General features: G+C 74.1%; 47 protein-coding genes (1 of these 47 only partly in view). 17 read left to right on the top strand and 30 right to left on the bottom strand.

Annotated elements, in window-relative coordinates; genetic code table 11:
• Nucleotides 1–907 carry the 5' portion of a SchA/CurD-like domain-containing protein gene (locus tag ACWDD9_RS13665; protein ID WP_375877730.1) on the bottom strand. The gene continues 269 nt to the left of window position 1, outside the view, so the window shows 907 of its 1,176 coding nt (coding positions 1–907); the start codon lies at nt 905–907; the stop codon falls past the left edge of the window.
• Between the two features lie 208 nt (nt 908–1,115).
• On the opposite strand from ACWDD9_RS13665, the gene ACWDD9_RS13660 reads away from it, so the two are divergent.
• Complete coding sequence (locus tag ACWDD9_RS13660; RefSeq protein ID WP_396276947.1) at nt 1,116–2,837, top strand: FAD-dependent oxidoreductase; 1,722 nt, start codon at nt 1,116–1,118, stop codon at nt 2,835–2,837.
• 61 nt (nt 2,838–2,898) lie between these two features.
• On the opposite strand, the gene ACWDD9_RS13655 is transcribed toward ACWDD9_RS13660, so the two are convergent.
• Nucleotides 2,899–4,560, bottom strand: coding sequence for an APC family permease (locus tag ACWDD9_RS13655; RefSeq protein WP_049658055.1), 1,662 nt, complete (start codon nt 4,558–4,560; stop codon nt 2,899–2,901).
• A 268-nt stretch (nt 4,561–4,828) separates the two neighbouring features.
• A complete protein-coding gene (locus ACWDD9_RS13650; RefSeq protein WP_049658053.1) occupies nt 4,829–5,749 on the bottom strand; it encodes a serine/threonine dehydratase in 921 nt (306 codons plus the stop codon).
• Between the two features lie 277 nt (nt 5,750–6,026).
• Here ACWDD9_RS13650 and ACWDD9_RS13645 point away from each other — a divergent pair, with 277 nt between their 5' ends.
• Both ACWDD9_RS13645 and ACWDD9_RS13640 read left to right on the top strand, forming a co-directional pair.
• Entirely contained in the window at nt 6,027–6,905 is an 879-nt protein-coding gene (locus ACWDD9_RS13645) for a DMT family transporter (protein WP_074004535.1), read from the top strand.
• 113 nt (nt 6,906–7,018) lie between these two features.
• On the top strand, nt 7,019–7,282 hold the full coding sequence (locus tag ACWDD9_RS13640) for a hypothetical protein (protein WP_449811693.1): 264 nt from the start codon (nt 7,019–7,021) through the stop codon (nt 7,280–7,282).
• Nucleotides 7,283–7,349: 67 nt separating this feature from the next.
• On the opposite strand, the gene ACWDD9_RS13635 is transcribed toward ACWDD9_RS13640, so the two are convergent.
• Nucleotides 7,350–7,676, bottom strand: a complete 327-nt coding sequence (locus tag ACWDD9_RS13635) for a hypothetical protein (protein ID WP_049657428.1) — start codon at nt 7,674–7,676, stop codon at nt 7,350–7,352.
• Nucleotides 7,673–8,041: an SAV_915 family protein gene (locus ACWDD9_RS13630; RefSeq protein WP_117492267.1), complete on the bottom strand. Its 369-nt coding sequence runs from the start codon at nt 8,039–8,041 to the stop codon at nt 7,673–7,675. The genes ACWDD9_RS13635 and ACWDD9_RS13630 overlap by 4 nt, the downstream gene beginning before the upstream one ends.
• 390 nt (nt 8,042–8,431) lie before the next feature.
• On the opposite strand from ACWDD9_RS13630, the gene ACWDD9_RS13625 reads away from it, so the two are divergent.
• The gene (locus ACWDD9_RS13625) at nt 8,432–10,654 is read left to right on the top strand and encodes an NADP-dependent isocitrate dehydrogenase (protein ID WP_049657424.1); all 2,223 of its coding nucleotides are present in this window, start codon (nt 8,432–8,434) and stop codon (nt 10,652–10,654) included.
• A 72-nt stretch (nt 10,655–10,726) separates the two neighbouring features.
• On the opposite strand, the gene ACWDD9_RS13620 is transcribed toward ACWDD9_RS13625, so the two are convergent.
• From ACWDD9_RS13620 to ACWDD9_RS13610, 3 genes are all read right to left on the bottom strand, one after another.
• Entirely contained in the window at nt 10,727–11,398 is a 672-nt protein-coding gene (locus tag ACWDD9_RS13620) for a hypothetical protein (RefSeq protein WP_380738549.1), read from the bottom strand.
• Nucleotides 11,399–11,530: 132 nt separating this feature from the next.
• Nucleotides 11,531–12,178, bottom strand: coding sequence for a YdcF family protein (locus ACWDD9_RS13615; RefSeq protein ID WP_449811692.1), 648 nt, complete (start codon nt 12,176–12,178; stop codon nt 11,531–11,533).
• 125 nt (nt 12,179–12,303) lie between these two features.
• Nucleotides 12,304–13,320 (bottom strand): cytochrome c oxidase assembly protein, encoded by a 1,017-nt coding sequence (locus ACWDD9_RS13610; protein ID WP_082346077.1) that lies wholly within the window; start codon nt 13,318–13,320, stop codon nt 12,304–12,306.
• 245 nt (nt 13,321–13,565) lie between these two features.
• Between ACWDD9_RS13610 and ACWDD9_RS13605 the strand changes: the two genes are divergently transcribed.
• Entirely contained in the window at nt 13,566–14,525 is a 960-nt protein-coding gene (locus ACWDD9_RS13605; RefSeq protein WP_449811691.1) for an NAD-dependent epimerase/dehydratase family protein, read from the top strand.
• A gap of 49 nt (nt 14,526–14,574) precedes the next feature.
• Here ACWDD9_RS13605 and ACWDD9_RS13600 read toward each other — a convergent pair whose 3' ends face one another.
• Entirely contained in the window at nt 14,575–15,408 is an 834-nt protein-coding gene (locus ACWDD9_RS13600; protein WP_449811690.1) for an SDR family NAD(P)-dependent oxidoreductase, read from the bottom strand.
• Between the two features lie 171 nt (nt 15,409–15,579).
• On the opposite strand from ACWDD9_RS13600, the gene ACWDD9_RS13595 reads away from it, so the two are divergent.
• Nucleotides 15,580–16,242, top strand: a complete 663-nt coding sequence (locus ACWDD9_RS13595; RefSeq protein ID WP_449811689.1) for a TetR/AcrR family transcriptional regulator — start codon at nt 15,580–15,582, stop codon at nt 16,240–16,242.
• 60 nt (nt 16,243–16,302) lie between these two features.
• On the opposite strand, the gene ACWDD9_RS13590 is transcribed toward ACWDD9_RS13595, so the two are convergent.
• The 7 genes from ACWDD9_RS13590 to ACWDD9_RS13560 all read right to left on the bottom strand — a co-directional run bounded on the left by ACWDD9_RS13590 (nt 16,303) and on the right by ACWDD9_RS13560 (nt 23,580).
• Nucleotides 16,303–17,355 (bottom strand): CU044_5270 family protein, encoded by a 1,053-nt coding sequence (locus tag ACWDD9_RS13590; protein ID WP_449811688.1) that lies wholly within the window; start codon nt 17,353–17,355, stop codon nt 16,303–16,305.
• The gene (locus ACWDD9_RS13585; protein WP_074004544.1) at nt 17,352–17,987 is read right to left on the bottom strand and encodes an RNA polymerase sigma factor; all 636 of its coding nucleotides are present in this window, start codon (nt 17,985–17,987) and stop codon (nt 17,352–17,354) included. The genes ACWDD9_RS13590 and ACWDD9_RS13585 overlap by 4 nt, the downstream gene beginning before the upstream one ends.
• A gap of 59 nt (nt 17,988–18,046) precedes the next feature.
• A complete protein-coding gene (locus tag ACWDD9_RS13580) occupies nt 18,047–19,042 on the bottom strand; it encodes a 2-hydroxyacid dehydrogenase (RefSeq protein ID WP_049656211.1) in 996 nt (331 codons plus the stop codon).
• Nucleotides 19,043–19,183: 141 nt separating this feature from the next.
• Nucleotides 19,184–20,209 carry a 6-phosphofructokinase gene (locus ACWDD9_RS13575; RefSeq protein WP_074004545.1) on the bottom strand — a complete coding sequence of 342 codons (1,026 nt, stop codon included), beginning with the start codon at nt 20,207–20,209 and terminating at the stop codon, nt 19,184–19,186.
• A 351-nt stretch (nt 20,210–20,560) separates the two neighbouring features.
• Nucleotides 20,561–21,289, bottom strand: coding sequence for a type 1 glutamine amidotransferase (locus ACWDD9_RS13570; RefSeq protein ID WP_074004546.1), 729 nt, complete (start codon nt 21,287–21,289; stop codon nt 20,561–20,563).
• 46 nt (nt 21,290–21,335) lie between these two features.
• On the bottom strand, nt 21,336–22,598 hold the full coding sequence (locus ACWDD9_RS13565) for a MurT ligase domain-containing protein (protein ID WP_049656207.1): 1,263 nt from the start codon (nt 22,596–22,598) through the stop codon (nt 21,336–21,338).
• A gap of 283 nt (nt 22,599–22,881) precedes the next feature.
• Entirely contained in the window at nt 22,882–23,580 is a 699-nt protein-coding gene (locus ACWDD9_RS13560; RefSeq protein WP_375877750.1) for a GNAT family N-acetyltransferase, read from the bottom strand.
• 279 nt (nt 23,581–23,859) lie between these two features.
• Between ACWDD9_RS13560 and ACWDD9_RS13555 the strand changes: the two genes are divergently transcribed.
• From ACWDD9_RS13555 to ACWDD9_RS13545, 3 genes are all read left to right on the top strand, one after another.
• Nucleotides 23,860–27,864: an amino acid adenylation domain-containing protein gene (locus ACWDD9_RS13555; RefSeq protein ID WP_449811687.1), complete on the top strand. Its 4,005-nt coding sequence runs from the start codon at nt 23,860–23,862 to the stop codon at nt 27,862–27,864.
• Between the two features lie 115 nt (nt 27,865–27,979).
• Nucleotides 27,980–28,195: a hypothetical protein gene (locus ACWDD9_RS13550; RefSeq protein WP_049658393.1), complete on the top strand. Its 216-nt coding sequence runs from the start codon at nt 27,980–27,982 to the stop codon at nt 28,193–28,195.
• 217 nt (nt 28,196–28,412) lie between these two features.
• Nucleotides 28,413–28,703 carry a muconolactone Delta-isomerase family protein gene (locus ACWDD9_RS13545; RefSeq protein WP_049658392.1) on the top strand — a complete coding sequence of 97 codons (291 nt, stop codon included), beginning with the start codon at nt 28,413–28,415 and terminating at the stop codon, nt 28,701–28,703.
• Between the two features lie 9 nt (nt 28,704–28,712).
• Here ACWDD9_RS13545 and ACWDD9_RS13540 read toward each other — a convergent pair whose 3' ends face one another.
• The 4 genes from ACWDD9_RS13540 to asnB form a co-directional block, all read right to left on the bottom strand.
• Nucleotides 28,713–29,165 (bottom strand): hypothetical protein, encoded by a 453-nt coding sequence (locus tag ACWDD9_RS13540; protein WP_449811686.1) that lies wholly within the window; start codon nt 29,163–29,165, stop codon nt 28,713–28,715.
• A 126-nt stretch (nt 29,166–29,291) separates the two neighbouring features.
• The gene (locus tag ACWDD9_RS13535; RefSeq protein WP_449811685.1) at nt 29,292–30,761 is read right to left on the bottom strand and encodes a pyridoxal phosphate-dependent decarboxylase family protein; all 1,470 of its coding nucleotides are present in this window, start codon (nt 30,759–30,761) and stop codon (nt 29,292–29,294) included.
• Between the two features lie 163 nt (nt 30,762–30,924).
• Nucleotides 30,925–32,043 carry a hypothetical protein gene (locus ACWDD9_RS13530; RefSeq protein ID WP_074004551.1) on the bottom strand — a complete coding sequence of 373 codons (1,119 nt, stop codon included), beginning with the start codon at nt 32,041–32,043 and terminating at the stop codon, nt 30,925–30,927.
• A gap of 242 nt (nt 32,044–32,285) precedes the next feature.
• Nucleotides 32,286–34,136 (bottom strand): asparagine synthase (glutamine-hydrolyzing), encoded by a 1,851-nt coding sequence (asnB, locus tag ACWDD9_RS13525; RefSeq protein ID WP_074004552.1) that lies wholly within the window; start codon nt 34,134–34,136, stop codon nt 32,286–32,288.
• 216 nt (nt 34,137–34,352) lie between these two features.
• On the opposite strand from asnB, the gene ACWDD9_RS13520 reads away from it, so the two are divergent.
• Together ACWDD9_RS13520 and glmS are read left to right on the top strand one after the other, a co-directional pair.
• Nucleotides 34,353–34,628: a hypothetical protein gene (locus tag ACWDD9_RS13520; protein WP_049651654.1), complete on the top strand. Its 276-nt coding sequence runs from the start codon at nt 34,353–34,355 to the stop codon at nt 34,626–34,628.
• 124 nt (nt 34,629–34,752) lie between these two features.
• Nucleotides 34,753–36,579 (top strand): glutamine--fructose-6-phosphate transaminase (isomerizing), encoded by a 1,827-nt coding sequence (gene glmS, locus ACWDD9_RS13515; RefSeq protein WP_049651653.1) that lies wholly within the window; start codon nt 34,753–34,755, stop codon nt 36,577–36,579.
• A 111-nt stretch (nt 36,580–36,690) separates the two neighbouring features.
• Here glmS and ACWDD9_RS13510 read toward each other — a convergent pair whose 3' ends face one another.
• The 3 genes from ACWDD9_RS13510 to ACWDD9_RS13500 form a co-directional block, all read right to left on the bottom strand.
• Entirely contained in the window at nt 36,691–37,602 is a 912-nt protein-coding gene (locus tag ACWDD9_RS13510; RefSeq protein WP_449811757.1) for a glutaminase, read from the bottom strand.
• 225 nt (nt 37,603–37,827) lie between these two features.
• Nucleotides 37,828–38,526 carry a DUF3152 domain-containing protein gene (locus ACWDD9_RS13505; RefSeq protein ID WP_449811684.1) on the bottom strand — a complete coding sequence of 233 codons (699 nt, stop codon included), beginning with the start codon at nt 38,524–38,526 and terminating at the stop codon, nt 37,828–37,830.
• Nucleotides 38,523–39,221 (bottom strand): hemerythrin domain-containing protein, encoded by a 699-nt coding sequence (locus ACWDD9_RS13500; protein WP_449811683.1) that lies wholly within the window; start codon nt 39,219–39,221, stop codon nt 38,523–38,525. The genes ACWDD9_RS13505 and ACWDD9_RS13500 overlap by 4 nt, the downstream gene beginning before the upstream one ends.
• Before the next feature lie 342 nt (nt 39,222–39,563).
• Here ACWDD9_RS13500 and ACWDD9_RS13495 point away from each other — a divergent pair, with 342 nt between their 5' ends.
• Nucleotides 39,564–39,779, top strand: coding sequence for a heavy-metal-associated domain-containing protein (locus ACWDD9_RS13495; RefSeq protein WP_049651651.1), 216 nt, complete (start codon nt 39,564–39,566; stop codon nt 39,777–39,779).
• 100 nt (nt 39,780–39,879) lie between these two features.
• Here ACWDD9_RS13495 and ACWDD9_RS13490 read toward each other — a convergent pair whose 3' ends face one another.
• The gene (locus ACWDD9_RS13490; protein WP_449811756.1) at nt 39,880–40,440 is read right to left on the bottom strand and encodes a DinB family protein; all 561 of its coding nucleotides are present in this window, start codon (nt 40,438–40,440) and stop codon (nt 39,880–39,882) included.
• Between the two features lie 112 nt (nt 40,441–40,552).
• Between ACWDD9_RS13490 and ACWDD9_RS13485 the strand changes: the two genes are divergently transcribed.
• Entirely contained in the window at nt 40,553–41,521 is a 969-nt protein-coding gene (locus ACWDD9_RS13485) for a helix-turn-helix transcriptional regulator (protein ID WP_049651650.1), read from the top strand.
• A gap of 1,686 nt (nt 41,522–43,207) precedes the next feature.
• On the opposite strand, the gene ACWDD9_RS13480 is transcribed toward ACWDD9_RS13485, so the two are convergent.
• Entirely contained in the window at nt 43,208–44,542 is a 1,335-nt protein-coding gene (locus ACWDD9_RS13480) for an aminotransferase-like domain-containing protein (RefSeq protein WP_449811682.1), read from the bottom strand.
• 163 nt (nt 44,543–44,705) lie between these two features.
• Between ACWDD9_RS13480 and ACWDD9_RS13475 the strand changes: the two genes are divergently transcribed.
• Together ACWDD9_RS13475 and ACWDD9_RS13470 are read left to right on the top strand one after the other, a co-directional pair.
• A complete protein-coding gene (locus ACWDD9_RS13475; RefSeq protein ID WP_449811681.1) occupies nt 44,706–45,506 on the top strand; it encodes a crotonase/enoyl-CoA hydratase family protein in 801 nt (266 codons plus the stop codon).
• A gap of 53 nt (nt 45,507–45,559) precedes the next feature.
• Nucleotides 45,560–46,330 carry a GNAT family N-acetyltransferase gene (locus ACWDD9_RS13470; protein ID WP_449811680.1) on the top strand — a complete coding sequence of 257 codons (771 nt, stop codon included), beginning with the start codon at nt 45,560–45,562 and terminating at the stop codon, nt 46,328–46,330.
• A 190-nt stretch (nt 46,331–46,520) separates the two neighbouring features.
• Here ACWDD9_RS13470 and ACWDD9_RS13465 read toward each other — a convergent pair whose 3' ends face one another.
• Nucleotides 46,521–47,441: a LysR family transcriptional regulator gene (locus ACWDD9_RS13465; protein WP_388046273.1), complete on the bottom strand. Its 921-nt coding sequence runs from the start codon at nt 47,439–47,441 to the stop codon at nt 46,521–46,523.
• A 392-nt stretch (nt 47,442–47,833) separates the two neighbouring features.
• Entirely contained in the window at nt 47,834–48,325 is a 492-nt protein-coding gene (locus tag ACWDD9_RS13460; protein WP_375875281.1) for an HPP family protein, read from the bottom strand.
• A 196-nt stretch (nt 48,326–48,521) separates the two neighbouring features.
• On the opposite strand from ACWDD9_RS13460, the gene ACWDD9_RS13455 reads away from it, so the two are divergent.
• Nucleotides 48,522–49,739: an amidohydrolase gene (locus tag ACWDD9_RS13455; protein ID WP_449811679.1), complete on the top strand. Its 1,218-nt coding sequence runs from the start codon at nt 48,522–48,524 to the stop codon at nt 49,737–49,739.
• A gap of 124 nt (nt 49,740–49,863) precedes the next feature.
• On the opposite strand, the gene ACWDD9_RS13450 is transcribed toward ACWDD9_RS13455, so the two are convergent.
• The 3 genes from ACWDD9_RS13450 to ACWDD9_RS13440 form a co-directional block, all read right to left on the bottom strand.
• Nucleotides 49,864–51,243 carry an erythromycin esterase family protein gene (locus tag ACWDD9_RS13450; protein ID WP_449811678.1) on the bottom strand — a complete coding sequence of 460 codons (1,380 nt, stop codon included), beginning with the start codon at nt 51,241–51,243 and terminating at the stop codon, nt 49,864–49,866.
• A gap of 217 nt (nt 51,244–51,460) precedes the next feature.
• Nucleotides 51,461–53,095 (bottom strand): amidohydrolase, encoded by a 1,635-nt coding sequence (locus tag ACWDD9_RS13445; protein ID WP_449811677.1) that lies wholly within the window; start codon nt 53,093–53,095, stop codon nt 51,461–51,463.
• 93 nt (nt 53,096–53,188) lie between these two features.
• Nucleotides 53,189–53,887 (bottom strand): TetR/AcrR family transcriptional regulator, encoded by a 699-nt coding sequence (locus ACWDD9_RS13440; protein ID WP_449811676.1) that lies wholly within the window; start codon nt 53,885–53,887, stop codon nt 53,189–53,191.
• Between the two features lie 72 nt (nt 53,888–53,959).
• Between ACWDD9_RS13440 and ACWDD9_RS13435 the strand changes: the two genes are divergently transcribed.
• Nucleotides 53,960–55,405, top strand: coding sequence for a purine-cytosine permease family protein (locus ACWDD9_RS13435; RefSeq protein ID WP_449811675.1), 1,446 nt, complete (start codon nt 53,960–53,962; stop codon nt 55,403–55,405).
• The last annotated feature ends 330 nt before the right edge of the window (nt 55,406–55,735 follow it).

Raw genomic sequence — 55,735 nt, 5'->3', positions numbered from 1 at the left:
CGGTGGCGAGGTTGTCGTGCTCGGCCAGCAGCTCGGCCACCTCCTGCCCGCGGTCCGGGCGCACCGGGTAGAGCACGGCGTGCCGGTGCAGCCGGGCGGAGGCGGGGGAGCTGGCGATCGCCTGGTGCCGGGCGGGCAGCGCGGCCCTGGCGAAGAACGCCCGGGCGGCCTGCGGGTCGCCCAGTTGGCGGCTCTCCTCCAGGTGCGGGTTGAGCGCCTCCTCGACGGCCCGCACCTCGGGCTGCATCGCCACGTGGCGCAGCGCGTCGCCGAGGTTGCCGATCACCTCGACGGCGCGGACCACCCGGTTGCCGAGCATGAACAGCGAGGTGCGGCGCAGCCGGGTGTGCTCGTCCACCTCGGCCCGGGGGGAGGCGTAGCCGGAGAGGATGCGGGCCACCTCGGGCTCGCTGCCGGGCTTGACGGTGAAGGTCAGCGCGTGGCGCACCACCCCGTCCGGGCCGGGGTCGACCCTGGGCGGGCCGACGTGCCCGGCGGGAGTGGTGCGCGGCAGCCCGGGCGGCACCTCCATCGGGGCCCGGGTGCCGGTCGAGCCGGCCGCCGAGGTCTCGCGCAGCACGGCGTAGCGCAGCGAGCGGAAGTTGTCGCTGACGCAGCCGTGCATCGGCTTGACCATCTCCCGGTGGGCCGGGCTGTCCACCCACTCCAGGAAGGTCTCCTGGTCCTTCCACTCGCTGGTGATCAGCCACTGGCGCGGGTCGTTGATCGACTGGCACAGCTGGTCGCTGACGTGTCCGGGGACCGAGGCCACCTGGTGGCGCAGCTGCTCGTACACGTCGAGGAAGCGCTGCTGGGCGCCGTCCTGGATCTCCAGCATCAGCACGACCCGCAGCCGGGTGTCGGCCTCGTCGTGCTGCTTCGGCTGGGGTTCGGACAGAGTTGTCATGATCCACTTTCTGCTCTGGGCCGCACGCTGCGGGCCGTGTCGGCCGTGCCCGGCGGGTGCTCCCCGGCCTGGGAGGGCGGTGCGACGGCGGGTCGGCCGGGCGCGTCGGCGCCAGGCCTGAGGTCGATCGTGGGCGGCGCGGCGGGCGCGGCGCGAGATTTGCGGGCCATCCGGGCGAAGGGGCGCCACGGGCCCCCTCCGGCGGGGGATGGAAGAGCGGGGCCCCCGGTCGAGCGGGCCCGCCGAGGGCGGCGCCGAGCCCAGTCTCCGGGCCGCGGAATCCCCTGACAGGGTGGAGCAATTGATGAATCCGAAGGTTGACGACCGGGTGCCGGTCCTCATCGTGGGCGGCTCGCTGGTCGGGCTGTCGGCCTCGCTCTTCCTCGGGCGGCTCGGGGTCGGGCACCTGCTGGTCGAGAAGCACGCCGACACCTCGCACCACCCGCGGGGGCGCGGCAACAACGTCCGCACCATGGAGCTGTTCCGGGTGGCCGGGATCGAACCCGCGATCCGTGAGGCGGCCTCGATCCTGGCCCCCAACCACGGCATCCTCCAGGCGCCGTCGCTGACCGGTGCCGAGCAGGAGTGGCTGTTCCGGGAGATCGACCCGGGCGGCCGGCTGGCCCGGTTCAGCCCCAGCTCCTGGTGCCTGTGCAGCCAGAACGACCTGGAGCCGGTGCTGCGGCGGGCCGCCCGCGAGCTCGGCGGCGACCTGCGGTTCAGCACCGAACTGGTCTCCTTCGAGCAGGACGCGGAGGGCGTCACCTCGGTGCTGCGCAGCCGGGAGAGCGGCGAGCAGCGGGTGGTGCGCTCGGAGTTCCTGATCGCCGCGGACGGCCCGCGCAGCCCGGTCCGCGAGCGGCTGGGCATCGGCCAGTCCGGCAAGGGCGAGCTGTTCCACAACGTCAGCATCACCTTCCGGGCCAAGCGCCTGGCCGAGGTGGTCGGCGACCGGCACTTCATCGCCTGCTACCTGACCAACCCGGAGGCGGACGGCGCGCTGCTGCCGGTGGACAACCAGGAGGAGTGGGTCTTCCACGCGCCCTGGCACCCCGAGCACGGCGAGCCGCTGGAGGCCTTCACCGACGAGCGCTGCGAACGGCACATCCGCACCGCCGTCGGCCTGCCGGAACTGGACGTCGAGGTCACCGGCCGGGCGCCCTGGCACGCCGCCGAGCGGGTGGCCGAGCGGTACGGCGCCGGGCGGGTCCTGCTCGCCGGGGACTCCGCCCACGAGATGTCCCCGACCGGGGCGTTCGGTTCCAACACCGGCATCCAGGACGCCCACAACCTGGCGTGGAAGATCTCCGCCGTGCTCTGCGGCTGGGCCGGGCCGGGGCTGCTGGAGACGTACGGGCAGGAGCGCCGCCCGGTCGCCCGGGTGACCGGCGAGCGGGCCTCGGCGCGGTCCGCCGAGCACAGCCACCCGGGCTACGCGGTGGTGCCCGGCGCGGGCCGGCAGGCCGGGGTGCTGGCGGTGGCGCTCGGCTACCGGTACCCGGTGGGCGCGGTGGTCGGTGCGGACCGGGACGGCCCGGTGGTCCCCGAGCAGTTCGAGTCGGCGGGCGAGCCGGGCAGCCGGGCCCCGCACCAGTGGCTGCTGCGGGCGGGGGTGAGGCTCTCCACGCTGGACCTGTACGAGCAGGCGATGGTGCTGCTCACCGGCCCCGAGGGCGGTGCCTGGCAGGCGGGCGCCCGGCGCGCGGCCGACCGGCTGGCCGTCCCGCTGGACGGTTTCCGGATCGGCGACGGGGCCGAGGACGACCTGGCGCCCGAGCCCGGCGCGGACTTCGCCGCCCTGCACGGCATCGGCCCGCTGGGCGCGGTGCTGGTCCGCCCGGACGGCTTCGTCGCCTGGCGCTCGCCCGGCCCGCCGCGGGACGCGGAGGCCGAGTTCGCCGCGGCGCTGCGGACGGTGCTGAGCCTCTGACGGACGCGGACGGGCCCGCCGGTCGCACGGCCGGCGGGCCCGTCCTGTCGTTCGTCGTCGGTCAGTGGCCGCCCTCGTCGACCACCTCGACGTCGGCGACCTCCTGCTCGATCTCCTCGGCCGGCAGCGCCACCCGGATCGCCCAGTAGTAGATGGCCACCGAGAACACCGACACCAGGGCCATGTCGGTCCACAGCGGGATCCGGCCGATGCCGTCGCCGAAGCCGCCGAGCCAGGAGATCAGGCCGAGGCCGATCAGGTAGGGCGGCAGCCACTGGGCGGCCTTCCAGCTCAGTCGCGGCGCGTTCGGCAGGCCCTTCCTGATCGCGTACGCGGCGTAGCTCCCGAGCAGGACGTAGCCGAGCACGATCGCGATGCCCAGGCGGGAGAGGGTGTGCCAGCCGGACCAGTAGATGATCAGGCTGGAGACCACGAACGCGGCCGGGGAGATCACGCCGCCCGCCGGCAGCCGGTAGGGGCGCTCGCGGTCGGGCAGCCGGCGGCGCATCGCGCCGAAGGCCAGCGGGGCGCCGGCGTACATCAGCACGCTGGCGGAGGTGATGAAGCCGACCAGCTCCTGCCAGCTCGGGAAGGGCAGGAAGCAGATCACGCCGGTGACGAAGGCGATGACCAGGCCGAACCACGGCACGCCGTTCTTGTCCAGCTCCTCGAAGCGCTGCGGGGCGTAGCCGTTGCGGCTCAGGCCGTAGGAGATGCGCGAGGTCGAGGTGGTGTAGATCAGCCCGCTGCCGCCGGGGGAGATCACGGCGTCGGCGTACAGCACCCAGGCCAGCCAGCCGAGGCCGACGGTGGTGGCGAGGCCCGCGAAGGGGCCGTCGATGCCGGGGAAGTCGAGCTTGTCCCAGCCGTTGGCGAAGGAGCTGACCGGCAGCGCGCCGATGAAGACGACCTGGAGCAGGGTGTAGACCACGGCGCCGATGGCGACCGAGCCGAGGACGGCGCGGGGGATGTCGCGCTTGGGGTTGCGGCTCTCGCCGGCCAGCTGGATGGCCTGCTCGAAGCCGAGCAGGGCGAAGATGATGCCGCTGGTGCTGATCGCCGCGAGCACGCCCTGGGCGCCGAACGGGGCGAAGCCGTGCGAGGTGAAGTTGGAGCCGTGGAAGTTGGTCACGGCGAGCACGAAGATCGTGAACAGCGGGACGAAGATCTTCAGCCAGGTGGCGACGTTGTTGGTGCGGGCCAGGACGCGCACGCCCAGGAAGTTCACCGCGACGAACACCGCCATGAGCACGGTGGCGACGGCGAAGCCGCTGGCGGTGAGGGTGTTGTTGTCGTTGAGCAGGCCGCCCGCCCAGGGCCAGTGCCGGGCGTAGCCGATCATCGCCTCGACCTCGATCGGCGCGACGGTGGCCGCCTGGAGCCAGGAGAACCAGCCGAAGGACATTCCGGCGAGGCCGCCGAAGGCGTAGTGCGGGTACCGCGCGGTACCGCCCGAGACCGGGAACATGCTGCCGAGCTCGGCGTGCACGAGCGCGAGCAGCACGATCGCCACCGTGCCGATGCCCCAGGAGACGACGGCGGCCGGGCCGGCCGCCACGACGCCCTCCTTGGCGCCGAACAGCCAGCCGGAGCCGATGATCGAGCCGACCGAGGCCCACATGAGGCCGACGAGGCCGACGTGGCGGCGCAGTGACCGCTGGGCGGTGCCGGTTTCGGAACCGGTGCCCTGGCCGGGCGGCGAGATCTGGTTGAGGGAAGCCATGAACGATCTCTCTGTGTGTGGGGACTCCGGGGTGGGCGGAGCGATGAGAGTTGCCACACACTAGGACTTTTCAGCCCCCTCTGCACAGATTTCATTACTGAATGTTTACATTCTTTTCCGGACATCCTTGCAGGTAGGGGGCGTTATGGCGCCCGGCATATTACGTATCCGATCGATCCGACCGAAATTCGGGCCGCGCCGTGCGGGGTCGCATGATAGGGGAAATTCCCGAGGATGGGAATAGTGGGCTCCGTATAGCGGAGCGGCGCTAGTCCACCAGATCGGACGGGTCGGTGTTGGCGCCGCAGAGCAGCACGGCGACGCGCTCGCCCTCGGCCCGGTCGACGGCGGCGAGCGCCGTGGCGGCCGCGTACTCGACGGCGATCCGGCGGTCCTCCCAGAGCTGCCGGCGGGCGCGCACGATGGCCTCGTCGTCGACCAGCACCGACCGGACGCCCTCGTGCGCGGCGGCGTCCACGGCGAGGGCGGTGGCCCGGCGGGCCCCGAGCGAGTCCTGGGCGACGGAGTCCACCGGGACGTCCACCGGGCGGCCCGCGGCCAGGGCGGCGTTCAGCGCGCGGCTGCCCGTCGGCTCCACGGCGAGCACCCGGATGCCGTGCTCGCGGGCCGCCACCGCCACCCCTGCGAACAGCCCGCCGCCGCCGACCGACACCACCACCGTGTCCAGCCCGGGCACCCCGGCGCGGATCTCCGACAGGACCGTCCCGGCGCCGGCGGCGATCAGCGGGTGGTCGTACGCGTGCGAGGACAGCGCCCCGCTGCCGGCCGCGAACTCCTCGCAGGCGGCCAGCGCCTCCGCGTACTCCCGGCCCGCCAGCCGTACCTCGGCGCCGTACGAGCGCAGCCGCGCCAGCTTCACCGGGGAGGCCGTCTCGGGCAGGAACACCGTTGCCCGGACGCCGAGTTCGCGGGCCGCCCAGGCACAGGCCAGCCCGGCGTTGCCGCCCGAGGCGATGGTCACCCCGGCGTCCGGGAGGGTGCCCGCCTCGGCGTGCGCCAGCAGGAAGTTCTGCGCGCCGCGCGCCTTGAAGCTGCCGGTGTGCTGGAGGAACTCCAGCGCCAGCCAGGTCCGTCCGCCGTCGTCCCCCGGTGCCACCGCCACCGGGCGCACCCGCCCGGCGATCCGCTTCCCGGCGGCCTCGACCTCGTCGTACGTCAGCTGGTCCATCGTGTTCCGCTCCTTCGTCGAGGGGGACGTGCCACCGGGAGTCCCGGCCAGGACGACCGTACGTCCCGTCCGTGGGCGAAGGAAAGATCACGAACGCCGGGGCCGGACCGCGCGTAGGCTGGCCCCGTGCGATTCGTGATCCTCCCCCCGCCGGCCCGCTAGCGGGCGGCCCACTCCACCTCCTCCGGCCCGACGGGACTGCCCGCAGCCGGGGCGATGACTGCCGCCCGCGTACCCAGCGGACCTGAACCGGCAACTCATCGTGGAGTACCGACGCATGACCTCGTACACCGCCGTGCCCTTCCGGCGCGGCCTCCTGTCCATCTCCGCCGCCGCCGTCGCCTGGGGCGTCGGCGGCGCCGTCTCCGCACTGCTGATGAGCACCAGCGGGCTCGGCCCGGCGGGCGTCTCCTGCTGGCGCTTCGGCGTCGCCGCGCTCTGCCTGGCCCTGCTGCCGGGCCGCCGGCCGCGCGCCGGGCGGGGCGCCGCCGGGTGGCGCGCCGCCGCGCTGACCGGGCTCGGTCTGGCGGTCAGCCAGTGCGCCTACTTCGGCTCGGTGCGGTACGCGGGCCTCGGGCTGGGCACCCTGATCACCATCGGCGCCGGCCCGGTGTTCACCAGCCTCGGCGCCCACCTGCTGCTCGGCGAACGCCTGACCCGTCGAACGGCGGCCGCGGTCGCCCTGGCCCTGGCGGGCCTCGCCCTGCTGGTGGCCGCCCCGGCGGCGGGCCCGCGCCCGGCCCTCGGCGTCGCGCTGGCCGTCCTCGCGGGCGCCGGCCAGAGCGGCCTCACCCTTTGGGCCCGGGGCGGCGGCTCGGCCCGGGCCGGCACCGGCGCCTTCACCACCGGGCTGCTCTGTCTGCTTCCGCTCGTCGCCGTCCAGGGCGTCCAGGGCGTCCTGCCGGTCGACGGTGACCCGCTGGTGACCGCGGTGGCGCTGCTCTTCCTCGGCACCGTGCCCACCCTGTTCGCCTACCGCTGGTACTTCACCGGCCTGACCACCGTGCCCAGCACGACGGCCGCGGTGCTGGTCCTGCTGGAGCCCGCGACCGCGGCGGTGATCGGCGTGCTCTGCCTCGGCGAGCCGCTGACGGCGGGCCTGCTGGCGGGCTCGGCGCTGCTGCTCGCGGCCATCGCGGCGCTGGCGCGGGAGTAGCGGCTCCGGCGCGGGAATCAGCGGTTCCGGCGCGGGAGCGGCGGAGGGCGGGGGCCACCCGGGCGGGCGTCCTGTGGTCGCCGGGGGTCCGGTGGCGTGCTGTCGTGGTCCGCATGAACAGCTCACTGCCGGCCCGGGTGGCCGCCGCGGCCGCCTCCGCCCTCCTGCTCCTCCCGCTCACCGCGGCCGGGACCGTGGCCGCCGCCGGTCCGGCGGCGGCGACCGGGCGCCGGGACGTCACCGCCGACCAGTGCCGGGGCGCGGGCGGGCACGTCGAGGGCAGCGGCTACTGCGTCGACGCGGACGGTGAGGACGCTTGGGGCGAGCCCATCGACGGCCAGGCGGTCAACCCGAACCCGCGGCCCGGGGAGGAGTGAGCGCCGTACGGGCCCCGCGCCCCGCTCCCGGGCAGGGGAGCGGGGCGCGAAGCCAGTACGGGGTCGGTCAGGGCACCGGGCGCAGGGTGACCGGGGCCGGGGTGAGGGCGCGCAGGACGAGGTCGACGCGCACCTTGGCGGCGCCCGCGCGGTACAGCGCGGTGGAGATCGTCCGTAACTCCTCGGGGCCGGTGCAGGCGAGGCGCAGTTCGAGGTCGGCCTCGCCGGCCAGGGCCAGGCCGCTCTGGACGGCGGGGAACTCCGCCGCGAGGCGGTCGAAGTCGAGCGGGACGGGGCCGTGGCTGATCCGGGCGATCGCGTGCAGCGCCCGGGCCGGGCGGGCCCGCCCCGCCGGGTCCGGCTCGTCCGGGACGAGCCGGAGCGGGGCGGTCACCGGTGCTGGAACTGGACGGTCGGGGCCGGGGCGGAGGGCGCCGCGACGGGGGCGCGGCCGGGCGGGGCGGTCCTGGACGGGGCGGTGGCGGAGGGAGTGGCGGCGGAGGGGGCCGCGACCGAGGGGGCGACCAGCCGCGGGTCCAGTACCAGGGTGTCGATCCCGAGCGGGGCGGTGAGGTCGCGGAGGGCGGGCTCGCCGAGCTCGGTGCGGGCCTGGTCGGGCCCGAGGAGGGCGGCGAGGGCCTCGGGGCTGGAGAATCCGACCGCACAGCGGCGGCCGTCGCGCAGGCGGAACAGGCGGAGTGCGGTGGTGCTTCCGGTGCCGGAGACGGTGACCGGAACGTGCCAGACGGCGCGGGCCATGCGAATGCTCCCGAGTGGGGTGGTGGTGCCTGCCGGAACTACTGCCTCGACGCTAGGTCGACCCGGCCCGGGAGGCTCCGGTCCTGACGCGCCGTTGACCGAATGCGGTCGTGCGTTGACGCACTCCTGACGTTCGGCTCACCCGAGTGGACCAAACCACTGGTCGGGCGCTCCGCTTGCCGAGCGCCCCGACCCGGACGACCGTGGAACCCGTCCCCGGTCACGACCTCCGTTCCGTCCTCCACGCCGCCTGTCGGAACGCCCCTCCGGGAGGGCCGGGGCGCCCGCCGGCCGGGCCGGTGCGCGCCCGGAAACGGGGGGAGGTGGAGTCGGAGGCCCGTGACGAGATATCTTGACGTCAAGACGTTGGAGACGTGAAGCGGAGTACCGATGACTGACTCGACCATCATCTATACGCACACCGACGAGGCTCCGGCCCTGGCGACCTACTCGTTCCTGCCCGTGGTGCAGGCGTACGCCTCGACCGCGGGTGTGCGCGTGGAGACCCGCGACATCTCCCTGGCCGGGCGGATCATCGCGAGCTTCCCGGAGCGTCTGACCGAGGCGCAGCGGATCGGCGACGCGCTGGCCGAGCTGGGTGAGCTGGCCAAGACCCCGGACGCCAACATCATCAAGCTGCCGAACATCTCGGCCTCGGTGCCGCAGCTCAAGGCCGCCGTCGCCGAGCTCCAGGCCCAGGGCTACGCCCTGCCGGACTACCCGGACGACCCGCAGACCGACGAGGACAAGGACGTCCGCGCCCGCTACGACAAGGTCAAGGGCAGCGCCGTCAACCCGGTCCTGCGCGAGGGCAACTCGGACCGCCGCGCCCCGCAGTCGGTCAAGAACTACGCCAAGACCCACCCGCACCGCATGGGTGCCTGGACGGCCGACTCCAAGACCAACGTCGCCACCATGGGTGAGAACGACTTCCGGTCGACCGAGAAGTCCGCCGTGATCGCCGGTGACGGTGCGCTGCGCATCGAGCTGCTCGGCGAGGACGGCACCACCACCGTGCTGCGCGAGAAGGTGCCGGTGCTGGCGGGCGAGGTCGTCGACGCCTCGGTGCTGCACGTCGCCGCCCTGAACGAGTTCCTGGCCGCGCAGATCGCCCGGGCCAAGGCCGAGGGCGTGCTGTTCTCGGTGCACCTCAAGGCCACCATGATGAAGGTCTCCGACCCGATCATCTTCGGCCACGTGGTCCGCGCCTTCTTCCCGAAGACCTTCGCCAAGTACGGCGAGGTGCTCGTCGCCGCCGGCCTGAACCCGAACAACGGCCTCGGCGGCATCCTGGCCGGCCTCGACAACGTGCCGCACCTGGGCGCCGAGATCAAGGCCTCCTTCGAGGCCGAGCTGGCCGAGGGCCCGGCCCTGGCCATGGTCGACTCCGACAAGGGCATCACCAACCTGCACGTGCCGAGCGACGTCATCGTCGACGCCTCGATGCCGGCCATGATCCGCACCTCCGGCCACATGTGGGGCCCGGACGGCAAGGAGGCCGACACCCTCGCCGTGCTGCCGGACAGCAGCTACTCCGGCGTGTACCAGGCCGTCATCGACGACTGCCGCGCCCACGGCGCCCTGGACCCGGCGACCATCGGCTCGGTGCCGAACGTCGGCCTGATGGCCCAGAAGGCCGAGGAGTACGGCTCGCACGACAAGACCTTCGAGATCGCCGCCGCGGGCACCGTCCGCCTGGTCGACGCCGAGGGCAACGTGGTGCTGGAGCAGGCCGTCCAGCCGGGCGACATCTTCCGCGCCTGCCAGACCAAGGACCTGCCGATCCAGGACTGGGTCAAGCTGGCCGTCACCCGCGCCCGCGCCACCGGCGTCCCGGCGGTGTTCTGGCTGGACGAGAACCGCGCCCACGACGCGGTGCTGATCGAGAAGGTCAAGAAGTACCTGCCGGAGCACGACACCACCGGCCTGCAGATCGAGATCAAGTCCCCGGTCGACGCCACCACGTTCTCGCTGGAGCGCATCCGCCGCGGCGAGGACACCATCTCGGTGACCGGCAACGTGCTGCGTGACTACCTGACCGACCTGTTCCCGATCCTGGAGCTGGGCACCAGCGCCAAGATGCTGTCGGTCGTCCCGCTGATGGCGGGCGGCGGCCTGTTCGAGACCGGCGCCGGCGGCTCCGCCCCGAAGCACGTCCAGCAGCTGGTCAAGGAGAACTACCTGCGCTGGGACAGCCTGGGCGAGTTCTTCGCGCTGGCCGCCAGCTTCGAGCACCTGGCCACCACCACGGACAACGCCCGCGCCCAGGTGCTGGCCGACACCCTGGACCGCGCCACCGGCACCTTCCTCAACGAGGACAAGTCGCCGAGCCGCCGCCTCGGTGGCATCGACAACCGCGGCAGCCACTTCTACCTGGCCACCTACTGGGCCCAGGAGCTGGCCAAGCAGACCGACGACGCCGAGCTGGCCCAGGCCTTCGCCGGCCTGGCCGCGACGCTGACCGAGCAGGAGTCGGCCATCGTGGACGAGCTGATCGCCGTCCAGGGCTCGCCGGTCGACCTCGGCGGCTACTACCAGCCGGACCCGGCCAAGGCCGCCGCCGTGATGCGCCCGTCGAAGACCTTCAACGAGGCGCTCGCCAACCTCGGCTGAATCCAGGCGAGTTGAGGCACCGGAGGCCCCCGGGTCGGTCCGTACGGACCAGCCCGGGGGCCTCCTCCGTGCTCAGGCGCCGGCCGGCCGCCGGCGGCCGAGCAGGCCGGTCTCGTGCAGCAGGAGCGCCTGGCCGCCCCACACCAGCACGGTGCCGACCAGACAGGCGAGCGCGACCAGGATGCCCATGCCGATCCTGACCGGCCGGTGCTCGGCCACCTCGCCGGTCGAACCGTCCGCCCACACCTGCTCCCGATGGCCGTCCGGGTGGTCGCCGTCGCGGGAGCGGCGGACCTGCTCCCAGTCCTGCCCGGCCGCCGTCCAGCGGTAGGTGCAGCTGTAGACGTCGATCGAGCCGATCGGGCCGCGGTCGCTCTCCAAGGTCTCCGAACCGGAGACGTGGCAGCCGCTCAGGGTGGCCGTCACCGCCTTGTCGGTGCGCATCCAGCTCCGGATGTCGTCCGTGGCGGACGCCGCCATCAGGACGCCGACCAGCGGCGGCACGAGCAGGAACAGGCCGATGCCCACGACCGCGCCGGGGGAGACCTCGTACCGCAGGAACGGTCCCGAGGCCGCCGCGCCCGCCAGCAGGGCGGCCCCGAACACCCACCCGTGCCAGGACAGCCACCCCGGGTCGTCGAACACCCACTGCCAGGCGGCCAGCCCGCCCACCACCGCCGCGACCAGGGCGGCCGCCAGGGCCACCAGGACGCAGGCCCGCTGCAACGCGCTCCACTTGGACACGCTCGTGCCCCCTCCGCACTCGGCTCCGCCTCCATCCTGGCGGAGGGGTGCGACATGATCCAGAGCCCGGCACCGGGACCGCTGTGCCCCAGGACCGCGCTTCCCCGGGACCGCTCTGCCCCGGGACCGTCCTCAGGACAGTCCGAGCAGTGCCCCGGCCCCGGCCGCCGCCACCACCAGGAGCAGGGCGGCCCCGTGCGGGCGCCACAGGGCGAGGGCGGTGCCGACGGCCTCGCGCAGCAGGAGGTACGGGCCGTGCGCCAGCGGGCCGTCCGCGCCGAGCACGGCGGCGGGGGCGCCGGCCCGGCGGGCGGCGAGGGCGGAGCGGACGGTGTGGAAGCCGTTGGTGACCACCGTGCAGCGGTAGCCGGGGTGCTCGGCGGCCATCAGGGCGGCGCTGAAACGCAGGTTCTCGGCGGTGTTCACGGCCCGCTCCTCGCGCCGGATCCGCTCGGCCGGGACGCCCCGGGCGACCAGGTAGCGGGCCATCGCGGCGGCCTCGGTGCAGTCCTCGTGCGGGCCCTTCCCGCCGGTCACCACGACCAGCGGGGCGTACCCGGCGGCCTCCTCGGCGGCGAAACGTTCCAGCGCGGCGTCCAGCCGGGCCGCCAGCGGGGGCCCGGGCTCGCAGCCCTCCAGCGCGGCGCCCAGGACCACCAGGTAGTCGGAGCCGGCCGGCACGGGCCGGCGGCGGTGGTACAGCGCCAGGCCGAGGAAGCCGAGCAGCCAGAGCGGGACGGACCCGCAGAGCAGGACGGCGACGAACAGCAGGACGTGCATATACGTTCGAACGCCTGCGGCGGAACGACCGTTCCGGGGCGCTCCCGGAACGGCGGAACCCCCGTTCCGGAGGCGGAACGGGGGTTCCCGGGAACGGTCGTTCCGCGGTGGGTGGTGGGGTGGCCTCAGCCGGCCTCGGCCGCCGGGGTGGCGCCCGCCACCGGGGCGGCCGGGGCGGCCGGAGCCGAGCCGGGGCGCCGGTCGCGCTTGTGCAGCGAGGCCAGGTAGGCGTTGTACGCCTCCAGCTCGGCGTCGCCGGTGCGCTCCTCGGAGCGGTCGCGGCGGCGGGCCTGCCGCTGTTCCGAGCCCATCCACTGGTAGACCAGCGCGATCAGCACGATCGCGGTCGGGATCTCGCCGAACGCCCAGGTGATGCCGCCGGCCAGCTTCTGGTCCTCCAGCAGGTTGGTCCCCGGTGGTGCGCCCTCCACGGTGAAGGTGGTGACCAGCGGGTGGCCCGCCATCATCACCGCCACGCCGAAGAAGGCGTGGAACGGCATCCCCATGAACAGCTCGATGATCCGCATCACGTGGCCCGGGCGGTGCGGGCCCGGGTCCACGCCCATGATCGGCCAGAAGAAGGCCAGACCGGTGAGCAGGAAGTGCACCATCATGAAGATGTGCCCGAGGCGGTACTGCATCAGGAAGTCGAACAGCGGGGTGAAGTAGACCCCGTACAGGCTCGCGATGAACATCGGGATGGTGAACGCCGCGTGCGAGACGATCCGCATGTACCGGCTGTGCAGCAGCGCCACCAGCAGCTCGCGCGGCCCGCGCGGACGGCCCTTGCCGGCCGGGCGCAGGGCGCGCAGCGCCAGCGTGATCGGGGCGCCCAGCAGCAGCAGGATCGGCGTCAGCATGGAGAGCACCATGTGCTGGATCATGTGCGCGCTGAACAGCACCATGCCGTAGTCGTTCAGCCCGGTGCAGGTGACCAGCAGCATGGTGGCGACACCCGCCGCCCAGCCGACCGCCCGGCCGATCGGCCAGCGGTCGCCGCGCCGGTACAGCCGCACCACGCCCGCCGCGTACAGCCCCAGGAGGACCAGTCCGCCGAGCAGGAACACCCAGTCGGGGGACCAGGTCCAGACGTTGGACAAGCTGAACGGGCCTAGTTGGGTCATCCCGCCGTGGTGGTGCATTCCTGACATTCCGTCGCCCATCGGCGGGTCCTGCTTTCCGTCCTCGTGGTCCAAAACGCGGGTCCGGTTCGCCCGTTTTGCTTGACATACAGCCTAGGTGGGCCTTACCCCGGGCCATCCCCCCACCCCCTCCGTACGGGTGTCTCCCCGCCGGAGCGCCTCCTGGCTAGACTGACCGGCCGGTCGGCGGGGAGGCTCGGGGCTCGGAGTCCGAGGGCTCGGGGATTCGGCAGGGAGGCTCGGAGATGGCGACGGAACACGGTCCCGCGGCGCCCACCATGGTCGCGCTGACCGGGGCGACCGGCTTCATCGGCTCCGGCGTGCTCGCGGCCCTCGCCGCGCGCGGCGTCCGGGTACGCGCCCTGGCCCGCACACCGCCCCAGGACGCCGTACCGGGCACCGCCTGGGTCCCGGGCGACCTGGCCGACCCGGCGGCGCTCACGGAGCTCTGTACGGGCGCCGGGGCACTGGTGCACCTCGCCTCCCGGGTCGACGGCGGAGCCGAGGAGTGCGAGGCGGTCAACGACCGGGGCACCGCCGCCCTGATGGCGGCCGCCACCCGCGCCGGGGTGCGGCGGATCGTCCACCTCTCCACGGCCGCGGTCTACGGCGAGGGCCCGCACCGGGGCATCGAGGTGGACGAGGTGCCGCCCGCCCCGGTGTCCGAGGCCAGCCGCACCCGGCTGCTCGGCGAGCGCCACGCGCTGGCGGCCGGCGGGTGCGTGCTGCGCCCCGGACTGGTGACCGGCACCGGCGACCGCTGGGTGGTGCCCGCGCTGGCCGAGCTGGTCCGCCGGGTGCCGGTCCGCTGGGAGGGCGGCCGCACCCGGCTCTCGATGGTCGACCGCGCCGACCTGGCCCGGCTGATCACCGCGCTCGCCCTGGACGGGCAGGCCGCCCCGACGGGCGTCCACCACGCCTCGCACCCCGACCCGGTCCGCGGCGGCGACCTGCTCACGGCCCTGGCCGCCCTCGGCCTGCTGCCCGCCCCGGACGGCCCGGACACCCCCTGGGAGGAGTGCCGCCGACTGCTGGCCGCCGCGCCCGGCCGGGTCTCCGAGCGGCAGTTCGGCCTGATCGCCCGCGACCACTGGTACCGCAGCGACCGGATCTGGCACCTCGCCGCCTGCCCGCCCGGCCCCGGCCCCCTGGCCCGCCTCCCCGAGGCCGCCCCCTGGTACCGCCAGGCGCTCGGCCGGCCCTGAGGGGCCGCCGGGAGGCGGGCGTCGCGGCCGGGGTCCTCCCGGTCCCGGTTCAGGAGGCCGCGTCGGCGAGCAGCGCGGTGGTCAGCTCGTGGAGGCGCCGCGCCGCCTCGGGGTCGAAGGCGGGGCCGGTGAGCTCCAGTGGCTCGCCCGTCATGGAGGCGGAGAGGATCTCGGCGGGCGGCGCGTCGAGCGCCGCCAGGACCGGCACGATCCCCTCCTCCACCGGCCTGGCGTTCCGCCGCGCGGCTTCGATCTGCTCGGCCATGACCGGGTCGTACTCGCCCGAGAAGCCGGTGCGGACGCTGCCCGGGTTCAGCAGCACGTACCGCACCGGCCCGGCCGGCCGCCGCTGGGCGAACCCGACGCCGAGCAGGTCGTTGAGGCGGCTGCCCTGCATCAGGGCGTCGATGCCGCTGTAGTCGCGCTCACGGCCCAGGTCGTTCCAGCGGATCTCGCCGAAGTCGATGCCCGGGCCGCAGACGTTGACCACGACGGGCGCCGGTGCGGCGGCCAGCAGGTCGGCCAGTTCGTGGCTGAGGACGAAGCGGCTCAGGTAGTACAGCGCGAAGGTGTGCTCGAAGCCCTCGGCCGTGACCAGGCGCGTGGATCGGAAGTGCTGGGCGCACAGGACCAGCGCGTCGATCCCGGCGAAGCGGCCTCGGATCTCATCGGCGGCCCTGCGGTTCTCGCTGACCAGGCTGAGGTCGGCGGCGATGAAGTGTGCGCGACCTCCGGCGCCGATGCGTTCGGCCTCCGCGAGCACCTCGGCGCCCTTCTCGGCGTTGCGGCCGAGGACGACGACCTCGTCGCCGCGCCCCAGGTACGTCAGGGCAACGGCCTTGCCGATGCCGTCCGTACCACCCGAGACAACAATCGTTTTCACGCTGGGACCTCCACGGAACGGTGAACACGGGAGAACTCGCGGCGGGGAACGCCGGTGCGGCGGGAACCGACCTGTGGGAAGGCGTGCGGATACGCGCGCCGCCAAGTCATCGATTGATGACTCAGTCGAAGCTAATCGCGCCGGGATAGCATGTCAACGGCTGATGACTTGATGCCGCAGCACCTGTCGACCCACCGGGAGAACGCCGTGACCGCACCGTCGAGCAGTCGGCCGCCACGTCACAAGCGCGACCGGGAGGCCACCCGTGCCGCCCTGCTGGCGGCCGCCCGGGTCCACTTCGGCCGCGAGGGCTACGCCGGGGCGAACGTCCGCGGCATCGCCCAGGATGTGGGCGTGGACGCCTCGTTGGTGTTCCGGTACTTCGGTTCGAAGCGGAAGCTGTTCGAGGAGGCGTCGGCCGAGGACGCGCAGGAGGCCGGGGCCGTGCTGGCCGGCCCGCCCGGCCAACTCCCTTACAGGCTGCTGGAGATGATCCTCCGCGAGGAACGGCCGGAGTCGGTGGGCGACCACCCGTTCATCGCCATGCTGCGGTCGGCCGGCGACGAGACGATCCGCGGTCAGCTGCACGACCAGGTGTGCGACACCTACATCGCGGGCCTGCGCGCCCTGGTCGACGGGCCGGACGCGGATCTGCGGGCTGAGCTGTTCAGCGCGTGGCTGCTGGGCATCAGCGTGGTGCGGACCGTGGTGCGCAGCGACGTGCTCGCCGCCGCGACCCTGCCCGAAGTGGCACCGTACTTCGACCAGGTGGCCGCCGCCCTGCTCGGCGGGGGCGGCTCCGCCGATGACCGACGAGGCGGGCCCGATCGTTGAGGGGCCGCCGGTGCCGGGGTCTTCCCGTTGCGGCGGCGGCCCCCATCGGGCGTGGGACCGTCAGGCCGTGGCCTGCCCGACGCCGGGGCGCTGGTTCTTCGCGTCGACGACGGCCCGGGTGACGATGGTCGTGCGCTCCACGACGGTGCCGGGCTTGATGCCGTACTCCTCCCGGACCTGCACGCCACGGCTGCCGAGGTACTGGTGGCTCTCCCGATCGAAGATCCACTCCGATCGCTCGCCGGTCTGGGGGTCGAGCCGCGCCAACGCGATCCCGTCGCGGCCGGAGACGTCCTGCGCGTGCTCGACCACCACCACGCCCGGGATCTTGCCGGCGGCCTCGTAGAGCGCGGCGGCGAGGGCGGAGGGGACGAGCTGCTCGCGGATGATGGAGCCGATCTCGTTGAACGCCTGCTGGTCGTGGTCCCGGTCGCCGCTCACCGTCGAGTAGACGGACTTCAGCAGCGCGTCGGGGTCGGCGGGCTGGGCCGCGAGCCACTGGTAGGTCAGCTGCTCGCGGGGCTCCTTGGTGTCCAGCGTGATGCCGCCCTTCGACTGGTAGCCCGGCTCGTCCAGCCAGCCCTTGGTGCCGTCGGGGGACTTCCACACCTCGCGGTCGTGCAGCGGCTGGACCCAGGTGGCGGACTCCCCGGTGTCCACGTTGTGACGGGTGGCCATGAAGGAGACCTGGCTCTTGACGTAGACGAACTGGCCCGATCCGGGCTGGGGCGTGGTGCGCGCCGTCGCGGCGGCGGCGATCGCGTGGACCGTCGAGGCGAGCTGGACGGTGCTCCCCTCCTCGATCTGCACGACGGGTGCCCTGACCAGCCGTGGGGAGCCGACGGTGTCGGCCGGGGTGTTCAGGGAGACGACCACGGCGAGGGCCGCGGCCGCGGCGACCGGCGCCGCGAAGAGGACGGTGCGGCGCAGCGGGCGCCGTACCGGGGCGGCCGCGGGGGCGGCCTGGTCGGGCCGGTGGATCTCGCTCATCAGGTGCTCCTCGAGCAGGTCCTGGCGGTCGGCCGCCAGGCGGGGATCGGCCGGCGCCGGCAGTAGACGCGCCAGTTCCGCGTGGTCGAGCGGTTCGGTGTGCCGCCGCGAGTTGCGGATCATCGGTGCGTCTCCTTGTGCGGCCGGGCCGCGGTGCTGCGGCTGCCCTGTACTTGTCCGGGGATCGGGAGCGGTTCCGTGTTCTGCTGCGCGGCGCGCAGTTCCTCGGCCGCGAGTCTGCGCAGTCGGGTGCGGGCGCGGGAGAGGCGCGAGCGTACGGTGCCGACGGGTATGCCGAGGGTGGCCGCCGCCTCCGCGTAGCCGAGCCCGGACCAGACGCAGAGCGCGAAGACCTCGCGTTCCGAGCGCCGCAGGCGCCCCAAGGCCTTGTGGGCGGCGGCGAGTTGCTCGGAGTCGGCGATGCGGCCGACGAGTTCGTCGGCGAAGTCGGGGACCGGGTCGGTCGCGGGCATGCGGGCCAGGGCCGCGCTGTGGCGGCGGGCGGCGCGCGTCGTGTTGCGCAGCACGTTGACGGCGATGCCCATGAGCCAGGGGCGTGGGCTGTCGCCCTCGTCGCGGAGTTTCCCGCGCAGGCGCCAGGCCTCGAGGAAGGTCAGCGAGACCACGTCCTCGGCGAGTGCCCAGTTCCCGGTCACGCGCACGGCGTGGCGGTACACCAGGGAGGCGTGGTCCCGGAAGAGGTCGCGGAACGCTTCGGGGTTCCCGGCCCGGAGCCGGGAGTGTGGATGGTTCACGTCATGCCTTGTCCGGGCGGGAGGGCCGGTTCCCGTGACCCGGGTCACCATCCGCGGTGTCAGTTCCTGGGGACCAGGGTGTTCTCGTTGCGGCGGCCGGCGGCGTGGTCGTCGATGTTGCGGGCGGTGGCGTCGATGATCTGGCCGACGGCGGTGCGGGTGAAGTAGGCCTGGTGGCTGGTGACGAGGACCTGGGGGAAGGTGACGAGGCGGGCGAGGGTGTCGTCGGTGATGCCCTCGATGGAGCGGTCGGTGAAGAAGACGCCGGTCTCCTCCTCGTAGACGTCGAGGCCGACGCCGGAGAGGCGGCCGGCGCGCAGGGTCTCGACCAGGGCGGCGCTGTCGACGAGGCCGCCGCGGCTGGAGTTGATGAGGATGGCGTCGTCCTTCATGCGGGCGAGGGCGGCGCCGTCGATGAGGTGGTGGGTGGCCGGGAGGAGGGGGACGTGGAGGCTCACCAGGTCGGCGCGGGAGAGGAGTTCGGGCAGTTCGGTGTAGTGCATGCCGAGGTCGAGGCAGGCGGGGTTCCGCGCGATGTCCCAGCCGAGGAGTTCGGTGCCGAAGCCGGCGGCGATGCGGGCGAAGCACTCGCCGATCTTGCCGGTGCCGATGACGCCGACGGTCATGCCGTGGATGTCGCGGCCGAGGAGCCCGTCGAGGCGGAAGTCGAACTCGCGGGAGCGGCTCGCGGCGCGGGTGAGGCGGCGGTTGACGGCCAGCGCGAGGGTCCAGGCGTGTTCGGCCACGGAGTACGGGCTGTAGTGGGAGACCCGGGCGACGGTGAGGCCGAGTTCGGCGGCCGCGTCGAGGTCGATGTTGTTGAAGCCGGTGGAGCGCTGGGCGATCAGCTCGGTGCCGCCGGCGGCGAGGACGGCGAGGGTCTCGGCGTCCAGGACGGCGTTGACGCTGCTGCTGACGGCCGGGTAGCCGGCGGCCAGCGGGGCGGTGTCGCGGTTGAGGAACACGTCGAGGCAGCGCAGCCCGTGGCGGCCGGCGAAGGCCTGCTCCAGCAGCGGCCGCTCGTCGGCCTGCACTCCGTAGGCGAGGATCTCCATGCCGGACACGCTAGCGGCGGGGGCCGCCGGACGCCCGCCGGGTGCGGCAAGCGCCCCTGGGACGTACGGAGGCCTGGGACGTACGGAGGCCCCCGGGCCGCGCGGGGCGGGCCGGGGGCCTCCGGGGAGGGCGGGGGGCGGTCAGAGGACCGTCTCGGCCTCCAGGTAGCGGTCCTGCGGTACGGTCTTCAGCTCGGCGACCGCCTCGGCCAGCGGCACCAGGTTGATGTTGGTGCCCTGCAGCGCGGTGATGTGCCCGAAGGCGCCCTTGTGGACGGCCTCGACGGCGTGCCAGCCGAAGCGGGTGGCGAGCACCCGGTCGTAGGCGGTCGGGGTGCCGCCGCGCTGGGTGTGGCCGAGGATCACCGGGCGGGCCTCCTTGCCGAGGCGGTGCTCCAGTTCGCGGGAGAGCTGGGTGGCGATGCCGGTGAACCGCTCGTGGCCGTAGATGTCCTTGGTGCCCTCCTCCCAGTGCATGGTGCCGGGCTCGGGCTTGGCGCCCTCGGCGCAGACCACGATGGCGAACTTCTTCTGGCGGTCGAAGCGCTCGCGGACGACCTCGGTGAGCTTGTCGATGTGGAACGGGCGCTCCGGGACGACGATGGCGTGCGCGCCGGCGGCCATGCCCGCGTTCAGCGCGATCCAGCCGGTGTGCCGGCCCATGACCTCGACGACCATGACGCGCTGGTGGGACTCGGCGGTGGTCTTCAGCCGGTCCAGCGCCTCGGTGGCGACCGAGACGGCGGTGTCGAAGCCGAAGGTCACGTCGGTGGCGGCGATGTCGTTGTCGATGGTCTTGGGCACGCCGACGATCGGCAGGCCCGCGTCGCTCATCAGCTTGGCGGCCTTCAGGGTGCCCTCGCCGCCGATCGGGATGACCGCGTCCAGGCCGAGGTCGGCGCAGTACTTCTTGGCCCGTTCGACGCCGTCCCGCAGGTGGCTCGGCTGGACCCGGGAGGAACCGAGGATGGTGCCGCCCTGGGCCAGGATGCCGCTCACCGAGTCCAGGGTCAGGGGGCGGTGGTGGCCCTCAAGGAAACCGCGCCACCCGTCCTCGAACCCGATGATCTCGTCGCCGTGGTCGACCACCCCCCGGTGGACCACGGAGCGGATCACCGCGTTCAGGCCGGGGCAGTCACCGCCGCTGGTCAGCACTCCGATACGCATTAGCTTTGCAACTCCCGAGCAGAACCGAGGAACGGCCGGACTACAGGCTGGGACGACGAGCCGTCACCGTAACGGGGCGCTCCCTCGCCGTGGTGGCGGGGAGGTGGCCGCGGGGTGAAGGACCGGCCGATCCGGACAGAACGCCCGAAAACGGCCGCGAAGTCGAGCATACGGCCCCTGGTCCGGCCGGGCAGGAGCCGACGCGGGAGCGGCGCCGTCGGCGCCCCCGCGCGGAATTGCAGCCTGCTGCCGAGGAGGGTGTGCAGTAGGCAGCCCCATTGTGGTACGTCCGGGGCCGCCCGCGGACCGGGTGACCGCATGGCGGGCACCCGGCCGGGGCGTACGGATGTACTACTGGGGACGCGTCGCGGCCGCGATGCGCTCGGCGCGCAGCGCGTCGTACCAGGTGGTGTCGGCCGGCGGCAGCGCGGCGACGTCCAGCGCCAGCTTGAGCAGCATGTCGGCCACGGCGGGGTTGCGGGCCAGCACCGGGCCGTGCAGGTAGGTGCCGAACACGGTGTCCCGCCAGGCGCCCTCGGTGCCGTCACCGGTGCCGTTGCCCCGGCCGACGCTGACGGTGGCGAAGGGCTGCACGCCCTGGCCGAGATGGGTGACGCCCTGGTGGTTCTCGAAGCCGGTCAGCTGCGGCAGGCCGAGCCGGGGGTCGACGTCGGCGAGCACGTCGCCGACGCAGCGGGCGCCCTCGCCGCGGGTGGTCCAGACGTCGAGCAGGCCCAGGCCCGGCTCGCGCTCGCCGAGGTCGTTGATGAACTCGTGGCCCATGATCTGGAAACCGGCGCAGACACCGAAGATGATCGCGCCGTTCTCGGCGGCCCGCACCAGGCCGCTGTCGGCGCGCAGCCGCTCGGCGGCCAGGCGCTGCGGGCGGTCCTCGCCGCCGCCGATCAGGTAGATGTCGCCGCTGGTGGGGATCGCCTGGTCGGAGCGGACGTCGATCCGGGTCACGTTGAGGTGGCGCTGGCGGGCCCGGCGCTCCACGACCAGGGCGTTGCCCCGGTCGCCGTAGGTGCTGAGCAGGTCCGGGTAGACCCAGACCACGCGCAGGCTGCTCTCACTCATCCTCGAAGGCCTTCCGTCACGTAAAGACTGGTGTGCGGGCGCGGCATCAGCCGGCCACGACCTTCCGCAGCTGCTGGAAGGCGGTGTAGTTGGCGATGGCCTCGATCCGGCCGGGCGGGGCCATCCGGACGGCCTGCTCCAGCGTGTCGACCACGTGGAACTGGAGTCCGGCGACCTCCAGGCGGACGGCCAGGTCCAGCTTGCGCTGGCCCATCACGAAGACCGGGTGCCCGGCGAGGCGCTCGTAGTCGACGTCCCACAGCCAGGAGGTGTCGGTGCCGTCGGCGTCGAGGGCGTTGACGGAGAGGATCACCGGGGCGGGCGGGCCGTCGATCAGCGAGAAGGTCTCCAGCCAGCCGGCCGGGTTCTTGGCCAGCAGCAGGCGGATGTCCCGGCCCTGGTACTGGACCACGTCGTAGCGGCCGGCCACGGCGGCCACCGAGCGCATCCGCTCCAGGGCGACCTGCGGGGCGACGCCGAACACGGCGGCGACGGCGGCCGAGCTGGTGGCGTTGGCCAGGTTGGCCCGGCCCGGCAGCTGGAGCTGGATCGGCCAGGCGCCGCGCTGCGGGTCGATCACGTGGGTGCCCTGGAGCGCCCAGTGCGGGTTGGGCCGGCGGAAGCCGCAGTCCTGGCAGAACCAGTCGTCGCCGGGGCGCTGCATCACACCGCCGCAGGCGGGGCAGGACCAGGCGTCCTCCTTCCAGGCCTGTCCGGCGGCCACCCAGACCACCTTCTTGCAGGAGGAGGCGGCCCAGGTCACCAGCGGGTCGTCGGCGTTGGCGATGACCACGGCCTCGGTGTTCTGGAGGCCCTCGCGCCACTTCTCGGCCATCATCCGGGTCTCGGCGGCGCGGTCGAGCTGGTCGCGGGAGAGGTTGAGCAGGGCGATCGCCTTGGGGCGGGTGTCGCGGGCGACCATCGCCAGGTACTTCTCGTCGACCTCGATCACGCCGAAGCGGGCGTCGTTGCCGCCGGCCAGGGCGGAGGTGATGCCGGCGGGCATGTTGGCGCCCAGGGCGTTGGAGACCACCGGACCGGCGGCGCGCAGCGCCTCGGCGATCAGGCGGGTGGTGGTGGTCTTGCCGTTGGTCGCGCTGACCAGGACGACGTCGAGGTTCTCGGCGAGGGTGGCGAGCAGGTCGGGGTCGAGCTTGAGGGCGACCTTGCCGCCGATCACCGAGCCGCTCCCGCGCCCGGCCTTGCGCGACACGGCGGCGGCGACCCGGCCGGCGGTGACCGCGATCTTGGCGCGGGCCGGCAGCGAGGCGTCGCGTGCGCCTGTGGGCTCCGATTCGGTGCCTGCCATGCTCAGTGGTTCCTCCTTGCTGCGGCACCACCCGTGGCCGAATAACGGGCCGTCGGGCGGCGGGGACGGGGGTCAGCCTACCGACTCCGTCGCCCGACCGGACGATCCGGACCCCGTGCCGCCTGCTGCGACGCGCTCGCGGGTGCTGCTGACGGCCTGTCGGGGAGAGCGGTGTACGGAGCAGCCCCAAGGGTTCGGCTCCGAACCCCTACTGCTTTGACGACGCTCGACGACCACCGTCGGGTTCCCGACCTGCCCGGGTAAGGATCTGGTGAAGAAATGATCAGCGTCCCGGATGGTGGGCGCAGCCGGCCGGATCCCCGGCGGCCAGCGTGGCGGTGATCACCAGGGTGCCGTCCTCGGCCCGGAAGTCCAGCGGCGCGTCCAGCCGTCGCATCGCGGCGATCAGCCCGGTGTTGCCGCCCTGGGTCACCGCGTACACCGTGCGGACGCCGGCCGCCCGGGCCGTCGCCGACAGCCGCCGCAGCAGCGCCGCGCCCAGCCCGTGCCGCTGCCAGTCGTCCTCGACCAGGACGGCCAGCTCGGCCTCGCCGTCGTCCCACATCAGGTGCCCGAGCGCGAGGATCCGCCCGTCCGGGGCGGCCACCGCGTAGCTGCGGCCGTGCCGCGGGTCCAGCAGGTGGTCCAGGTAGCGGCCGGCGTCGCGGACCGGGCCGTGGTAGCGCAGCCGCAGCGCGGCGGGGGAGCAGCGCCCGTGCATCGCCAGCGCCGCCGCCCGGTCGGCCGGCCCGGCCGGGCGCAGCAGCAGCCCGGTCCCATCCGGCAGGGACAGCCGGGACGGGGCCTCCGGCGCCGGACCGGCGGCGCGGACGGCGGGCGGGTGCGGCCGCACGGTCCGGTACGGGCCGCCGGTGAGCGCGGGCGGCCGGGTGGCCTGGCCCTCGGGCGCCGCGCACCTGCGGTCGGACCTGCGGAAGGGCCGGTGCCAGAGCCGTTCGGGGCGAGTGCGTGATGCCTTCATGCCGCCGACGCTACCGACGGTGCGCTTCCGTTCGGTTACGTGATCGTGAACGGGCGAATGCCCGGGTGCGCGGCCGGGCGGGGTGGGACAGGGCGGGCCCCCGCCCGGGACGGCGGCACGGGTGGCCGGGACGGCATCGGCGCAGGTCGCGACCGGTGCCTCAGGCGGCTGGGACAGCGGGCGGCCGACGGTGGACGGCGTTCCCCGGTGCTCCTGGTGAGCAGGAGGCCACGCCCCGTACGGCCACACCCGTACGTCCACGCACCGAAGGCCGTTTCCATGCGCGACACCCCGTCCGTCCCCACCACCGACACCACCGCCACCACCGAGACCGCCACCACCGAGACCGCCGCCACCACCGGCATCCCCGCCGTCCCGCACGCCCGCCGGGCTCCGGTCGGCACCGCGCTCACCGGGCTGCTCGACCGGCAGGCGCAGACCCGGCCCGGCGCGCCGGCCGTCCTCGGCGAGGGCGGCGGCCTCACCTTCCAGGAGCTGGCCGGGACCGCCCGCGGGCTGGCCGCGCGGCTGCGCCGCCTGGGCGCCGTCCCGGACGGCTGCGTCGGCCTGTACGTCGAGCCGTCCGTCGAGCTGGTCGCCGGGGCCTGGGGCGTGCTGTACGCCGGGGCCGGCTACCTGCCGCTGTCGCCGGAGTACCCCGAGGACCGGATCCGCTACATGGTCGAGGACAGCGGCACCCGGATCGTGCTGACCCAGGCGCACCTGCGCGAGCGGCTGGCCGCGCTGGCCCCGGCCGGGACCGCGGTCGTCACCTTCGAGGCCTTCGAGGACGCCGCTCCGCCGCCGGAAGCGGCGGAGGAGGCACAGGAGGAAGCGCCCGAGGCGGCCGCCGAGCCGGAGTCGCTGGCCTATGTGATCTACACCTCGGGCAGCACCGGCCGCCCCAAGGGCGTGATGATCGAGCACCGCTCGGTGGTCTCCCAGCTGCGCTGGATGCACTCCGCCGGGCACCTCGCCCCCGGGACCACCGTGCTGCAGAAGACCCCGATGAGCTTCGACGCCGCGCAGTGGGAGATCCTCGCCCCGGCCGTCGGCGCCCGGGTGGCGGCCGGCACGCCCGGCCTCTACCGGGACCCGGAGGCGCTGGTCGCCGCCGTCCGGCGGCACGGGGTGACCGCGCTCCAGTGCGTGCCCACCCTGCTCCGGGCGCTGCTGGACACCGAGGGCTTCGCCGACTGCACCGGCCTGACCCGGGTGTTCTCCGGCGGCGAGGCGCTCTCCCGGCGGCTCGCCCGCGACCTGGGCCGCGCCCTCCCGCAGGCCGCGCTGGTCAACCTGTACGGCCCGACCGAGTGCACCATCAACGCCACCTGGCACCTGGTCGACCCGGCCGATCCGGCCGACGGCGCCGGCTCGGTGCCGATCGGCCGACCGGTGGCCGACACCCAGTGCCACGTCCTCGACGAGGAGCTGCGGCCGGTCGCCGCCGACGGCGTCGGCGAGCTGTACATCGGTGGCGTCCAGCTGGCCCGCGGCTACCTGAACCGGCCGGAGCTGACCGCGGAGCGGTTCGTCCGCTCCCCGTTCGCCCCCGGCGAGCGGCTGTACCGCACCGGCGACCTGGTGCGGTGGAACCCGGACGGCACCCTCCAGTTCGCCGGCCGGGTGGACAACCAGGTCAAGCTGCGCGGGTACCGGGTCGAGCTGGACGAGATCGCCCGCGCGATCGAGGAGCACACCTGGGTGCGCCGCTCGGCCGCGGTCGTCACCGGGGACGACCGCACCGGGCACCCGAACCTGGTCGCCTGCGTCGAGCTCAACCCGCGCGAGGCCGCCCTGATGGACCAGGGCAGCCACGGCGGCCACCACCAGTCCAAGGCCAGCAAGCTCCAGGTCAAGGCCCAGCTGTCCGACCCGGGCCTGCGCGACCGGGCCCGGCTGGCGGGCCGCGAGCGGATCGGGCTGCCCGGCCGGAAGGAGACCGACGCCCAGCGCCGGGAGGCCTTCGCTCGCAAGAGCTACCGCTTCTACGACGGCGGCGCGGTCACCCGGGACGACCTCACCGCGCTGCTCGCCCCGCGCCCGGCCGGCACCTTCGGCCGCGACCTGGAACTGCTGAGCCTGCCCGAACTCGGCCGCGTCCTGCGGTGGTTCGGCCAGTTCCACAGCGAGGAGCGGCTGCTGCCCAAGTACGCCTACGCCTCGCCCGGCGCGCTGTACGCGACCCAGCTGTACCTGGAGACCGGCGGCCTGGACGGGCTCGCGGCCGGGCTGTACTACTACCACCCGGTCGAGCACGTCCTGGTCCGGATCGGCCCCGCTGGTGCGCGGCCGGGCCCGGATGGCGGGGCCTACCTGACGCTGCACTTCTCCGGGAAGCACGGCGCCATCGAGCCGGTCTACAAGAACAACATCCGGGAGGTGCTGGAGTTCGAGACCGGCCACATGCTGGGCGTCCTGGCGGAGGTGCTGCCCGAGTACGGGCTGGACGTGCGCCCGATCGGCCTCGACCCGGCGGCCAAGGGCCGGCTGGACGTCGCCGGGGAGGACCACTACCTGGGCGCCTTCGCGGTCGTCCGGGCCGGCGGCCCGGCGCGGGACGAGGGCACCGAGCTGTACGTCCAGGCCCACGAGGGCCGGGTGGACGGCCTGCCGGGCGGCCTCTACCGGTACGCCGACGGCGAGTTGACGCACGTCTCGGAGGAGGTGGTGGAGTCCCGGCACGTGATCGCGATAAACCAGGCCGTCTACGCCCGGGCCTCGTTCGGCATCACGGCCGTCGCCCGCGCCGAGGAGGAGTGGCTGCGGTACATCGTGCTCGGCGCCGAGCTGCACCGCCTCCAGCGCAACGGCCTGGGGCTGGGCTTCATGTCCTCCGGCTACAGCTCCAAGTCCGGCCACCCGCTGCCCGCTTCGCGCCGCATCGACGAGATCCTGGCCGGCCGCGGCATCACCCCGGGACCGTCCTACTTCTTCCTCGGCGGCAAGGTGAGCGAGGAGCAGATCCGCAGCGAGGGCATGCACGAGGACACCGTCCACATGAAGGGACCGGCCGAGCTGATCAAGGACCAACTGGCCACCCTGCTGCCCGACTACATGCTGCCCAACCGGGTGCTGGTGATGGACGCCCTGCCGCTCACCGCCAACGGCAAGGTGGACCTCAAGGCGCTGGCCGCCTCCGAGGCCGTCCGCACGGCCGGCGTGCGCGGCGCGTACGTCGCACCCGCCACCGGGTACGAGCGGCGGCTGGCCGAGGCCTGGGGGCGGGCGCTGGGGTACCAGGAGGTGTCGGTGACGGACGAGTTCTTCGCCGTCGGCGGGAACTCGCTGATCGCCGTCGCCCTGGTCCACCGGATCAACCGCGAGTTCGGCGTCGCGCTGCCGCTCCAGGTGCTGTTCGAGTGCCCCCGGCTGGGCGACCTGGCCGCGCGCGTCGAACGGGCCTGCGGCGAGGGCGGCGAGCGCGCGGGCGGGGACACCGGCGGGAGCGCGGCCTCCCGGCTGGTGCCGCTGCACCCGGGGGCGGCCGACCGGGCCGTGTTCTGCTGGCCCGGACTGGGCGGCTACCCGATGAACCTGCGGCCGCTCGGCCGGGAGGCGAGTGCGGGCCGGGCCTTCTACGGCGTCCAGGCGCACGGCGTCAACCCGGGCGAGACGCCGTACCCGACCATCCGGGAGATGGCCGCCGCCGACGTCGCCGAGCTGCGCCGGGTGCAGCCGCGGGGGCCGTACACGCTGTGGGGCTTCTCCTTCGGCGCCCGGGTCGCCTTCGAGGCGGCCTGGCAGCTGGAGCGGGCCGGGCAGCGGGTGGAGCGGCTGCTGCTGATCTGCCCCGGCAACCCGAAGGTGCGCCGGGACGACGCCCGGTCGTGGGGCCGTGAGGCCTCGTACGCCAACCCGGCGTACCTGACCATCCTGTTCGGGGTGTTCGCCGGCCGGATCAGCGGCCCCGACCTGGAGCGCTGCCTGGCCGAGACGGTGGACGAGGCGACCTTCGTCGCCTCCGTGCACCGGATGCTGCCGGAGCTGGACGAGGAGCTGATCCGGCGGATCACCGGGATCGTCGGCGAGACCTACGAGTTCGAGTACAGCTTCCGCGAGCTCGCCGAGCGGCGGCTGGAGGCGCCGGTGACCGTCTTCAAGGCCGCGGGTGACGACTACTCGTTCATCGAGGGCAGCACCGGCTACTCGGCCGCCCCGCCCACCGTGGTCGACCTGGCGGGCGACCACTACGGGGTGCTGCGGGAGCACGGGGTGGCCGAGCTGGCCGCCGCGATCCGGGAGGTGGAACGGACGGGCCCCGGGGAGCCCCCGGGCCGCTGATCGGATGATGTGGACACGCTCACGGATGGCTCAGGATCCGTGAGCGGGGGAGCCCCTTCGGATAGGGATGGCTCGGCTTTTCCGCCGATCCCGTCTCCTCCGAAGGGGCTTTCCGATGTCCGTGAAGAACTCCGCACTGGCCACCGCCTGTTGCGCCCTGCTGCTCGCCCTGCCGCTCGCCCTCGCCCAGTCGGCCGCCGCCGACAGCAACGGCCCCAAGACGCCCGAGGAGGCCGCCACCTGCCACCAGGTGCTCGGCGCCCTGCTCGGCGGCTTCGGGCCGATGCTCGGCGAGGCCGTGTGCGTCGTGCAGCCGGCCGACAAGGGCTGACGCCTCCCGGGAATCCGCCGCCGGCGGTGGCCGCCCTCCTCGGGCCGCCGCCGGCGGAGCCGGATCCCGGGCCCGCGCCGGGTGCGGGGCCGCCGGAGGCCGGCTCCGGATTCGCCCGGCCGGCCCACCGGGCGCGGTCCGGTCGTGGCGGCGGTCGGGTGCCGGGCCGACGATGAGGGGGCGGGGGCGGGGCGGGGGGCGAGAAGGGAGCAGGACCGTGCAGGAGTTCCTGGTCGAGATCACCACCAGCGTCCCCGAGGGCACCGCCGAGGAGGAGGTCGACCGGCGGCGCGCCGCCGAGGCCGTCCGCGCCCGCGAGCTCGCCGCCACCGGCCACCTGGCCAGGCTGTGGCGCCCGGTCGGCGAACGGCGCAGCATCGGCGTCTGGCGGGCGGCCGACGAGGCCCGGCTGCGCGCGGAGGTGCTCGGCAGCCTCCCGCTGCGGCCGTGGATGACCGTCGTGGTGACCCCGCTCGAACCGCACCCCAACGACCCGGGCCCGGCCTGAGGCGGCGGCTCAGGCGATGCGGGTCGGCGCGTCCTGGAGGGTGTGGCCGGTGGCGGTCAGCAGCGTCGTCAGGACGGCCGGGGTCACCGGGTGCTCGGTGCGGAGGTAGAGCTCGTCGGCGGCGGGGTGGGGGTGGACGGCGAGCAGCGTGATCCGGTGGTCGGCGAGCGTCGTGCCGGTGTGGGCGAGGGCCGTGGTGCGCACCCGCCAGAGCGCGACCGGGGGCGGGGCATGCGGTGACCACCAGCTGTGGAGCAGGGCGGTGGCGAGCAGGGCGAGCGCGGAGGCGGCCACGACGACCGGGCCGTCCGGGCCGTGGACGACGATCTTGGCGATGAGGTCGGCCGCCGTGACGGAGAGGAAGACGGCGGCGAGTTCGACGGTGTCACGGCGCCAGCGGTGGGTGCGGCGGGCACCGGGGCCGGCGGGGGCACGGAGGGGAGAGGGCTTCGAATGCTCCATGCCACCACCGTGCCCGACCGGTGTTTCCCGGTCGGGCATCCGTCGTGACCGGCCGGTTACGGTCCGCGCCGGGGTGTTACGGGAGGAACGCGCGGGGCCGAGTCGGGAGGCCGGGCCGCCGGTGGTCTAGCCGAGCAGGTCGCGGGCCGCGGCCTTGACCTCGGCGAGCAGGAGGTGGAGGTCGGCCTCCGTCGTGGCGGCGTTGAGGAGGCAGGCGCGGAGCAGCTCGGCGCCGTCCAGGCGGGCGCCGGTGACGAAGACCCGGCCGCGCCGTTGGACGGCGGCGGGGAGGTCGCGGTTGAGGGCGTCGCGGGCGGCCCCGTCCCGGCCGGGGGCGCGGTGGCGGAACGCCACGATCGAGGTCTGCACCTCGGCGAGCAGCTCCAACTCCTCGTCCGCTTCGACGAGTTCGCCGAGCCGGCGGGCCAGTGCGGTGCACCGGGCGATGTCCCGGGCGAGCCCGGCCCGGCCCTTGTGGGCGATGGTGGCCCAGACCTTGAGGGCCCGGAAGGGGCGGGTCTGCTCGGTGCCGTACTCGGAGAACCAGCCGAGCGCGCCGGCCGACTCGTCGCGCAGGTAGGACGGGACGAGGCTGAAGGTGCCGCGCAGTTCCTCGGTGTCGCGGACCAGCGCGCAGCCGCAGTCGACCGGGACGCCGAGCCACTTGTGCGGGTCGAGGGCGAGCGAGTCGGCGCGCTCCAGCCCGGCGTAGCGGTGGGCGATGGCCGGGTCGAGCCGGCCGAAGGCGCCGTACGCGCCGTCCACGTGCATCCAGAGGCCCTGCGCCTCGCAGAGGTCGGCGATCGGGCCGAACCCGTCCACCGCGCCGGCGCCGACGGTGCCGGCCGAGGCGACCACCAGGAAGGGCAGCAGGCCGGCCGCGCGGTCGCGCTCGACGGCCGCTCGCAGGTCGGCGGTGTCCAGCCGGCCGTCGGGACCGGTGGCCACGGTGCGCAGCTGCCGGCTGCCGAGGCCGAGCAGCTCGGCGGCCTTGCGGACGCAGGAGTGGGTCTCGCCGGTGACGTAGCCGACCAGCGGCGGCAGGCCCGCCAGGCCCTCCTCGCGGACGTCCCGGCCGGCCCGCCGGGCGGCGCGGTTGCGGGCGGCGGCGAGGCAGACGATGGTCGCCATCGAGGTGCCGGAGGTGAGCAGGCCGCCGCCGGCCGGGTGCGGGAAGCCGACCAGTTCGGCTATCCAGCGGACCACGGCGCGCTCCAGGTGGACGTCGGCGTGGTCGCCGCCGGCCGAGCTGGGGTTCATCGCGGAGGCGGCGAGGGTGGCGAGCACCCCGGCGGGGGCGGGGGCGGAGTTGACCCAGCCGAAGAAGCGCGGGTTGCCGTTGCCCATCGGGTACGGCAGGACGTCCCGTCCGATGGCGCCGATCAGCTCGTCGAGCGGGCGGCCCTCGGTGGGCAGCGGGGCGTCGAGCAGGGCCCGGCGGGCGGTCTCGTCCATGGGCTGCCAGACCGGGCGTCCGGGCAGGTCGGCGCGGTAGTCGGAGACGAGGTCGGCGGTGGCGTGGGCGGCACGGCGGAAATCGGCGTCGGTGACGTCGGTGCCGGTGACGTCGGTGCCGGGGGAGTCCTCGGTGGTCATGGCGTGCTCCAGGGAGGCCGGGGGACGGGCTGGGCGAGGCGCGGCGTCCTTGGCGCACCCGGGTCAGGCGATGATCGGGTGATCCTACGCAAGCAGGCCCGCACCGTGCGGTGCGAGCCTGCTTGCTGAGACCCGGGGGCGTCGGTCCGGGGGACCGGGGGCATCAGTCCAGCGAGCTGGACAGGCCGCTCGCCGAGCGGCAGTAGCCCTGCATCTCCTTGTTGGTGATCTTGGCGCAGAGCCGTCCGGCCGCGCCCCCGTCGGTGTAGTTGACCGTGTAGTAGCTGACCAGGCCCTCGGCGCAGGCCTTGCGCTGCCAGCCGTCGGCGGCGGTCGCGCACTGCTCGGACGCCCAGTCCTCGCGGTCCAGGTTGTACTTCATGGTGCGCGAGCCGACGCCGCGGCTGCAGTCCACCGCCCCGCCGCTGGCCTTGCCGTTGAGGCACCACTTGAGGGCCTCGGCGTAGACCTCGGGGTGGTTCGGGTAGTCGTGCGAGGAGAGGAAGAAGGTCGGGGCGTAGAAGAAGCAGGCGGACTGGAACAGCGACGGCTGGTCCTTGCACGGGTAGAGCGGGTCCTGGGCGAGCTTGTCGGCGGGCAGGTTGGCCTTGGCCTGCTCGTCCTCCTCGTCCGGGCCGAAGAGCTGCATGAACAGGCCCTCGGAGCAGCGGATCCGGTTCTGGTCGGAGGGGAACTTGTTGCACAGGTCGCGCGCCTTGGCGACGTCCTGCTTGGCGACGAACATGGTGCCGTGGCCGACGCCGTGGATGCAGGGCCCGGTGTTCTTGGGCGCGCAGAGCTTGAGCAGGTCCGTCTCGGGCTGGGTGGAGGCGTTGAGCATCTCCTCGACCGCGCCGTGCAGGTAGCCGGCCGCGCAGGTCTCGTGCGGGAAGGAGATGACCTTCTGGAAGTCGGCGTTGAAGCGCTTGACCGCCGCGTGGCCGAGCTCGTGCGCGATCGGGTGGCAGAAGCGCACGGTGTACGGCTTCTCCTTGGTGATCTTGTCGAGGTCGGCCAGGGCGACACCGGGGTCGGTGGCGTCCATCTCGGCCATCACCTTGTTGCGCAGCGTGGAGCGGGTCCACACGGCGGGGTCGCCGGTCGGGGTGGCGCTCGCGGGGCCGGCCGCGGCCGGCCGGGCGCCGGCGGCGGGGGCCCCGGGGGCGACGGCGGTCAGGGACGCGGTGGCCGCCGCGGGCGACCAGTCGGTGACGGCCACCGACCCCAGGCCCAGGACGCCCAGGAGCAGGGCGGTGAGAATCGCGAAGACTCGCGGCTGCATGACGGGATCCCCCGGCGGATCGAGGTGAACGTTTCGCTCCCATCCTGACGGCACGTGAGCGGTAAGCCGCGATTTCGCCCGCCATTCGGGAGGTGTCGGCGACGCTATCGCACCGTGGGACCTCCGGGCCCGGCGGGATGGTTCCGCACAATCACCCGGACGGAGTACGGGGGCGCGGGCGTCGCCGGGTGCGCCGTTCGGGTGGCGGCACCCGCGCCCCACACGCGTTCAGGCCCCGGCGGTCAGAGCTCCAGCGTCACCCGGTACTCCGTCAGCCAGGCGTCGAAGTCCAGCGCGAGGTCGACGGCCAGCCGGACGGACTGCGGGTCGGTGTCCGGGGCGAGCGCGTCGGCGAGGCGCCGCCGGTCGAGCAGGTCCAGGGCCGGGGAGGTGCGCTCGACGGCCAGCCGGGCCAGTTCGGCGCGCAGCTTCGCCGGGTAGTGCGGGTCGGTGGTGACCGGGTACGGGCTCTTCGCCCGCTCGGCGACCGCGGCCGGCAGCACGTCCCGGACGGCGGCGCGCAGCAGGCTCTTCTCCCGCCCGTCGAAGGACTTCATCGCCCATGGGGCGTTGAAGACGTACTGGACCAGCCGGTGGTCGCAGAACGGCACCCGCACCTCCAGGCCGTTGGCCATGCTCATCCGGTCCTTGCGGTCGAGCAGGATGCAGACGAAGCGGGTCAGGTTGAGGTACGAGATCTCGCGCATCCGCCGTTCGAGCGGATCCGCCTCCGGCAGGTGCGGGACCTCGGCGACCGCCTCGCGGTAGCGGGCCCTGCGGTAGCCGTCCAGGTCGAGCTTGCGGAGCAGTTCGGCGTCCAGGAGGTGCTCGCGCGGGGTGGCTCCGCCGCCGGCGATGCCGGTGAGGCCGAGTGCCCAGGGGAAGTCGTCGACGGCGATGGTGGCCGGGTCGTGGAACCAGCGGTAGCCGCCGAAGAGCTCGTCCGCGGACTCGCCGGACAGCGCGACGGTGGAGTGGCGGCGCACGCCCCGGAAGAGCAGCAGCAGCGAGGTGTCCATGTCGCCGACGCCGTTGGGCAGGTCACGGGCGCGCAGCACGACGGAGCGCCGGGCCGGGTCCGTCAGGTCGGCCGCGTCCAGCTCGACGACGCTGTGGTTGGCGCCGACGTGGTCGGCGAGCAGCCGGGCGAACGGGCCGTCCTGGGTCTGCCGGACGTCGTTGGCGTTGAAGGTCTCGCTCTGCCCGGCGAAGCCGACCGAGAAGGAGCGCACCGGGCCGGCCCCGGCCGCGCCCAGGGTCCGGGCGGCCAGGGCGGTGACGGCGCTGGAGTCCAGGCCGCCGGAGAGCAGCGAGCAGAGCGGGACGTCCGCCTCCAGCTGGCGGTGCACGATGTCGTCCAGCAGGGCCCGGACGGTGGCGACCGTGGCCTCCAGGCTGTCGCGGTGCTCGCGCGCCTCCAGCGCCCAGTAGCGGCGGACCGAGAGGCCCTCGCGGCGCACCCGTACGACGTGCCCGGGCCGGACCTCGTGGATGTCCCGGTACGGGGTGAGCCCCGGGGTGCGGGCGTAGCCGAGCAGTTCGCGCAGCCCGTCCAGGTCCACCACCGGGCGGACGGCGGGGTGGGCGAACAGGGCCTTGACCTCGGAGCCGAAGACCACGCCGTCCGGGGTGCGGTGGTAGTACAGGGGTTTGACGCCCATCCGGTCGCGGACCAGCAGCAGCTCCTCGCGCCGGATGTCCCAGACCGCGAAGGCGAACATGCCGTTGAGCCGCTCGGCCAGGTGCTCGCCCCACTCCAGGTAGGCGCGCAGCACGACCTCGGTGTCGCTGCGGGTGCGGAAGCGGTGCCCGGCCGCCTCCAGTTCCGCGCGCAGTTCGCGGTGGTTGTAGACCTCGCCGCTGTAGGTGAGCACGGCCAGCGTCCGGCCGTCGTGCTCGACCGTCATCGGTTGGACGCCGCCCGCGATGTCGATCACCGCGAGCCGGCGGTGGCCGAGCACGGCGTGCGGCTCCAGGTGGACGCCGCCGGCGTCCGGGCCGCGGCGGGCCTGGGTGGCCGTCATCGCGTCGATGACCCCCCGTTCGGCGGTGAGGTCGCGCTCGAACGCGACCCATCCGGTGATCCCGCACATCAGCAAGCCTCCGGTCTTCCGCTTCGTGTTCAGGGGGTCACGCTACGTGCGGAGTTGGCGCCGCTTCAAGGGGCTTTCGGGAACGGGGGCGAACGGGTGGCCGTTCGACGGTCGAATGTGAAGGATTCGTGGATGTGGTCTGAAAGTCGTAATGTCTGCCCGATTTCGGGCAGAAACTTTGGCTTCGGCGGCCGGCCCGACCTAGGCTCCACACTCGTGCCGAGCTCACCCCACCCCCACGAAGACCTCCTCGCCCACCTCACCCGGACCAGCCCGCTCGGGCCCCGGGAGGCGGCGCGGGTCGTGGCGGAGGTGCTGGCGTACTTCTCCGAGAGCACCGAGGAGTACGTGCGCCGCCGCCACACCGAGCTCCAGGCACGCGGTCTGACCAACGAGCGGATCTTCGCCCGGCTCACCGAGGAGCTGCCGCAGCGCCGGGTCTCGGCGCCGGAGCTCTCGGCCCGCCAGCTGCGGCGGATCGTCTACGGCTGAGGCGGCCGAGGCGGCCGAGCGCCCGTCGCCCTCACCGCGCTCGCTGCCCACCGCCCTCGCTGCCCTCAGCGGGCTGACCGCCCTCGTTCCCGACCTTCCGAAGACTTCGAAGAGGAGACCACGCATGTGCGGAATCGTGGCCTACATCGGCCCCAAGGACGCGACCCCCTTCCTGCTGGAGGGGCTGGCGCGGCTGGAGTACCGCGGCTACGACTCGGCCGGTGTCGCCGTCACCGGGCGCAGCGGCGGGATCAAGCTCCGCAAGGTGAAGGGCCGGGTCGCCGACCTGGCCGCGGCCGTGCCGGCCCGGTTCAAGGGCACCACCGGCATCGGCCACACCCGCTGGGCCACCCACGGCGTCCCCAGTGACGCCAACGCGCACCCGCACCTGGACAACGCCGAGCGGATCGCCGTCGTCCACAACGGCATCATCGAGAACGCCGACGAGCTGCGCGCCAAGCTCGCCGCCGACGGCGCGGTGTTCCGCTCCGAGACCGACACCGAGGTGCTCGCCCACCTGATCGCCGCGAACGTGGCCGAGGGCGTCGAGCTGGAGGACGCGGTGCGGGCCGCGCTCGGCCGGGTGGTCGGCACCTACGGCATCGCGGTGCTCGACGCCGAGCGGCCGGACCGGATCGTCGTCGCCCGCAACGGCAGCCCGATCGTGCTGGGCATCGGCGAGAAGGAGATGTTCGCCGCCTCGGACGTCTCCGCGCTGGTCCGCTACACCCGCCAGGTCGTCCACCTGGAGGACGGCGAGCTGGCCACCGTCCGGGCCGACGGCTTCCGGACCTTCACCGAGGACGCCCGCACCACGCACCGCCAGCCGTCCACCGTGGACTGGGAGGTCGACTCCTACGACACCGGCGGCTTCGAGCACTTCCTGCTCAAGGAGATCCACGAGCAGCCCGGCTCGGTCGAGCGCACCCTGAGCGGCCGGCTCGACGAGCGCTTCGCCACCGCGCACCTCGGCGGCCTCAACCTGGACGCCCGGGAGCTGCGCGAGATCCGCCGGGTGAAGATCCTCGGCTGCGGATCGGCCTACTACGCGGGCGAGATGGGCGCGCAGCTGATCGAGGAGCTGGCCCGGATCCCCGCGCACAGCGAGCCGGCCTCCGAGTTCCGCTACCGGAACCCGGTGATCGAGGCGGACACCCTGTACGTCGCGGTCAGCCAGTCCGGCGAGACCTACGACACGCTGGCCGCCGTCCAGGAGGTCAAGCGCAAGGGCGGCCGGGTGCTCGGCGTCGTCAACACGGTGGGCAGTGCTATCGCCCGAGAGTGTGACGGCGGTATCTACCTGCACGCCGGTCCGGAGGTCTCGGTCGCCTCCACCAAGGCGTTCACCTCCACCGTGGTCGCCTTCGCGCTGCTCGCCCTGCACTTCGGGCGCATCCACGACCTGTCGCCCGCCGACGGGCGCCGGATCGTTTCCGCGCTCAAGGCGCTGCCCGACCAGATCCGCGAGGTGCTGGAGCAGAGCGAGGCCATCGCCGGACTCGCCGCCGAGTACGCCGACTCCGCGGGCATGATGTTCATCGGCCGGGTGCGCGGCTACCCGGTGGCCCGCGAGGGCGCGCAGAAGCTCAAGGAGATCTCCTACGTGCACGCCGAGGCCTACCCGGCGAGCGAGCTCAAGCACGGCCCGCTGGCGCTGATCAGCCCCGAACTGCCCACCGTGGCACTGGTTCCGGACGACGAGCTGCTGGACAAGAACCTCACCACGCTGGGCGAGATCAAGGCCCGCTCCGGGCGGGTCATCGCCGTCGGCCACCGGCGGCCGGAGGAGAAGCTCGCGGACCACTGCATCCTGGTGCCCAAGAGCGAGCCCGAGCTGGACCCGCTGCTGCTCAACATCCCGCTCCAGCTGCTCGCCTACCACGCCGCCGTCGCCCTGGGGCGGGACGTGGACAAGCCGCGCAACCTCGCGAAGAGCGTGACGGTGGAGTAGTCCCCCGGAGCCTCGGGGGAGGGCGTCCTCGGAGAGGAGGGCGCTCGTCACGGACCCGCGGGTCCCGGTCGCTGTGCGGACGGCCGGGGCCCGCGTTCCGCTGTCCGCGGGTCAGAAGACCGAGCAGCCGGACAGGGTGGTCAGGGTGTCCAGGGCGGCGACCGCGGCGACGGAGTTGCCGGCCTGGTCCAGGCGCGGGCCCCAGGCGCAGACGGCGGCGCGACCGGGGAGTATCGCGAGGATGCCGCCGCCGACGCCGCTCTTGCCGGGCAGGCCCACACGGAACGCGAACTCGCCGGCGGCGTCGTAGGTGCCGCAGGTGAGCAGGACGGCGTTGATCCGCTTGGTCTCGCTGCGGGACATCAGCCGGGTGCCGTCGGCGCGCACGCCGTACCGGGCGAGGAAGGAGCCGGCCAGCACCAGGTCGCGGCAGCTGGTCGCGACGGCGCAGTGGGCGTAGTAGTGCTCCAGGACGGTCTCGACCGGGTTCTCCAGGTTGCCGTGGCTGGCGATGAAGTGGGCCAGCGCGGCGTTGCGGTGGCCGTGCTCGGCCTCCGAGGCGGCGACCACCGGGTCGGTGTCCAGCAGCGGGTCGCCGGACTCGCGGCGCAGGAACTCCCGTACCGCGCCCGAGGCGTCGCCGGTCATGGTGTGGAGCCGGTCGGTGACCACCAGGGCGCCCGCGTTGATGAACGGGTTGCGCGGGATGCCGTGCTCGGTCTCCAGCTGCACCAGGGAGTTGAACGGGTTGCCGGACGGCTCGCGGCCGACGCCCTGCCAGAGCGTGTCACCGCCGTAGGCCACCGCGAGGGCGAGCGAGAACAGCTTCGAGACGCTCTGGACGGAGAACGGCCGCTGCCAGTCCCCGACACCGTGCAGCTCCCCCTCGACGGTGGCGACGGCCATGCCGAAGGCTTCCGGGTCGGCGGTGGCGAGGGCCGGGATGTAGTCGGCGACCCGGCCCCGGCCCGTGGTCGCCCGGGCGGCCGCCTCGGCGGCCTCCAGTAGGACCGGCCAGTCCAGGTACTCCCCGCCGGGCACACCGTTCAACGCTTCTCCTCCACCGGCACCGACTGGGAACACGACCGGGACCGGGCGCGCGGTGCGGGTGCGTCCGGTCCGACCAGGATTATCCGTGTTTCGGGCGGGTGGGTCGGGAGGGGGGTGGGTGGTTCGCCCCGTGCGGTGTCGTGAGGCCGTCGGTGCCGGGTTGTGCCGCTCGGCGGTGTGCGGCGGCGTGCGGGCCGGCTACGGGGCGTTGGTGGGGGCCTGGACGGGCGGGCCGGTGAGCAGGGTGCCGGTGTCCGAGTACGGCCAGCCGTTGGGGACGCAGCCGTGCAGCCCCTTGATCTGCTGCATCATCACCGGCGCCGGGGCGCCCGGGCCGGGGCAGTCGACGTGGCCGTTGCCGAGGATGTGGCCGACCTCGTGGTTGACGGCCAGCGCGTGGTACTGCTCGGGCCTGCCCTGGTAGAAATCGGACAACTCGGTCCAGCGGGTGAGGTTGACGACCACCTGGTGGGTGACGCCGCAGTTCACCCAGCCGCCGGTGTCCAGCCCGTACTGGCCGCAGATCCGGTCGGTGGACTTCGGGGTGGCCAGGTAGACGGTGAAGTCCACCGGGTCGGCGGGCATCCGCTGGAACGAGGCCGTGCCGCCGGCCGCCCAGCCGTGCCGGACGTCGCCGAGGACCGCGTCCACCTCGGCGGCGAACTGCGCCGGGCTCTCCGCGATCCCGTCCTCCACCCGCACCTTGTAGCGGTACAGGTGCTCGCCGGTGCCGAAGCGGGCGGAGCCGCCGGGCGCGGTGGTGAACGCCAGCCGGTCACCGTCCCCGCCGCTCCACGGCTGCCACCAGAGCAGCCCGGCGGTCAGCGCCGCGACCAGCGCGAGGGCGGGCAGAGCGTGCCGGGGCTTCCAGCGGCGCAACCGCGCGGGCGCCCTCACCGGCCCGCTCCCGCCGCGGCCGGGTGGCCGTACTCGCCGCGCATCCGCCGGTGGTGGGCGGCGAGTGGCGATCGGAAGGAGCGGCGGAAGGCCCTGAAGGATCGGAGGGCTTGGAGAGCGGGCAGGTCCGGTAGCGGGGAGCCGGTGGCGTGCACCGGCGCGAGCTGCTCCGGGCTGCCGTACGACAGCACGACCCCGGCGGCACGGGACCTCAGGGCGGGCGGGATGCGCCACCTCCTGGCCTCGTCGAAGCGCTCCCATTCGGACAGCGGCAGGAGGGTGCGGACCGCGTCCAGGCAGAGCTCCTCCTGCGCGTCCAGGTGCGCGCGGACGGCTTCGGCCAACTGTTCCAGGGGACGGGCCAACCGGTCCAGAGGGCCGGTGAGGCCGACCCGGACCCGGGCGACCGGCACGGCCAGGGCCGCGCGCCGCGCCGCCAGACCGGCGAGTCCGGGCCGCAGGTGGGGCGCCGCCCCGGAGAGCGCGGGCAGCAGCAGGTCCTCCTCGGCCTCGTGATGGACGTGCAGGACCTCCAGCATCAGCGCGGTGTGGGCGGCGATCCCGGCCCGCAGGGCCTCCGCGCCGGGCGCGCGGCAGGCCTCGGCGAGACGGGCGAACTCGCCGCGCAGGGCGGCGTGGGCCATCAGGAGGGCGGTGGTGTCCGGTCGGGCGTGGATCGGGGCCAGGGTGGACATGGCGGAAGTGCTCCAGGACGGGATCGGCGGGCCGGGGCGGCCGATCGGCGACCGGGCCGTCGCCCGGTCGTGCGAAAGGGTGGTACCTGGAGGAACGGGGCGGGGTGCGGCGACGGTTCAGGGCGCCTTCGCGGTACGGGACGCCTTCGCGGTTCGGGCGGTGGCGTGCGCCACGGTGCCGGCCCCTGTCGGACGGGAGGCCCGGGTGGTTCCCGGAACCGCTCGATGGTGTCACCCCGGCGGCGTGTCCCTGGGCGGCGCCGTCGGATTCGGGTGTCGTAGGGCGGGTCGATCCGTCCGGGTCGGCCCTGTCCCGAGCGAGCTGCCATCGGAGGCGCCGTCATGTCCACCACCGCTGTTTTCACCGTCGACGGCATGAGCTGCGGCCACTGCGAGAAGACGGTCAGCGCTGGCCTCGCCGTCCTGCCGGGCGTCACCGACGTCAGTGCCGACGCGCCGAGCGGCCGGGTCACCGTGGCCTCCGCGCAGCCGCTGGACGAGGCCCTGGTCCGCCGCGTCGTCGACGGGGCCGGGTTCACCTTCGTCGGGCAGGCCTGAGGGCGGTTCCGGGGAGGGGCGGTCCGGGGATGCGGTGCAGGGGGGCGCGGGGCCCGGCGACTGCTGTCGACGGGCCCCGTTGCCGTCCCGTCGGCCGGGCTCAGCCCATGCTCTTCGCGCCGTCCAGGGACTCGCGGATGATGTCGGCGTGACCGGCGTGCTGGGCCGTCTCGTTGGCGATGTGCAGCAGCACCCGGCGGGCCGACCACTCGGCGTCCGCCTCGAACCACGGGGCCTTCGGCAGCGGCTGGGTGGCGTCCAGGTCGGGGAGGGCGGCCACCAGCTCGTCGGTGCGCACGGCCACCTCGGCGTACGCCGCGAGGACACCGGCCAGCGTCTCGCCCGGCAGCATGCGGAACTCGTCCGCGCGGCGGGCGAAGTCCTCCTCGGTCCAGGCGGTGAAGTCGGGCATCGCGGACGGGCCCTGCACGATGAACTCCGCCCAGAGCCGCTCGACGCTGGTCACGTGCTTGATCAGGCCGCCCAGGCACAGCTCGCTCGCACAGGTCCGCAGGCCGACCTGCTCGTCGGTGAGGTCGCGGGTGGTGAAGCGCAGGAAGTGCCGCTGCTTCTCCAGGGCCGCCAGGAGGTCGGCGCGCTCGCCGGTGAGGTTCTGCGTGGCGGCGGGGGTGGTGGCGGCGGGGGTGGTGGTCGTGGTCATCGTCATGGCCTTTCGCTGGGTTCCTGCTACGGGTTCCTGCTCCCTCGGACAAGAACAACGCTACGGACCATTGCGGTCACTTCCTGTCCTGAATCCCAAGGAGAATCGACGCATGGCGAACACCAGCACGCGGACGCTGCGACTGCTCTCCCTGCTCCAGACCCACCGGTACTGGCCGGGCGACGAACTGGCCGACCGGCTCGGCGTCTCCGTCCGCACCCTGCGCCGCGACATCGACCGGCTGCGCGAACTCGGCTACCCCGTCGAGGCCCAGCGCGGCGTCGACGGCGGCTACCAGCTCGCGGCGGGCGCGGCGCTGCCGCCGCTGGTGATCGACGACGAGGAGGCGGTGGCCCTCGCGGTCGGCCTCCAGGCGGCGGCCGAGAGCCCGGTCGAGGGCGTCGCCGAGGCCTCGGCGCGGGTGTTGGCGAAGGTGGTCCAGGTGATGCCGGCCCGGCTGCGCCGCCGGGTCGAGGCGCTGCGCGCGGTCACCGTCCCGGTGGACTGGGGGACGCGGACGGGCACGGGCGTCGACCCGGACGTCCTGACGGTGGTGGCACTCGCCTGCCGGGACGGCGAGCGGGTGCGGTTCTCGTACACGGCCGCCGACGGGCGCGGTACCGACCGGCACGTCGAACCGCACCGGCTGGTCTGCCTGAACCGCCGCTGGTACCTCGTCGCGTACGACCTCGACCGGGCCGACTGGCGCAGCTTCCGCCTCGACCGCCTCACCGCCCCCACCGGCAGCGGCGCCCGCTTCGCCCCCCGGACCCTCCCGGCGGCCGACGCGGCGGAATTCGTCCGCGCGGGCCTCAACAGGATGCCCCGACCGCACCAGGTGGAGGCCCTGATCGAGGCACCGGCGGAGTTCGTCCGCGCCCGCGTCGGCCGCTGGGGCACCGTGGAACCCGTCACCCCGCACCGCTGCCGCCTACGGATGACCGCCGACTCGCTCGACTGGCCCGCCATGGCCCTCGGCTCCCTGGGCGCCGAATTCCAGGTACTCGCCCCGGACGCCCTCCGGACCCTGCTCACGGACTGGAGCACCCGCTTCGCCCGCGCAGCGGCGGAGGGGGAGTAGGAAGTCGGCCCCGCCGACTTCTGGTGTCGGCAGTCCGCGCACCCCGCTGCCCCTGGCCGTTGCTTGCCCGGCCCCGGTGCTCGCCCCTGTCTCTGGGTCGCGGCCGGGGTGGGTGGTGGCGTGGGAAGTCGGCCCGGCCGACTTCTGGCGTCGGCAAGGGGGCGTGGTGCGCCGCTCTGACGGCCGCTTCGTCGTGGTCTGCTGCTTCGGTGCTTGCCATGGTCGGACGACGGCCCGTTGCGGCGGAGTAGGAAGTCGGCCTGGCCGACTTCCGGCGTCGGCAGTCCGCGCACCCCGCTGCGCCTGGCTGTTGCTTGCCCGGCCCCGTGTTTGCGCCCGGCGTTGGCCTTCATGCTCGCTCCGGTGTCGGTGCTCGCCCCTGTCCCTGGGCTGCGGCCGGGGTGGGTGGTGGCGTGGAAAGTCGGCCCGGCCGACTTCTGGTGCTGACGGTCCGCGCATCTTGCTCCGCTTCTGTCCTCACCTTCAGCCTTGCCCTCGGCCTCGGCCTCGGCCTTCGCGTTCGCTCCGTCCCCCGGGCGCGGCCAGGGGCGGTTGGCGGTGTGGAAAGTCGACCGGGCCGATTTCCGGCGGGTGGCCATCGGCACATCACCGCCTCGGCCCGGTGCCGGCGTCGGAAGTCGCCCGGGCCGAGTGCCGGTGTGACCGGCGAGTGTGCCCCGGCCACCGAATGCCGTACTTCCGGTCTGAGTAGCTGTGGCGGCATGGCCGGTGTTGGTGGAGCAGGAAGTCGGGCCCGTCGACTTCTGGTGCCGCTCTGGGCGCGTTCGGGTTTGTGGCGGGCCGGTAGGTGGCGTGGGAAATCGGACCCGTCGACTTTTGGCGCGGGCCCTGGGCGGGTTCAGGCCCAATGGCATTTGGCGTGGGCGTGGGCGTGGGTGCCGCGTGGGCGTGGGGGGCGGTGGCGGGTCGTGGCGTGGGAAGTCGGCTTGGTCGACTTCTGGTGCTGACAGTCCGCGCACCTTGCTGCGCCTGGGCGGAGTTTGCCCCGCCTCTGCCCTCACCCTCGGCCTTCGCCCCGTCCCTGGGTTGAGGCCGAGGGTGGGTGGTGGTGTGGAAAGTCGGCCCGGCCGACTTCTGGCGTCGGCAAGGGGTGTGGTGCACCGCTCCTGTGGCTGCTTTGTCGTGGCTTGCTCTTCTTGCGCTCGCCCTGGGCAGGCGACGGCCCGTTGCGGCGGAGTAGGAAGTCGACCAGGCCGACTTCTGACGGGTGGCCATTGGGGCGTTAGCGCCTCGGCCTGGTGTCGGTGCTGGCGTCGGAAGTCGCCTGGGCCGAGTGCTGGTGTGGCCGGTGAGTGTGCCCCTGCCACCGAATGCCGTGCTTCCGGTCTGTGCAGCTGTGGCGGCATGGCGGAGTAGGAAGTCGGACCCGTCGACTTCTGGCGCCGGTCTGGGTGGGTTCGAGTTCGTGGCGGGTTGGCAGGTGGAGTGGGAAGTCGGGCCCGTAGACGTACGCGCGGGCGTGGGGGACCAAGTGGGGCTTGTCAGGTGGGGGTGGGGCGGGTCCTTGTGGGCGGGGTGGCGTGGGAAGTCGGCATGGCCGACTTCTGGTGTGGTTGTGGTGAGAGCGGGTCGGGTGGGGCCTGATGTGCTGTCGGCGCTCGGTATGGCCGGGTTGTGGTGGCGGAGTGGGAAGTCGGGGCCGTCGGCCTTTTGGTGGTGGGGGGGTCAGGGGGCGATGGCTTCGAGGGTGGTGCGGAGGTGGGTGAGGACGGTGGGGAGGGTGGGGAGTGGGGGTGTGGCGAGGGCGAGGCGGAGGGCGTTGGGGTGGTGGGTGGTGGTGGCGAAGGCGTCGGCGGTGGAGATCAGGATGCCTTCGGCGGCCAGGGCGGCGGCTGCGTGGTCGGGGCGCTGGTGGGGTTCGAGGGTGAGCCAGAGGATGTAGGAGGTGGGGTGGGCGGTGGTGGTCAGGCCGGTCAGGGCGGTGCGGGCGATGGACTGGCGGGCGGCGGCGTCGGTGCGGCGTTCCTGTTCCAGCCGGGCGACCGTGCCGTCGGTGAGCCAGCCGGTGGCGAGGGCGGTGATCAGGCCGGGGGCGCCCCAGGCCGCCGCGCGCAGGCTGGTGGTGGCGGCCCGGAGCAGGTGGTCGGGCAGGACGGCGAAGCCGAACCGCAGGCCCGGTGCCACGCTCTTGGAGAGGCCGGCCAGGTAGCAGGTGCGCTCGGGGGCGAGGGCGTGCAGGGGTGGGGGCGGGGCGGCCTCCAGGAAGGCGTAGGTGCCGTCCTCGATGAGGGTGAGGCCGTGGTCGGCGGCGAGCCGGACGAGGCGTTCGCGCTGCGCCGGGGCGAGCACCCAGCCGAGCGGGTTGTGGACGGTCGGCTGGGTGTACACCGCCCGTACCGGCCGGGTGCGGCAGAGCCGGTCGAGTGCGTCGAGGTCCGGGCCGTCGGCGGTGACCGGGACGGGCGCCAGGTCCAGTCCGTGGGCGGCGGCGAGCAGTTTGATGCCCGGGTAGCCGAGCGCGTCCACGGCGAGGACGTCCCCGGGGCGGGTGAGCGTACGCAGGACGCAGTCCAGGGCCTGCTGCGCCCCGCTGGTGAGCAGGACGTTCTCGGGCGCGGTGTCGATCCCGCGGTCCAGCAGGTGGGTGGCCACCGCGGCCCGGTCGTGCCGGTGGCCGCCCGGCGGGTGCTGGCGCAGCAGGGCCTCGGCGTCGCCCGAGGAGGCGAGCGCGCGCAGGGCCTGCCGCAGCTGGTCGCCCTGCCCGGGGGAGAGCGGCTGGTTGAAGGAGAGGTCGGCCACCCGGGGCACCGGGAGCGCGCGGGAGGGTTCGAGGCCGTCGTAGCCGGAGCGCAGCCGGACGAAGGTGCCGCGGCCCTGTTCGCCCACCACCAGCCCGGCGGCGGCGAGTTCGGCGTACACCCGGGTGGCGGTGGCGAGGGCGATCCGCCGCTCGCGGGCGAGGGTGCGGTGGGTCGGCAGCCGGGTGCCGGCCGGGAGCGCGCCGGAGCGGATGGCGGTCGCGTACTCGTCGACGATGGCCTTGTAGGAGGGCGGTCGCACGGGTCACCTGCCCTTCCGGGGAGTGGACGGTCCGGGCACGGGCGTGCACGGGCGTGGACGGGTGCGTACCGGAGTGTATCCAGGACAATAAGTGGATTGTCCTGGGCCGGTGTTCCTAGCCTCGTCACATTCAGCAGCGAGGCCAGGAACGGAGCACGCGCCCATGACCATCCGCAGCGAGCGGGACCGGCACGTCGTCACCCTCACCATCGACCGGGAGAAGAAGCTCAATGCCCTCGACTACCCGACGATCGACGCGCTGCTCGCCGAGCTCGACCGGATCGACGCCGACGACACCGTCCGCGCCGTGATCCTCACCGGCGCCGGCGGGCGGGCGTTCAGCGCGGGTGCCGACATCCCGTCGCTGGCGGCCAGCATCGCGGGCGGGCCCGAGCGGGCGCTGCGTGAGTTCGTCCGGCGCGGGCACACCCTCACCCGGCGGATCGAGGAGTTCCCCAAGCCGGTCATCGTGGCCGTCAACGGCCTTGCCTTCGGCGGTGGTTGCGAGATCACCGAGGCCGCCCCGCTGGCCGTCGCGGCCGAGCACGCGACCTTCGCGAAGCCCGAGATCTCGCTCGGCTTCCCGCCGCCCTTCGGCGGCTCGCAGCGGCTGCCCCGGCACGTGGGCCGCAAGCGCGGCCTGGAGATGATCCTCACCGGTGACCCTGTCCCGGCCGCCCGCGCCGCCGAGATCGGCCTGGTCAACTCGGTCGTCCCGGCGGACGAACTGCTGGACACCGCACGGGATCTGGCCGAGCGGATCATCCGGCACGCGCCGACCGCCGTGGCCGCCTGCCTGCGGGCGGTGACCCGGGGCATCAACCTGCCGATCGACGAGGGGCTCGCGGTGGAGGCGGCGGCCTTCGCGGCGACCGTGCCGACGGACGGTGTACGGGACGGGATCCGGCGCTTCCTGGACCGCTCGTCCTCCGGTGGCAGCTCATCCTCCGGGGCGGAATTCTGAGGCGGTACCGGAAAGTTGTTGTCGGCGGGCGACCGGGGGCTGATCATGGCGGGATGTCGGATCTACTCGCCCGTGTGACCGCCTTCCGCGCCGCCTTCGCCCGCCGCCAGGCGGCGGAGACCGTCGAACTGCCGGAGTTCCCCGGGGTGTTCGCCGTCCGGGACGCGGCGTTCGGTCAATCGGAGGAGCACAACCAGCTGATCGTCGAGGGCCCGGGCACCGACCCGGCGGTGCTGCCCGAGTTGGCCGCCCGGTGGTTGGGGCGCCGCCACCGCTACCGCGTCACGGTGCTGGACCCGGAGTCGGGCGAGCGGGCCGCCCCGGTGCTGGCGGCGGCGGGGTGGGAGCGGGAGGGCGTGGTGGTCCTGGCCCGGTCGACGCTCGGCTGCCGGCGGCCCGAACCGGCCGCGCTCCCCGTCGAGTTGGCCGAGGTGCGGGCGGCGGTGCTGCGCCAGCAGCGGGAGTGGATCGAGGACGAGGAGCTCGCCCGGCAGCTCACCGACCGCCGTTCCGCCCGGCTGCGCGGTGCCGAGCGGGTGCACTTCCTGGCCGCTCGGACGCCGGCCGGCGAGGTCGCGGCCTGGAGCGACCTCTATCTCGAACCGGCCGTCGGGATAGGCCAGTTGGAGGACCTGGTGACCGGTTCGCGGTACCGCGGTGCGGGGCACGGCGGCACCCTGCTGGCGACCGGCCTGGCGCTGGCGGTCGAGGCCGGTGTCCCGCAGCTGTTCCTGCTCGCGGACGCCGTGGACTGGCCGCGTGAGTGGTACGGCCGCCGGGGTTTCGAGGAGATCGGGCGCGGTCACGCCTTCTACGGTCGGTGACGGTCGGGGTGCGGGGCGGTGGCACGGTCTGCTCCACCGGCCGGAGCTGCCAAGGTAGTTGCGCTGTGAGATGGCGCTCGCCGTGCGGGCGGGGGCCGGGTGCGCGGCCTGCTGGACGTCCTGCCGGAGGACTTCGCCCCGCTGCGGACGGCGAGCTCCGGGTAACGGGCGGGGGCGGGGCACGACGGGGTCAGGCCGTCTCCGGATCGACGGCCGGCGGGGCTTCGCGGCCGCAGTGGGCGGCGACGGTGTCGGCGAAGGCGCGGGCGAGCGGGCCGAGGTTCTCCCAGTCCCGGACGGCCCACCCGGCGGTGAGGGCGGGCAGGTCGGGCAGCGGGAGCAGCCGCAGGCCGGGGTGGCCGGGGCCCTGCCACTGGGGGAGGGCCGGGACGACGGCGTGGCCGAGGCCGAGTTCGGCGAGCAGGATCGCGGTGTCCCAGTCCGCGACGCTGGTGTCGAAGACAGGCCGGATGCCCGACTTCCCCAGCCAGGACTCGACCTGGGAGCGGGAGACGGAGTTCTGCGGGAGTCCGATCAGCCGGGCGTCCTGGAGGTCGGCGGGGGAGATCCTGGCCCGGGCGGCGAGCGGGTCGCCCGCCGTGACGGCGAGCACCCAGGGCAGGTCGACCACCGGTTGCTGGTCGATGCCCCGGGCCGGGGCGCCGAGGGTGATCCAGGCGAGGTCGACCCGGCCGGCGTTGAGCGACTCCAGGCAGCTGCGGCTGGAGACCTCGGTCTGGAACTCCAGGCTGACCCGGGGGAAGCGCCGCCGGAAGTCCACCACGGCCGCGGACATGAAGTGCCGGATGCTGGTGGCCCCGGTGGTGATCCGGACGGATCCGCCCTCGCCGCGCGAGAGTTCGGCGATCCGGTGCAGCGCGTGGTCGATGCCGCCGAGGCCGGTGGCGACCGCCGTGCGCAGCAGGCTGCCCGCCGCGGTGGGGACGACCCCGCGCGGGTGGCGCTCGATCAGGGCGAGGCCGACCTCCCGTTCGAGCCGCTTCACGTGCTGGCTGACGGCGGACTGGGTGCAGTTCAGCTCGCGGGCGACGGCGCTGAGCGAGCCGGCCCGGCAGACCGCGGCGAAGACGCGGAGGTCGTCAATGGTCACGGAGACCCAAGGTATCGCTTGGAGGGGTCCCAGAAAATCGGCGGATTGACTTGGGTGTTGCGGGGGATCGATCATCGGACCAGGGCCCAGGGCGGCAACCCGCCCGTTGACCCCGCCGGCGTTCCGGACGCTGTGGCGGGAGCGGCGGGCGGGTGTCGACCCGCATCTGTTCAAGAGCAGTTCCGTGCAAGAGCGGTGACGTACGACGGAGGGGGAGCGGGCGGGCGGCGCGCCGATGCTCGGGGTGCGGCGTGCCGGGGGCGCTCGCCGCGGCGCGGGTGGAGCGGGTGTCCGTGCCGGGTGGAACGGATGACGGCCGGGTCATCCGATCGGATGACCCGGCCGTCGGCGTTCGGCGGGAGAGTGGAGAGCCGGTCAGTACGGCGCGGCCGTCACCAGGACACGGGGTAGCGGACCGGGTGCCCGCCGATCCGGCCGGGCAGCAGGCCGATCACGACCAGCAGCCCGGTGGCCAGGACGAGCAGCGGGAGGAAGGGCACGGGGTGCGGCGCCTGCAGGACCACGATCACGGCGGTGGCCGCGGCCGGGGAGTGCGAGAGGTGGGTGAGCATCATCGCGCCGAGCGAGAGCCCGGCGGCGACGGCGGCGCCCCAGGTGGTGCTGCCGGTGACGGCGAGGGTGGCGAAGCCGATCAGGGCCGACATCAGGTGCCCGCCGACCAGGTTGCGCGGCTGCGAGATCGGCAGCCCGGGCGCGCCGTGCACCAGCGCGGCGCTGGCGGCCAAGGGCGGGATCAGCAGTGGCTGGTCGAGCAGTACCCCCACCCCGACCAGCAGGAGCAGGGCGCCGATGGCGAAGACGGTGGCCCGCAGGGCGTGCAGCGGGTGCCGTCCGGGCGTGGCGGCGGGCGGTGGTGTGGACATGCGTGAGCTACTCCGGACGAGGGACGGGGACCCGGAGATGATAAACAGACTGTTGAATGAAAGGTAGGACGTTTTGCCTGTCGGGCACATTCCGTCCAGGGGGCAGGACCACCCGGGGATCCAGAGCGAGCCGGGGATTCAGAGCGAGCCGGGGAACCAGAGCGAGCCGCGGAACCAGAGCGAGAGAGAGCAGCCCATGACCACGCCTTCCGTCACCGTCTTCCGGGACGTCCGCCCGTACGGTGCCGATCGGGCCGTCGACCTGATCGCCGTGGACGGCCTGCTGGCCGAGCGGGTGCCGGACGGGGCGGTGCCGGAGGTGGTCGAGGGCGGCGGCCGGATCGCGCTGCCCACCCTGGTGGACGCGCACATCCACCCGGACAAGACGGCCTGGGGTGAGCCCTGGTACAGCCGGCGCCCGGCCGGCTCGCTGCCCGAGTACGTCCAGGGCGACGTCGACCTCCACCGGCACCAGCGCACCCCGCTCGCCGAGCGGGCCCACCGGCTGCTGAGCCACGCCGTGACGCGCGGCACCCGCGCCGTGCGGGCCCACGTGGACGTGGCGCCCGCGTACGGGCTGGCCGGGGTGACCGGGCTCGCCGAGGCGCGCGAGCGGCTGGCCGGCGCGCTGGACGTCCAGCTGGTGGCCTTCCCGCAGCACGGGGTCCGGCGGACGCCCGGCGCGGGAGCGCTGCTCGCGGAGGCGGCGGCCAGCGGGCTGGTCGACGCCATCGGCGGGATCGACCCGGCGGGCTTCGACGCCGTCCCGGCCGAGGGCCCGGACGGCGAGGGGCCCGCCCAGCTGGAGCTGCTGTTCGGCCTGGCCGAACAGCACGGACTGCGCCTCGACATCCACCTGCACGACCGGGGCGAGCGCGGCCTCGGCCCGCTGCGCGAGATCGCCGCGCGGACCAGGGCGGCCGGACTGGCCGGGCGGGTGGTCGTCAGCCACGCCTTCTGCGTCCCGGAGCTGGCGGGCGCCCCGCTCGCCGACCTCGCCGCCGAGCTGGCCGAGTCCGGCGTCGGCCTCACCACCGTGGCGCCCTCGGCCCACCAGGTGCTGCCGTTCCGCGAGCTGCGGGCGCACGGGGTGCGGGTCGGGCTCGGCTCGGACGGCGTGCGCGACTCGTGGAGCCCGTACGGCAACGCCGACCCGCTGCACCGCGCCCACCTGCTCGGCTGGACCACCGACGCCCGCACCGACGAGCAGCTCGCCGACTGCTTCGCCCTGGCGGCCGACGGCGGCGCCGAACTGCTGGACCTGCCGGCCGTGACCCTGGAGCCGGGCTCGCCCGCCGACTTCATGCTGGTGACGGGCGAGTGCCTGCCGCAGGTGGTGATCGACCTGCCGACGCGTGAGCTGGTGGTCCGCGCGGGCCGGGTGGTGGCGCGGGACGGGCGGTTCACGGGCTGACGGGCGTCCCGCGGCCGGCGAGGGCCTCCCCGTCGGTGGTGCGGTCGGCGGGCGCCTCCCCGTCGACCGTGCGGCCGCGCGTTGTGCGGCCCGTGCCGACGGAGAGGCGCGCAGGCGACGATGCTCAGAGGGTGCGGGCCGCGCTGGTCTCGTGGAGGTGGACCAGCGCGTCGTAGGCGGTGCCGATCGCGAGGCGCGGCAGCGGGTCGCTGCGGAACTCCGTCCCGGCGTCGTAGGTCGGGCGGGCGGTGTTCAGCCAGGACCGGGTGGCCGGCGGGGCGGAGCGCAGGTCGACGTAGTAGTCGCGGTAGCGGACCCGGTCGAGGGGGTACTCGTTCATGTCCGCGGTGGCCGGCGGAACGGTGACCGGCTTCCAGGCGGCGGCGAACGGGTCGTCCTTGGTGAGGAAGGAGCCGCGGTCGAAGGTGAAGCCGACGGCGAGGTAGTCCGCGCCGAGGGCGTCGCGCAGGTACGAGCCCTGGGTCTTGGGGTAGAGCTCGGGGTCGCTGCTCTGGTACCCGACGTGGCCGTTGTGCGCGGACAGCAGCACCTTCCCGCCGGTGCGGCGCTGCCACCAGAGGGTGTTGTCGGTCATGGCGCGGTCGCGGAGGTTCTGCATCGCGGCCACGTCGGTGTTGTCCTCGAGGTTCATGGCGGTGAAGGTGAAGGTCTGGGCGATGCTCCGGGCGTTCTGCACCGCCCAGTCGTACGCCTCGCCGCCCTCGCCCCTGGCCGCGGTGACCAGCTCCAGGGTCTGCTGCGCCACGGCGGCGTTCTGCCGCCGCTCGGCGAGCGGGCGTGTGGTGATGTAGCCGATGGCGTCGTCGAACGGGCGCAGCCCGGCGTACAGCTGCTCCAGGCGCGGCAGTGACGCGGGGGCGGCCTCGCGGACGTAGGAGGTCACCCGGTCGAAGAGCTGGTCGCCGATGGCGGGGAAGTCCAGGTCGTCGCCGACGAAGTGGACCGGGTGCTGCGGGTGTTCGCGGTTGTGGTCGCGCATCCAGTCGATCAGGTCGGCGAACTCCTGGCGCTCCCAAGGGGACTTGCCCATCGTCTCCTTGACCAGCTGCCGGGCGTCGCCGCCGGTGCGGCCCTGCACGTAGTCGTCGATCCGCAGACCGGAGGACCAACTCGTCTCCAGGGCGAAGGCGGTGAAGCCCTTCTCCTCGACCAGGTAGCGCAGGACCCGCTGCTTCATGGTGAAGAACTCGTGGGCGCCGTGCGTGGCCTCGCCGAGCCCCACCACCTTGGCGTCGCCGATCATCGCGCCCAGCGGACGCAGGTCGGTGGTCCGGCCCCCGGGCTCGGTGGACCGCAACGGGTGGGCGAGGTCGTTCAGTTCGCGGACCACGGTGGATATCTGACTGTTCGTCACCTTGTCGGTGCCGGGCTGGTCCGCGTGTGCCGCCGGGGCGAGCAGGGCGGTGGTCGCGACGGCCGCCGTGGCGGCCAGCAGGGCGCGTCGACCGATGGGCTTGCCGTGCATCTCGCTGCGTACGGTCACTTCGGGGGCTCCTCAAATTCGTCGAACCGTCAACCCGTCGGAACGGCCACGGTGGTTCGAGTGGTTCGCCGGCGAACGTGCCGGTCAATGAATAGTCGATCACCGGGAGGCTTCGGCGCGCTGAGGAGTGCCGCCGGATCGACCAGGGGGATAACCCCCGGGCGGCCCCGGCACACCCGTGCGCGGGGGTGTGCCGGGGCCGGTACCGGGTGAGGGTTCAGAGCGTGGCGGAGCGGTGGGTCGGTCGGCCGTCCAGGACGGTCAACAGGACGGGGAGGTCCGCCAGTTCGGTGGCCGGGGTGGTGAGCGGGTCGGCGGCGAACACGGTGAGGTCCGCGCGGTGGCCGACGGTGATCCGGCCCGCCAGCTGCTCCTCGCCGGCCGCGTGGGCGGCGTTGGCGGTCATCGCCAGCAGGGCCTCCAGGGCGGTGAGCGCCTGGCCGGGGTTGTGCGGGGCCTGGCTCAGGTCGCGGGTGGGGCGGCGGTGGCGGGCGCCCGCCATGACGCCCAGCGGCGGGTAGGGGGCGATCGGCCAGTCCGAACCGAGGACGACCGTGGCGCCCGCGTCCCAGAGGTCCCGGCAGCGCCACGCGCGGTCGGCCCGCTCCTCGCCGAGGCGGCGGGACCAGTTGTCGGTGTGGTCGGCCCGGGTGAAGTCGCAGCAGTGGGTGGGCTGCATGGAGGCGACCACGCCCAGCTCGGCGAAGCGCCGGACCACCGCGTCCGGAACGGTCTCGATGTGCTCGATCCGGTGGCGGACGGGGGACGCCCCGTGCGTCGTCCCCCCGTCCGCCGCCGCCCCGATCGAGTCCAGGGCGTGCCGTACGGCGGCGTCGCCGATCGCGTGGGTGGCGGTCGGCACCCCGGCCTGGTGCAGCTCCCGGACGACGCGGGTGTAGTGCGCCGGGTCCGGCCAGAAGGCGTGGGTGGACTCGCCGTGGCAGTCCGGGCGCTCCAGCCAGGCCGTGCCGTTGTCGATCGTGCCGTCCATGAACAGCTTCACGCCGTCCACCCGCCAGAGCCGACCGCCCCGGCCCTGCTGCCCGATCAGCGCCCGCAGGCCGTCCGCGTCCACACCGGGCTGGCACCAGGGGGCCACGCGCAGCCGCAGCGGCAACTCGCCGGCCTCGTCTAGCTCGGTGTAGAGGTCGAGGCTGTCGCCGTTGGCGTCCATCGCGTGGCCGCCGGTGAGGCCGGCGGCGGCCATGGCGCGCAGCGCGGCGGCCAGGCGGTCGCGGCGCTCGGCGCGGGTGGGCTGCGGGGCGGCGCGCTCGACCAGCTCGCAGGCGGCGTCCTCCAGCAGCAGGCCGGTGGGGCGGCCCTCGGCGTCGCAGACCACCTCGGCGGCCTGGTCGAAGCGGCGCGGGCCGTCCACGCCGGCCAGCTCCAGGGCGCGCGGGCTGGCGAGCATGGAGTGGGCGTCGAAGAGCTGGAGCAGCGCCGGAACGCCGTCCAGGACGGGCGCGAGGGCGGCGGACTCCACCGGGCGGTCGCCGAAGACGTTCGGGTCCAGGCCCCAGGCGTGCAGCCAGGCGCCGGGGGCGAGGCGTCCGGCCTCGGCGGCGAGGGCGGCGCGGACGCCGGCCAGGTCGGTGCAGCCGGAGAGGTCCAGGCCCTGGGTGAGCTCGGCGCCGGTGACCGGGTGCAGGTGGCCGTCCACCAGGCCGGGGGTGACCACGGCGCCCTTGAGGCCGATCACCGTGGTCGCGGGGTCGGCGAGTTCGCGGACGGTGCGGTCGTCGCCGAGGGCGGCGATCCGGCCGTCCACGACGGCGAGGGCGGTCTGCGGGAGGAAGCCGCCGGAGGCGGGGTCGAGCAGACGGGCGGAGAGGAGGACCAGGGAGGTGCGCACTTCGACTCCAGTGGTGCTTCGGGGTGGGGGCGTGGTGTCTGCGGGGCTTGAGGGGATTGAGGGAGCTGAGGGGGTCGGGGGCTGGGGCGGTGGTCAGGGCTGCTCGGGGGCGGGGGTCTCGGGCGCGTCCGCCGGGTCCGTCGGGTCCGTGGGGTCGGCGAGGCCCGGGGAGGTCAGCGTGCCGTCAGCCAGGCCCAGTTCGCGTTCGGCGGTGGCGGCGGCGAGCCGGGTGGCGGCGTACGGGTCCTTGCGCAGGCCGGTGTTGGCGTGGACGGCCAGGCCGTCGATCACGACGAGGATGTGGACGGCCGTCAACACCGGGTCCGCGGTGCGGAATTCGCCCTGCTCGACCCCGGCGGTGATGACGTCGCCGAGCCGGCCGCGCCAGTCCGCCTCCTGGTCGAGCACGCGGTCGCGCAGGACGGGGCGGTAGCGGCTGAGGTGGCGGGCGTTGAGCCAGAGCCGGCTCACGTCGTCGTAGGACGGGCCGGTGGTGCGGGCGAAGAAGCGGGCCAGGTGCCGCAGCGGGGACCCGTCCCGCGGGTCGGCGGGCAGCAGCGCCTCCAGTTCGGCGGTGGCGGCGCTGCCGAAGGCCTCGGCGACGAGGTCCTCCACGGCGGGGAAGTAGTGGCTGATCAGGCCGGGGCGGACGTCCAGTTGGTCGGCGATCCGGCGCAGGGTGATGCACTCCAGGCCCTCGGTGAGGGCGACCTCGGCCGCGGCGCCGACGATCTCCGCCCGGCGGTCCTCGGGGGACTTGCGAACCCTTTTGCGCTGAACGCTTGACGTCATGGGGCGGATGCTATTGAGTGTGCGACCAATAAGCAAGCAGGTGGGCACGACACCCCCACGGAAGGCCCCCGCATGACGTCCACGCTCCCGGACCACCCCCACACCTCGCCGGACCACCCGGACCACCCGGCGCACCCCGCCGCCCCGCCCCAGCGGGAACCGGGCGGCCGGGTCGAGGTCCACGGCATCGACCACATCCCCGAGACCGAGCGGCGCGGTCGCGCCCGCGAACTCTTCCCCGTCTGGGCGGCCGCCAGCGTCAACTACCTCAACCTGGTGGTCGGCGGCGCCCTGGTCCTGAGCGGCCTCGGCCTCTGGCAGGCCTTCGCCGTGGTCGTCCTCGGCAATCTGTTCTGGCTGGGCACCGGCCTGCTCGCGGTCTCCGGACCGGCCGCCGGCGCGCCCAGCGAGGTGATCACCCGCGCCATGTACGGCATCCGGGGCAACCGGGTGAACAACGCGGTCACCGGCTGGATGATCTCCGTCTGCTACTTCGCGCTGAACCTCGCCGCGGCCGCCGTCGCCGCCTTCTCGCTCGCCGAGGAGGCGGGGATCACGCCGACCACCCCGATCAAGATCGCCATCGTGATCGTGATCGTCGTACTCACCCTCACCATCAGCGTCTACGGGCACGCCCTGATCGTCCGGCTCTACCTGCCGATCACCCTCGCCCTCACCGCCGCCTTCGCCGTGGTCGGCTACGCGATCGTCACCCACGCCGACCCCGGCTGGACCCAGCCCGAACCCCTCACCGGCGGCCGACTCTGGGCGGCCGTCCTGGCCGGCGCCACCCTGATCGCCTCCGGCCCGCTCTCCTACACCACCAGCGCGGACTTCTCCCGCTACCTGCCCGCGACCACCGCCCCCCGCGCCGTCCTCGGCTGGACCGCCCTCGGCGGCTTCCTGCCCAGCGTGGTGGTCGGCGGCCTCGGCGTGCTCGGCGCCACCGCCGTCGACATGACCGACCCGCAGGCCGCCCTCCGGCAGATCCTGCCCGGCTGGTTCAACCCGGTCTTCCTGCTCTCCCTGGTGGTCGGCACCATCGCGGTCAACGCCCTCACCGCCTACAGCGCGGGCCTCGCGCTCCAGGCCGTCGGCATCCGCATCCGCCGCACCCGCAGCGTGCTGCTCGACGGCGCGGTCGCCGTCTCGCTCACGCTGTACGCCCTCCTGGTCTCCAACTTCCTCGACACCGTCAGCAACGTGCTCCAGCTGACCGTCGTCCTCCTCGGCCCCAGCACCGCCGTCTACGCCACCGACATCCTGCTCCGCCGCAACCGCTACGACGGCCGCGCCCTCGGCGACGAACGCCCCGGCAGCCCCTTCTGGTACCGCGCCGGCGTCAACCCCGCCGGCGCCATCGCCCTCACGGGCGGCGTCACAGCCGCAGCCCTCGGCGTGGACACCCTCTACACCGGCCCACTGGCCGCCCTGGCCGGGGCGGACGTCGCGCTGCCGGTCGGCATGGTGGTGGCGGCGGTCCTGTACGCCGTGCTGATGCCTCGCCGGCGGGGGTGACGCCGGTCCGGCCGCGTGCGCGCCGCAGGGCGGGTGGGCGTGCTTCCACCGCCCGGGCGGCCGGGCGCCCGGGCTGGCCGGGTTAGTGGGTGACCTGCCCGTGGCGGCCAGCTGTGGGCCGGGCGGTTGGTCGTGGGGCGGGCAGCCGATTCGGTGCCTGTCGCGGGCGGCGAGTGAGGTTCGCGCTGGGGCGTGGGCGGTTCTGCGGCTGGGCCGGGCGGGGGAGACCTCGCGCTTCCAGTAGGCGTGGTGATGGCGGATCTGTACGCCGGGCCGCTGTTTCCGCGTCGGTTGGCCGACCGGCCAGGGTGGACCTCGCGCTGCGGGTGG

It is taken from the genome of Kitasatospora sp. NPDC001119 (assembly GCF_053598475.1).
Note: the sequence above shows the minus strand (reverse complement) of the source record. Positions and strands in the feature narration are given on the sequence as shown.

Excerpts from the sequence above, each read along its gene's own strand:
- ACWDD9_RS13500 (WP_449811683.1), bottom strand. The coding sequence starts at position 39,221 with ATGTCCACCCTGGCCCCGATCCACGCCCGACCGGACACCACCGCCCTC.
- ACWDD9_RS13610 (WP_082346077.1), bottom strand. The coding sequence starts at position 13,320 with ATGCACCACCACGGCGGGATGACCCAACTAGGCCCGTTCAGCTTGTCC.
- ACWDD9_RS13575 (WP_074004545.1), bottom strand. The coding sequence starts at position 20,209 with ATGCGTATCGGAGTGCTGACCAGCGGCGGTGACTGCCCCGGCCTGAAC.
- ACWDD9_RS13530 (WP_074004551.1), bottom strand. The coding sequence starts at position 32,043 with ATGCAGCCGCGAGTCTTCGCGATTCTCACCGCCCTGCTCCTGGGCGTC.
- ACWDD9_RS13660 (WP_396276947.1), top strand. The coding sequence starts at position 1,116 with ATGGAAGAGCGGGGCCCCCGGTCGAGCGGGCCCGCCGAGGGCGGCGCC.
- ACWDD9_RS13560 (WP_375877750.1), bottom strand. The coding sequence starts at position 23,580 with ATGAAGGCATCACGCACTCGCCCCGAACGGCTCTGGCACCGGCCCTTC.
- ACWDD9_RS13495 (WP_049651651.1), top strand. The coding sequence starts at position 39,564 with ATGTCCACCACCGCTGTTTTCACCGTCGACGGCATGAGCTGCGGCCAC.
- ACWDD9_RS13455 (WP_449811679.1), top strand. The coding sequence starts at position 48,522 with ATGACCACGCCTTCCGTCACCGTCTTCCGGGACGTCCGCCCGTACGGT.
- ACWDD9_RS13595 (WP_449811689.1), top strand. The coding sequence starts at position 15,580 with ATGCCGCAGCACCTGTCGACCCACCGGGAGAACGCCGTGACCGCACCG.
- ACWDD9_RS13475 (WP_449811681.1), top strand. The coding sequence starts at position 44,706 with ATGACCATCCGCAGCGAGCGGGACCGGCACGTCGTCACCCTCACCATC.
- asnB (WP_074004552.1), bottom strand. The coding sequence starts at position 34,136 with ATGTGCGGGATCACCGGATGGGTCGCGTTCGAGCGCGACCTCACCGCC.
- ACWDD9_RS13650 (WP_049658053.1), bottom strand. The coding sequence starts at position 5,749 with ATGGACCAGCTGACGTACGACGAGGTCGAGGCCGCCGGGAAGCGGATC.
- ACWDD9_RS13555 (WP_449811687.1), top strand. The coding sequence starts at position 23,860 with ATGCGCGACACCCCGTCCGTCCCCACCACCGACACCACCGCCACCACC.
- ACWDD9_RS13570 (WP_074004546.1), bottom strand. The coding sequence starts at position 21,289 with ATGAGTGAGAGCAGCCTGCGCGTGGTCTGGGTCTACCCGGACCTGCTC.
- ACWDD9_RS13605 (WP_449811691.1), top strand. The coding sequence starts at position 13,566 with ATGGCGACGGAACACGGTCCCGCGGCGCCCACCATGGTCGCGCTGACC.
- ACWDD9_RS13580 (WP_049656211.1), bottom strand. The coding sequence starts at position 19,042 with ATGGAGATCCTCGCCTACGGAGTGCAGGCCGACGAGCGGCCGCTGCTG.
- ACWDD9_RS13645 (WP_074004535.1), top strand. The coding sequence starts at position 6,027 with ATGACCTCGTACACCGCCGTGCCCTTCCGGCGCGGCCTCCTGTCCATC.
- ACWDD9_RS13535 (WP_449811685.1), bottom strand. The coding sequence starts at position 30,761 with ATGACCACCGAGGACTCCCCCGGCACCGACGTCACCGGCACCGACGTC.
- ACWDD9_RS13470 (WP_449811680.1), top strand. The coding sequence starts at position 45,560 with ATGTCGGATCTACTCGCCCGTGTGACCGCCTTCCGCGCCGCCTTCGCC.
- ACWDD9_RS13435 (WP_449811675.1), top strand. The coding sequence starts at position 53,960 with ATGACGTCCACGCTCCCGGACCACCCCCACACCTCGCCGGACCACCCG.
- ACWDD9_RS13460 (WP_375875281.1), bottom strand. The coding sequence starts at position 48,325 with ATGTCCACACCACCGCCCGCCGCCACGCCCGGACGGCACCCGCTGCAC.
- ACWDD9_RS13565 (WP_049656207.1), bottom strand. The coding sequence starts at position 22,598 with ATGGCAGGCACCGAATCGGAGCCCACAGGCGCACGCGACGCCTCGCTG.
- ACWDD9_RS13440 (WP_449811676.1), bottom strand. The coding sequence starts at position 53,887 with ATGACGTCAAGCGTTCAGCGCAAAAGGGTTCGCAAGTCCCCCGAGGAC.
- ACWDD9_RS13640 (WP_449811693.1), top strand. The coding sequence starts at position 7,019 with ATGAACAGCTCACTGCCGGCCCGGGTGGCCGCCGCGGCCGCCTCCGCC.
- ACWDD9_RS13490 (WP_449811756.1), bottom strand. The coding sequence starts at position 40,440 with ATGACCACGACCACCACCCCCGCCGCCACCACCCCCGCCGCCACGCAG.
- ACWDD9_RS13540 (WP_449811686.1), bottom strand. The coding sequence starts at position 29,165 with ATGGAGCATTCGAAGCCCTCTCCCCTCCGTGCCCCCGCCGGCCCCGGT.
- ACWDD9_RS13655 (WP_049658055.1), bottom strand. The coding sequence starts at position 4,560 with ATGGCTTCCCTCAACCAGATCTCGCCGCCCGGCCAGGGCACCGGTTCC.
- ACWDD9_RS13625 (WP_049657424.1), top strand. The coding sequence starts at position 8,432 with ATGACTGACTCGACCATCATCTATACGCACACCGACGAGGCTCCGGCC.
- ACWDD9_RS13630 (WP_117492267.1), bottom strand. The coding sequence starts at position 8,041 with ATGGCCCGCGCCGTCTGGCACGTTCCGGTCACCGTCTCCGGCACCGGA.
- ACWDD9_RS13550 (WP_049658393.1), top strand. The coding sequence starts at position 27,980 with ATGTCCGTGAAGAACTCCGCACTGGCCACCGCCTGTTGCGCCCTGCTG.
- ACWDD9_RS13485 (WP_049651650.1), top strand. The coding sequence starts at position 40,553 with ATGGCGAACACCAGCACGCGGACGCTGCGACTGCTCTCCCTGCTCCAG.
- ACWDD9_RS13590 (WP_449811688.1), bottom strand. The coding sequence starts at position 17,355 with ATGATCCGCAACTCGCGGCGGCACACCGAACCGCTCGACCACGCGGAA.
- glmS (WP_049651653.1), top strand. The coding sequence starts at position 34,753 with ATGTGCGGAATCGTGGCCTACATCGGCCCCAAGGACGCGACCCCCTTC.
- ACWDD9_RS13615 (WP_449811692.1), bottom strand. The coding sequence starts at position 12,178 with ATGCACGTCCTGCTGTTCGTCGCCGTCCTGCTCTGCGGGTCCGTCCCG.